This window comes from Sphingomonas turrisvirgatae (assembly GCF_001721295.1).
Taxonomy (GTDB): domain Bacteria; phylum Pseudomonadota; class Alphaproteobacteria; order Sphingomonadales; family Sphingomonadaceae; genus Sphingomonas; species Sphingomonas turrisvirgatae.
This window is the reverse complement of the sequence record NZ_MDDS01000086.1, coordinates 107,754-155,996: the sequence shown is the minus strand read 5'-3', so window position 1 is coordinate 155,996 and position 48,243 is coordinate 107,754. Positions and strand designations below refer to the sequence as shown.

47 protein-coding genes (1 of these 47 cut by a window edge) are annotated in these 48,243 nt (G+C 67.1%); 21 read left to right on the top strand and 26 right to left on the bottom strand.

Annotated elements, in window-relative coordinates; genetic code table 11:
• Nucleotides 1-352: 352 nt before the first annotated feature.
• Nucleotides 353-1,822 (top strand): lipopolysaccharide biosynthesis protein, encoded by a 1,470-nt coding sequence (locus BFL28_RS19960; protein ID WP_069322269.1) that lies wholly within the window; start codon nucleotides 353-355, stop codon nucleotides 1,820-1,822.
• Here BFL28_RS19960 and BFL28_RS19955 read toward each other — a convergent pair.
• Nucleotides 1,819-2,247: a CBS domain-containing protein gene (locus tag BFL28_RS19955; RefSeq protein WP_069322268.1), complete on the bottom strand. Its 429-nt coding sequence runs from the start codon at nucleotides 2,245-2,247 to the stop codon at nucleotides 1,819-1,821. The two genes, BFL28_RS19960 and BFL28_RS19955, sit on opposite strands and share 4 nt — an antisense overlap.
• A 66-nt stretch (nucleotides 2,248-2,313) precedes the next feature.
• Between BFL28_RS19955 and BFL28_RS19950 the strand changes: the two genes are divergently transcribed.
• On the top strand, nucleotides 2,314-2,562 hold the full coding sequence (locus BFL28_RS19950) for a hypothetical protein (RefSeq protein WP_069322267.1): 249 nt from the start codon (nucleotides 2,314-2,316) through the stop codon (nucleotides 2,560-2,562).
• 134 nt (nucleotides 2,563-2,696) lie between these two features.
• Here BFL28_RS19950 and BFL28_RS19945 read toward each other — a convergent pair whose 3' ends face one another.
• A complete protein-coding gene (locus BFL28_RS19945) occupies nucleotides 2,697-3,611 on the bottom strand; it encodes an ABC transporter ATP-binding protein (RefSeq protein WP_069322266.1) in 915 nt (304 codons plus the stop codon).
• 183 nt (nucleotides 3,612-3,794) lie between these two features.
• Here BFL28_RS19945 and BFL28_RS19940 point away from each other — a divergent pair, with 183 nt between their 5' ends.
• Together BFL28_RS19940 and tldD are read left to right on the top strand one after the other, a co-directional pair.
• The gene (locus BFL28_RS19940; RefSeq protein ID WP_069322265.1) at nucleotides 3,795-4,025 is read left to right on the top strand and encodes a zinc-finger domain-containing protein; all 231 of its coding nucleotides are present in this window, start codon (nucleotides 3,795-3,797) and stop codon (nucleotides 4,023-4,025) included.
• Between the two features lie 72 nt (nucleotides 4,026-4,097).
• The gene (tldD, locus tag BFL28_RS19935; protein WP_069322264.1) at nucleotides 4,098-5,522 is read left to right on the top strand and encodes a metalloprotease TldD; all 1,425 of its coding nucleotides are present in this window, start codon (nucleotides 4,098-4,100) and stop codon (nucleotides 5,520-5,522) included.
• Between the two features lie 4 nt (nucleotides 5,523-5,526).
• On the opposite strand, the gene BFL28_RS21640 is transcribed toward tldD, so the two are convergent.
• On the bottom strand, nucleotides 5,527-5,637 hold the full coding sequence (locus BFL28_RS21640; RefSeq protein WP_241527419.1) for a CcdB family protein: 111 nt from the start codon (nucleotides 5,635-5,637) through the stop codon (nucleotides 5,527-5,529).
• Between the two features lie 185 nt (nucleotides 5,638-5,822).
• On the opposite strand from BFL28_RS21640, the gene BFL28_RS19930 reads away from it, so the two are divergent.
• A complete protein-coding gene (locus BFL28_RS19930; RefSeq protein WP_069322263.1) occupies nucleotides 5,823-6,161 on the top strand; it encodes a P-II family nitrogen regulator in 339 nt (112 codons plus the stop codon).
• 14 nt (nucleotides 6,162-6,175) lie between these two features.
• Complete coding sequence (locus tag BFL28_RS19925; RefSeq protein ID WP_069322262.1) at nucleotides 6,176-7,510, top strand: ammonium transporter; 1,335 nt, start codon at nucleotides 6,176-6,178, stop codon at nucleotides 7,508-7,510.
• Between the two features lie 193 nt (nucleotides 7,511-7,703).
• On the opposite strand, the gene BFL28_RS19920 is transcribed toward BFL28_RS19925, so the two are convergent.
• The 5 genes from BFL28_RS19920 to recQ form a co-directional block, all read right to left on the bottom strand.
• Complete coding sequence (locus BFL28_RS19920) at nucleotides 7,704-9,275, bottom strand: GMC family oxidoreductase (RefSeq protein WP_069322261.1); 1,572 nt, start codon at nucleotides 9,273-9,275, stop codon at nucleotides 7,704-7,706.
• Nucleotides 9,209-10,174, bottom strand: a complete 966-nt coding sequence (locus BFL28_RS19915) for a sterol desaturase family protein (RefSeq protein WP_069322260.1) — start codon at nucleotides 10,172-10,174, stop codon at nucleotides 9,209-9,211. The genes BFL28_RS19920 and BFL28_RS19915 overlap by 67 nt, the downstream gene beginning before the upstream one ends.
• Nucleotides 10,167-10,580 carry a hypothetical protein gene (locus BFL28_RS19910; protein ID WP_069322259.1) on the bottom strand — a complete coding sequence of 138 codons (414 nt, stop codon included), beginning with the start codon at nucleotides 10,578-10,580 and terminating at the stop codon, nucleotides 10,167-10,169. Before BFL28_RS19910 ends, BFL28_RS19915 begins: the two co-directional genes overlap by 8 nt.
• A 1-nt stretch (nucleotide 10,581) precedes the next feature.
• Entirely contained in the window at nucleotides 10,582-11,016 is a 435-nt protein-coding gene (locus tag BFL28_RS19905; protein ID WP_069322258.1) for a protein tyrosine phosphatase family protein, read from the bottom strand.
• A gap of 169 nt (nucleotides 11,017-11,185) precedes the next feature.
• Nucleotides 11,186-12,955, bottom strand: a complete 1,770-nt coding sequence (gene recQ / locus BFL28_RS19900; protein WP_069322257.1) for a DNA helicase RecQ — start codon at nucleotides 12,953-12,955, stop codon at nucleotides 11,186-11,188.
• A gap of 113 nt (nucleotides 12,956-13,068) precedes the next feature.
• Between recQ and BFL28_RS19895 the strand changes: the two genes are divergently transcribed.
• A complete protein-coding gene (locus tag BFL28_RS19895; RefSeq protein ID WP_069322256.1) occupies nucleotides 13,069-13,347 on the top strand; it encodes a GNAT family N-acetyltransferase in 279 nt (92 codons plus the stop codon).
• Between the two features lie 25 nt (nucleotides 13,348-13,372).
• On the opposite strand, the gene BFL28_RS19890 is transcribed toward BFL28_RS19895, so the two are convergent.
• From BFL28_RS19890 to rpoZ, 3 genes are all read right to left on the bottom strand, one after another.
• Nucleotides 13,373-14,380, bottom strand: coding sequence for a hypothetical protein (locus tag BFL28_RS19890; protein WP_069322255.1), 1,008 nt, complete (start codon nucleotides 14,378-14,380; stop codon nucleotides 13,373-13,375).
• Entirely contained in the window at nucleotides 14,377-15,747 is a 1,371-nt protein-coding gene (locus BFL28_RS19885; protein WP_069322254.1) for a glycosyl transferase family protein, read from the bottom strand. Before BFL28_RS19885 ends, BFL28_RS19890 begins: the two co-directional genes overlap by 4 nt.
• Before the next feature lie 161 nt (nucleotides 15,748-15,908).
• Nucleotides 15,909-16,253 carry a DNA-directed RNA polymerase subunit omega gene (gene rpoZ / locus BFL28_RS19880; protein WP_069322253.1) on the bottom strand — a complete coding sequence of 115 codons (345 nt, stop codon included), beginning with the start codon at nucleotides 16,251-16,253 and terminating at the stop codon, nucleotides 15,909-15,911.
• A 150-nt stretch (nucleotides 16,254-16,403) separates the two neighbouring features.
• Here rpoZ and BFL28_RS19875 point away from each other — a divergent pair, with 150 nt between their 5' ends.
• On the top strand, nucleotides 16,404-17,615 hold the full coding sequence (locus BFL28_RS19875) for a phospholipase D-like domain-containing protein (protein WP_069322252.1): 1,212 nt from the start codon (nucleotides 16,404-16,406) through the stop codon (nucleotides 17,613-17,615).
• 28 nt (nucleotides 17,616-17,643) lie between these two features.
• Here the strand turns inward: BFL28_RS19875 and BFL28_RS19870 are convergent, their stop codons facing one another.
• Nucleotides 17,644-17,961, bottom strand: a complete 318-nt coding sequence (locus BFL28_RS19870) for a hypothetical protein (protein ID WP_069322251.1) — start codon at nucleotides 17,959-17,961, stop codon at nucleotides 17,644-17,646.
• A gap of 128 nt (nucleotides 17,962-18,089) precedes the next feature.
• On the opposite strand from BFL28_RS19870, the gene BFL28_RS19865 reads away from it, so the two are divergent.
• From BFL28_RS19865 to BFL28_RS19850, 4 genes are all read left to right on the top strand, one after another.
• Entirely contained in the window at nucleotides 18,090-19,667 is a 1,578-nt protein-coding gene (locus BFL28_RS19865; RefSeq protein ID WP_069322250.1) for a cisplatin damage response ATP-dependent DNA ligase, read from the top strand.
• A 205-nt stretch (nucleotides 19,668-19,872) separates the two neighbouring features.
• Nucleotides 19,873-20,973, top strand: coding sequence for a phospholipase A (locus BFL28_RS19860; RefSeq protein ID WP_069322286.1), 1,101 nt, complete (start codon nucleotides 19,873-19,875; stop codon nucleotides 20,971-20,973).
• 35 nt (nucleotides 20,974-21,008) lie between these two features.
• A complete protein-coding gene (locus BFL28_RS19855; RefSeq protein WP_069322249.1) occupies nucleotides 21,009-21,545 on the top strand; it encodes a peroxiredoxin in 537 nt (178 codons plus the stop codon).
• A gap of 155 nt (nucleotides 21,546-21,700) precedes the next feature.
• Complete coding sequence (locus BFL28_RS19850; protein ID WP_069322248.1) at nucleotides 21,701-22,729, top strand: GGDEF domain-containing protein; 1,029 nt, start codon at nucleotides 21,701-21,703, stop codon at nucleotides 22,727-22,729.
• Nucleotides 22,730-23,139: 410 nt separating this feature from the next.
• Here the strand turns inward: BFL28_RS19850 and BFL28_RS19845 are convergent, their stop codons facing one another.
• Nucleotides 23,140-23,619: a DUF421 domain-containing protein gene (locus BFL28_RS19845; protein WP_069322247.1), complete on the bottom strand. Its 480-nt coding sequence runs from the start codon at nucleotides 23,617-23,619 to the stop codon at nucleotides 23,140-23,142.
• Nucleotides 23,619-24,143 carry a hypothetical protein gene (locus tag BFL28_RS19840; protein WP_069322246.1) on the bottom strand — a complete coding sequence of 175 codons (525 nt, stop codon included), beginning with the start codon at nucleotides 24,141-24,143 and terminating at the stop codon, nucleotides 23,619-23,621. The genes BFL28_RS19845 and BFL28_RS19840 overlap by 1 nt, the downstream gene beginning before the upstream one ends.
• A gap of 91 nt (nucleotides 24,144-24,234) precedes the next feature.
• Here BFL28_RS19840 and BFL28_RS19835 point away from each other — a divergent pair, with 91 nt between their 5' ends.
• From BFL28_RS19835 to BFL28_RS19825, 3 genes are all read left to right on the top strand, one after another.
• Nucleotides 24,235-25,086: an SDR family oxidoreductase gene (locus BFL28_RS19835; protein ID WP_069322245.1), complete on the top strand. Its 852-nt coding sequence runs from the start codon at nucleotides 24,235-24,237 to the stop codon at nucleotides 25,084-25,086.
• Nucleotides 25,087-25,147: 61 nt separating this feature from the next.
• Nucleotides 25,148-26,149 carry a threonine aldolase family protein gene (locus BFL28_RS19830; RefSeq protein WP_069322244.1) on the top strand — a complete coding sequence of 334 codons (1,002 nt, stop codon included), beginning with the start codon at nucleotides 25,148-25,150 and terminating at the stop codon, nucleotides 26,147-26,149.
• On the top strand, nucleotides 26,146-27,063 hold the full coding sequence (locus BFL28_RS19825; RefSeq protein ID WP_069322243.1) for a DMT family transporter: 918 nt from the start codon (nucleotides 26,146-26,148) through the stop codon (nucleotides 27,061-27,063). Before BFL28_RS19830 ends, BFL28_RS19825 begins: the two co-directional genes overlap by 4 nt.
• On the opposite strand, the gene BFL28_RS19820 is transcribed toward BFL28_RS19825, so the two are convergent.
• Nucleotides 26,973-27,800 (bottom strand): Rossmann-fold NAD(P)-binding domain-containing protein, encoded by an 828-nt coding sequence (locus BFL28_RS19820; RefSeq protein WP_069322242.1) that lies wholly within the window; start codon nucleotides 27,798-27,800, stop codon nucleotides 26,973-26,975. The genes BFL28_RS19825 and BFL28_RS19820 overlap by 91 nt on opposite strands.
• Before the next feature lie 75 nt (nucleotides 27,801-27,875).
• Nucleotides 27,876-29,570 (bottom strand): M28 family metallopeptidase, encoded by a 1,695-nt coding sequence (locus BFL28_RS19815; protein WP_069322241.1) that lies wholly within the window; start codon nucleotides 29,568-29,570, stop codon nucleotides 27,876-27,878.
• Between the two features lie 113 nt (nucleotides 29,571-29,683).
• On the opposite strand from BFL28_RS19815, the gene pepN reads away from it, so the two are divergent.
• The 3 genes from pepN (at nucleotide 29,684) to BFL28_RS19800 (ending at nucleotide 35,537) form a co-directional block, all read left to right on the top strand.
• Nucleotides 29,684-32,284, top strand: coding sequence for an aminopeptidase N (gene pepN, locus BFL28_RS19810; protein WP_069322240.1), 2,601 nt, complete (start codon nucleotides 29,684-29,686; stop codon nucleotides 32,282-32,284).
• 66 nt (nucleotides 32,285-32,350) lie between these two features.
• A complete protein-coding gene (locus BFL28_RS19805) occupies nucleotides 32,351-34,012 on the top strand; it encodes a dipeptidyl-peptidase 3 family protein (protein ID WP_069322239.1) in 1,662 nt (553 codons plus the stop codon).
• A gap of 64 nt (nucleotides 34,013-34,076) precedes the next feature.
• Complete coding sequence (locus BFL28_RS19800) at nucleotides 34,077-35,537, top strand: hypothetical protein (RefSeq protein WP_069322285.1); 1,461 nt, start codon at nucleotides 34,077-34,079, stop codon at nucleotides 35,535-35,537.
• Here BFL28_RS19800 and BFL28_RS19795 read toward each other — a convergent pair.
• The 3 genes from BFL28_RS19795 to BFL28_RS19785 are packed head-to-tail and all read right to left on the bottom strand — an operon-like array spanning nucleotide 35,483 to nucleotide 38,130.
• Nucleotides 35,483-36,667, bottom strand: coding sequence for a glycosyltransferase (locus BFL28_RS19795; RefSeq protein WP_069322238.1), 1,185 nt, complete (start codon nucleotides 36,665-36,667; stop codon nucleotides 35,483-35,485). The genes BFL28_RS19800 and BFL28_RS19795 overlap by 55 nt on opposite strands.
• 9 nt (nucleotides 36,668-36,676) lie before the next feature.
• On the bottom strand, nucleotides 36,677-37,204 hold the full coding sequence (locus tag BFL28_RS19790; protein WP_338152269.1) for a DUF2141 domain-containing protein: 528 nt from the start codon (nucleotides 37,202-37,204) through the stop codon (nucleotides 36,677-36,679).
• The gene (locus BFL28_RS19785) at nucleotides 37,201-38,130 is read right to left on the bottom strand and encodes a hypothetical protein (protein WP_069322237.1); all 930 of its coding nucleotides are present in this window, start codon (nucleotides 38,128-38,130) and stop codon (nucleotides 37,201-37,203) included. The genes BFL28_RS19790 and BFL28_RS19785 overlap by 4 nt, the downstream gene beginning before the upstream one ends.
• A 188-nt stretch (nucleotides 38,131-38,318) precedes the next feature.
• On the opposite strand from BFL28_RS19785, the gene BFL28_RS19780 reads away from it, so the two are divergent.
• Nucleotides 38,319-39,410, top strand: a complete 1,092-nt coding sequence (locus tag BFL28_RS19780) for a glycosyltransferase (RefSeq protein WP_069322236.1) — start codon at nucleotides 38,319-38,321, stop codon at nucleotides 39,408-39,410.
• Here BFL28_RS19780 and BFL28_RS19775 read toward each other — a convergent pair.
• From BFL28_RS19775 to pyrE, 7 genes are all read right to left on the bottom strand, one after another.
• Nucleotides 39,395-41,428 carry a TonB-dependent receptor gene (locus BFL28_RS19775; protein WP_069322235.1) on the bottom strand — a complete coding sequence of 678 codons (2,034 nt, stop codon included), beginning with the start codon at nucleotides 41,426-41,428 and terminating at the stop codon, nucleotides 39,395-39,397. The genes BFL28_RS19780 and BFL28_RS19775 overlap by 16 nt on opposite strands.
• Nucleotides 41,425-42,060 carry a maleylacetoacetate isomerase gene (gene maiA, locus BFL28_RS19770; RefSeq protein ID WP_069322234.1) on the bottom strand — a complete coding sequence of 212 codons (636 nt, stop codon included), beginning with the start codon at nucleotides 42,058-42,060 and terminating at the stop codon, nucleotides 41,425-41,427. The genes BFL28_RS19775 and maiA overlap by 4 nt, the downstream gene beginning before the upstream one ends.
• Nucleotides 42,057-43,166, bottom strand: coding sequence for an AI-2E family transporter (locus BFL28_RS19765; protein WP_069322233.1), 1,110 nt, complete (start codon nucleotides 43,164-43,166; stop codon nucleotides 42,057-42,059). Before BFL28_RS19765 ends, maiA begins: the two co-directional genes overlap by 4 nt.
• 3 nt (nucleotides 43,167-43,169) lie before the next feature.
• Nucleotides 43,170-44,048 carry a signal peptidase I gene (gene lepB, locus BFL28_RS19760; protein WP_069322232.1) on the bottom strand — a complete coding sequence of 293 codons (879 nt, stop codon included), beginning with the start codon at nucleotides 44,046-44,048 and terminating at the stop codon, nucleotides 43,170-43,172.
• Between the two features lie 10 nt (nucleotides 44,049-44,058).
• Nucleotides 44,059-44,463, bottom strand: coding sequence for a holo-ACP synthase (gene acpS, locus BFL28_RS19755; RefSeq protein WP_069322231.1), 405 nt, complete (start codon nucleotides 44,461-44,463; stop codon nucleotides 44,059-44,061).
• Between the two features lie 67 nt (nucleotides 44,464-44,530).
• A complete protein-coding gene (locus tag BFL28_RS19750) occupies nucleotides 44,531-45,256 on the bottom strand; it encodes a pyridoxine 5'-phosphate synthase (RefSeq protein WP_069322230.1) in 726 nt (241 codons plus the stop codon).
• Nucleotides 45,253-45,837 (bottom strand): orotate phosphoribosyltransferase, encoded by a 585-nt coding sequence (gene pyrE, locus BFL28_RS19745; protein WP_069322229.1) that lies wholly within the window; start codon nucleotides 45,835-45,837, stop codon nucleotides 45,253-45,255. The genes BFL28_RS19750 and pyrE overlap by 4 nt, the downstream gene beginning before the upstream one ends.
• 230 nt (nucleotides 45,838-46,067) lie before the next feature.
• Between pyrE and coxB the strand changes: the two genes are divergently transcribed.
• Both coxB and ctaD read left to right on the top strand, forming a co-directional pair.
• Nucleotides 46,068-47,210, top strand: a complete 1,143-nt coding sequence (gene coxB, locus BFL28_RS19740; RefSeq protein WP_079247327.1) for a cytochrome c oxidase subunit II — start codon at nucleotides 46,068-46,070, stop codon at nucleotides 47,208-47,210.
• Nucleotides 47,210-48,243: the 5' portion of a cytochrome c oxidase subunit I gene (ctaD, locus tag BFL28_RS19735; protein WP_069322227.1), read on the top strand. The gene runs 646 nt beyond the window's last position; only the first 1,034 of its 1,680 coding nucleotides appear in the window; its start codon is at nucleotides 47,210-47,212; its stop codon lies beyond the right edge, outside the window. Before coxB ends, ctaD begins: the two co-directional genes overlap by 1 nt.

The following is a 48,243-nucleotide window of genomic DNA, read 5'->3' as shown; positions in this document are numbered from 1 at the left end:
CAAAGTCCCGCCAAACGAAGCCCATGGAACGGCTTTTCTTTACCGAGCACCTGGCACCTAGAAGCTGCCAGACCCGGGGCCGCCGCCCACATGTCCCTTCATCAAAATCACTATGTCAAAGAGCGACAAAAACCGACGCACCGCCTAACCCCTTTTTCTCGGGGCGACCTGTGCGCCTAGTTTTTGGTGACCGTCGCGCCGTTCCGTGTGGCTCACCGCGTCGGTGGAGTGGCTTCTATGCCCAGTGTTGGATTCGGTCAACAGCCTTCTTGCATTTTTGTTTCAAGCGGACGGAAAGCCGCGGAAAACCGCCATTTACGCCGCTTAAAGAGGTGGCCGGCATAAGGCCGCCATGCCCGAATCGACCGCCCAGCCGACGAATCAGCCCCGGGAATCGCTGCGCCAGCAGGTCCGCAGCGCGGTAATCTGGCGTTCGGGGACGCAGATCGTCGGGCAGATCATCGCCTGGGCATCGACCTTCCTCGTGATTCGACTGCTCGATCCTGCCGACTATGGCCTCTTTGCCATGACGCAGGTGATCCTGGTCCTGCTCAACATGCTCAATGGCTATGGGCTGGCGAGCGGCCTCATTCAGCAGCCGCATGTCGAACGGCGCGCGATGCGCCAGCTGTTCGGCATGCTGTTGCTGCTCAACCTGACGCTCGGCGCCGCGCAGTTCCTGATGGCTCCGCTCGCCGCCGCTTATTACCGGCAGCCCGAGGTCGCGCAGCTGCTGCGCGTCCAGGCGCTGCTCTATCTTGCGACGCCATTCATCGCCTTTCCCTATGCCTTGCTCGCGCGAGCGATGGACTTTCGCAAGCAGGCGCAGGTCAACCTCGTCTCCGCCACTGCCGGCGCGCTCGCTGCGCTGGCCGGTGCCTATTCCGGCCTTGGCGTCTGGACACTGGTGTTGGCACCGATCGTGCTCTTCGCCACGCGCGCGATCGGCATGACCTGGGCGGCGGACTCGCTGATGTGGCCAAGCTTCGACTTTCGCGGCGCCGGTGCCATGGCGCGGTTCGGCGGGCTGATGGCGGCGGGGCAGCTATTCTGGTTCGTGCAAAGCCAGGCCGATGTGTTCATCGCCGGGCGGCTGTTCGATCCGCACACGCTCGGCATCTATACCACCAGCCTGTTCCTGACTCAGATCCTGGTCCAGAAATTCGTGCCCGCGCTCAACGAAGTCGCCTTCTCCGCCTATGCGCGGATGCAGGACGATGCGGCGGGCGCGGCAACCGCCTTTGCCAAGTCGGTGCGGCTGATCATGGTCGCCGCCATGCCCTTCTATCTCGGCCTGGCGACCACGGCCGAGCCGCTGGTGCTGGTCGCGCTGGGCGAGAAATGGCGCGAGGCTGCACCGATTGTCCATCTCCTCGCGCTCGCCATGCCGTTCATGACGCTGCAGATCCTCTTCGCGCCGGCGACCGACGCGCGGGGGCGGCCAGGTATCGGCGCGCAGACCTCGGCGATCGGCGCGCTGCTGCTGCCGGCCGCATTCCTGGTGGGCGTGCACTGGGGCGTGATCGGCATGGCCATGGCGTGGATCGCGGCCTGGCCGGTGTTCTTGGGCGTTACCGCGTGGCGCAGCCTTCCGGTGATCGGTCTGTCCTGGCGCGGCTGGCTGTCCGCCATCGCGCCGCCGGTCACGGCAGCCGTCGCGATGGCGCTGCTCGTGACGCTGCTCGACCACAGCTTGCCGGTGATGGGCGCACTCCCGCATCTCCTCCTCGTCACCGCCGCGGGCGCCGCCATCTATGGTGCATGGCTATGGCTGTTCGCGCGATCGACCGTGCGCGAAGCCATTGCGATGATCCGGCGCTAGGCCGTCTGGATATAGACGCGCAGGTCGTTGGCTTCGGCCTCGATCCGCTCGATGCGGTGTTTCACCAGATCGCCGATCGATACGAAGCCAAGCAGTTGCCCGCCCTCGACCACCGGCAGATGGCGGATGCGCCGCTGAGTCATCAGCGAGAGCGCGGCGAGCACCGGCTGAGATCGCGTTACGGTGATCGCCGGCGCGGTCATCACCTCGCGCACCGGCTTGTCGAGCGCGGCCGCGTCCGCGCTTTGCAGGCAATGAATCACGTCGCGTTCGGAAAAGACGCCGGCCACCACGCCGTCGGTCAACACCGGCACCGCGCCGATCCGCCGCTGCGACAGCAATGCCACCGCTTCGCGCACGGTCGCCTCGCTGCCGATGGTGACGACATCCTGCCCCTTTTCGCCCAGGATCGCTGCGATCGTCATCGCTAGTCTCCTACTTCCTGTCAGAGGCGATTGAGATTCCCATGTTTCGTCCCCAATTGAAAGAGCATGGGACGCGATTCATCAGCAGATGCGGTCAGCCGCCGCTATCACCGCATGTTCAGGCTGGTCGGAGCGATCGCGTTCGCCTCCGCGGTGCTCGCGGTCGGCGCGCTCTATCTCTCGCTCGGCGAGTTCCAGCTCCACGCCTCGATCGCAATGGCCATCGGCATCGGCCTGTCGGTGCTGCTCGGCGGCGTGCTGATGGGCCTGATCTTCGTCAGCAACGCGAGCGGTCACGACGACCGCGCGGGATAACCGTTTGAAGTTCAGCGGCGCTGAATGCGCCGCACCCGCCCGCTCCCCACCCGGCCACCCATCGGCAGGATATTCCGAAATGGGTGTCAGGAGCGGGCCGGTGCGGCAGCTATCTATATAGCCTCGCGGAGGGCTTAGCTGTTGGTGAGGCTGAGGAACACGTCCTCAAGGTCTGCCTCTCGCGTTGAAACATCGACGATCCCGAACCCGGCCGACTGCACCGCGCCCAGCACCTCGCCGGCATTCGCCTTGTCCTTGGCATAGGTGATGACCAGCGTCCGCTCGCCCTTCTGCTCGATGCGCAGGAAGCAGCGATTGTCGGGCAGCGCCGCGATGTCGCGATCGACGGTCACCTCGACCGCCTTTTCCTGAGTCTTGCCGACCAGCTCGCGCGTCGGCTCGTTGGCGATCAACCGGCCGTGGTTGATGATCGCGATGCGGTCGCACAGCTGCTCGGCTTCTTCCAGATAATGCGTCGTCAGCACCACCGTCACGCCACGCTGGTTGAGCTCGCGGACATATTCCCACAATTGCTGGCGCAGCTGGATGTCGACGCCGGCGGTCGGCTCGTCCAGCACCAGCACCGGCGGCGTGTGGACCAGCGCCTTTGCCACCATCAGCCGGCGCTTCATGCCGCCCGACAGCGTGCGCGAATAGGCGTTCGCCCTGTCGTCCAGATGGACTGCGCGCAGCAGCTCCATCGACCGCCGCTCACGCTTGGGCACGCCGTACAGTCCAGCCTGGATCTCCAGCGTCTCGAGCGGCGTGAAGAACGGGTCGAACAGGATCTCCTGATTGACGATGCCGATCGCGCGCTTGGCGTTGCGCGGATGCTGGTCGATATCGAAGCCCCAGATGCTCGCACGCCCGGCGCTCTTGTTCACCAGTCCCGCCAGGATGTTGATCAGCGTCGACTTGCCCGCGCCATTGGGCCCGAGCAGGCCGAATATCTGCCCGCGCGGCACGGTCAGGCTGACATCGCTCAATGCCTGCTTGCCGCCCTGATAGGTCTTGGACAGCCCTTCGATCTCGATTGCCGCGTCGCTCATCCCCGCGAATTGGGACGGCGGGCGGCGCTTGGCAAGCTAAACCGCTTGCCCACCCACTTGCCCACCTCGCGCCGCGCGCAGCACAGATCGGCCAAGACATGCGCTGACGCTCTGGGAAACCCGATTGACGACATGTGACGCCGGCGATTGCCCGGACTGGCGCGCTTTGCTAACCGGCGTTCCATGATCGCACCGCCCGAAGTCACTCGCGTTTCCCAGCCCCGTGTCGCATGCGACGGCGCGCAGGCCGGCATTCCGGCTGCGCTCGGCCATCCGCGCGTCTATCTTCAGATCGATGAGCATGGCTATGTCGATTGTGGCTATTGCGACCGCCGCTTCGTGCTGATCGGCGGCCCGGCCGACGGCGTCGACCAGGGCGACCTGCCGGACATCGCTGCGGGCGCGAGCGTCTGAGCATAAACGTCATCCCGGCTTTTGCCGGGATGACGGGTAGCCTCTGCGTCTAACACCCCTATATTCGCGGGCATGTACAGCGATCCCCGTGGCTTCCTCTATCGCGACGGCTTCGATGCCGACGCGGCGCAACGCCTCACCGCCTCGATCCTCGCCCGTGCCGAGGACGGCGAACTCTACCTGCAATATCGTAAGTCCGAGGCGTTCGGTTTCGATGACGGCCGGCTGAAGACCGCTTCCTACAACACCGATTCGGGGTTCGGCCTGCGCGCGGTGTCGGGCGAGACCACGGCCTTTGCCCATGCCAATGAGATCAGCGAGGCCGCGATCCGCCGCGCTGGCGAGACGATGGCGCTGATCGACCCCGCACAGGCCGCGCCCGCCGCCGCCCCGCCGCGAACCAACCGGCACCTCTATACCGATGCCGATCCGCTCGACCTCGTCCCCTTCGCCGACAAGGTGAACCTGTGTCAGGCGATCGACGCCGCCGCCCGCGCGCGCGACCCGCGCGTCGTACAGGTCTCGGCCAGCCTGCTCGGCTCGTGGAGCGTGGTCGAGATCGTGCGGCCGGATGGCTTTATCGCGACCGACGTGCGCCCGCTCGTGCGCCTCAACGTCTCGATCGTGGTCGAACAGAATGGCCGGCGCGAGACTGGCAGCTACGGCACCGGCGGACGCGCGCTCTATGACCGGCTGATGCAACCCGAAACCTGGAACCGCGCGATCGACGAGGCGCTGGCACAGGCGCTGGTCAATCTCGAAGCGATCGATGCGCCTGCCGGAGAGATGACGGTGCTGCTCGGCCCGGGCTGGCCCGGCGTGCTGCTGCACGAGGCGGTCGGGCACGGCCTCGAAGGCGACTTCAACCGCAAGGGTACCAGCGCCTTTTCCGGCCGCATCGGCGAGCGTGTCGCAGCGCCCGGTGTCACCGTGGTCGACGATGGGTCGATCATCAACCGGCGCGGCTCGCTGTCCATCGACGACGAAGGCACGCCGACGCGCGAGACGGTGCTGATCGAGGACGGCATCCTCAAGGGGTATATGCAGGACCGCTTGAACGCGCGCCTCATGGGGGTCGAGCCGACCGGCAACGGCCGACGCGAATCCTTCCAGCATGCGCCGATGCCGCGCATGACCAACACCTTCATGCGCGGCGGCAAGGACGATCCCGCCGAACTGCTTTCGCGCGTCAGGAAGGGCATTTTCGCCAAGTCGTTCGGCGGCGGGCAGGTCGACATCGTCTCGGGCAAGTTCGTGTTCAGCTGCACCGAGGCCTATCGCATCGAGAACGGCCGCATCGGCGCGCCGATCAAGGGCGCGACGCTGATCGGCGATGGGCCGACCTGCCTCACCAAGGTGATCGGCATCGGTAACGATTTCGCGCTCGACGAGGGCATCGGCATGTGCGGCAAGGGCGGGCAGAGCGTCCCCGCCGGCGTCGGTCAGCCGACCCTGCTGGTCGAGGGCCTGACGGTGGGCGGCACGGCGGCCGACTGACTGGCTAAATGCCGGTGAGAAGCAGATCGAAGGCGCCCGCGATGGCATAGCGCTCCGCTTCGAGCGAGCCGATCGCGGGTCCAAGGTGGCGCGCACGAATCTGCACGTCCACCATCCAAGTCTCGCACTAGCGATCGACCCACACCTAGAGAGCCTAAAAAATAAGCAGCACTTCGCTGCTGCACAATTTTTAACGATCCCGTAACATTCCGCCACCCGTCCAGTAGACGCAATTGCGCTCTTTTCGACTTTGGCACGCCCCTTGCGATGGTTGATCCGGGTCAATCGAAAGGGGGCGGAATGAAACTCGTCATCGCCATCATCAAACCATTCAAGCTGGATGACGTGCGTGAAGCACTCACCGAGCTGGGCGTGGCCGGCATGACCGTGACCGAGGTGAAGGGCTTCGGACGGCAGAAGGGCCAGACCGAAATCTACCGCGGCGCGGAATACAGCACCAACATGGTGCCCAAGATCAAGATCGAGGTGGTCTGCGCAAGCGACATCGCCGGCCGAGTGGTCGAATCGATCCAGGCCGCGGCGAACACCGGCGCGATCGGCGACGGCAAGATCTTCGTCCTCGATGTCGGCCAGGCGGTGCGCATCCGCACCGGCGAAACCGACCAGACCGCACTGTAAAGGGGGGGTATTCCATGAAAACTGCTTTGAAGATTGCAGCGGCAGGCGCTGGCGCCGCGCTGTTCGCGGCGCTGCCCGCCTGGGCGCAGGACGCTGCCGCCGCCGCGCCGGTGCCGGACAAGGGCGACACCGCCTGGATGATGATTGCGACCGTGCTGGTCATGGCGATGATCGTACCCGGCCTCGCACTGTTCTATGGCGGGCTCGTCCGCACCAAGAACATGCTCTCGGTGCTGACCCAGGTGCTCGCCGTCGCCAGCTTCGCGATGATCCTGTGGGTCATCTACGGCTATACCATGGCGTTCGGTGACGGCGGCAACGCCTTCATCGCCGGCTTCGGCAAGGCGTTCCTTGCCGGCATTACCGCGGATTCGACCGCCGCGACCTTCAGCGACGGCGTGGTCATTCCCGAATTCGTGTTCATCGCCTTCCAGATGACCTTCTCGGCAATCACCGTCGCACTGGTTATCGGTGGTCTGGTTGAGCGCATGAAGTTCAGCGCGCTGATGGTCTTCGCGGCCGTCTGGCTGACGATCGTCTACTATCCCATCGCGCACATGGTCTGGGCGGGCAACGGCCTGCTGTTCAACTGGGAACCGGCGGCGCTCGATTTCGCGGGCGGCACCGTGGTGCACATCAATGCCGGCGTGTCGGCGCTGGTCGGCGCGATCATTCTCGGGCCGCGCATCGGCTACAAGAAGGAGATCATGGCCCCGCACTCGCTGACCATGACGCTCATCGGCACGGGCCTGCTGTGGGTGGGCTGGTTCGGCTTCAACGCCGGCTCCGCGCTCGAAGCCAATGGCTCGGCTGGCCTGGCGCTCATCAACACCTTCGTCGCGACCGCTGCGGGCGTGCTGTTCTGGATGCTGACCGAGCGGCTGCTGGGTCACAAGGGGTCGCTGCTCGGCGCCTGCTCGGGTGCCATCGCGGGTCTCGTCGCGGTCACGCCGGCCGCGGGCAATTCGGGTCCGTTCGGCGCCATCCTGCTCGGTGCGATCGCTGCCGTCGCCTGCGCCTTCTTCGTGGTCTCGGTAAAGCCCAAGCTCCAGCTGGACGACTCGCTCGACGCATTCGGCATCCACGGCCTGGGCGGCATCATCGGGTCGATCGGCACGGCCTTCACCATGCTGCCGGGCCTGGGTGGGCCGGGCGCGGATGATTATGCACTCGGGCCGCAGCTCGTGACTCAGGTCATCGCCGTCGCGATTGCGGTACTCTGGGCCGCCGTGGGTTCGGCCATCGCCTTCACGATCGCCAAGCTGGTCACCGGCCTGCGCGTCACCCACGAAGTCGAGCGCGAAGGCCTCGATCTCGGCGAGCATGGCGAGCGCGCCTACAATTATTGACGAGATTGGGGCCGCGCCGGACGGGCCGGCCCCTCACCATGTTCCTCCTGCGGACGACTGGGCCGGTGGCGAAATCCACCGGCCCTTTTTTGGCCGATGCCAAAGGCGGCTCCGGCCCGCTCCCCCACCCGGCCACCCGTTCAGGGTACGCTCGTGGGTGGCCGGGTGGGGGAGCGGGCCGGAGCCGCGCCGATCACGAATCCGCGCGAACGAAGTCGGCACAGCGCTCGCCGATCATGATCGTCGGCGCATTGGTGTTCCCCCCGATCAGCCGCGGCATCACCGATGCGTCGGCGATGTACAGCCCCTCGACCCCGCGCACGCGCAGCTGCGGATCGCACACCGCCGCTTCGTCCGACCCCATGCGCGCCGTCCCCGCCGGGTGATAGATGGTGTCGGCCCGCGCGCGGATCAGCTTCTCCAGCATCGCATCGTCATGCAGGTCGAACGGTTGTCGGTCCCGCCCGCCGAACCGCCGCAGCGGCGCCTGTTCCAGGATGCGGTACATCAGCCGCGTGCCGCGCATCAGCGCATCGACATCGGCAGAATCGCTCAGGAATTGCGGATCGATCAGCGGCGCGTCGCCGGGATCAGGTGAGGCCAGCCGCACCGTCCCCCGGCTCTGCGGCCGCAACACACAGGCGTGGCAGCTATAGCCATGCGCCTTTACCTTCGCCCGTCCGTGATCCTCGACGATCGCGATCAGGAAATGCAGCTGGATGTCGGGCGCGGGCAGCGCCGGATCGGTCCGCAGGAACGCGCCCGCCTCGGCAAAGGGTGACGTCATCGGCCCGCTGCGATTGAGCTTCCAGCGCGCGATGCCCGCCAGCCCTTTCAGCGACCCGATCAGCGACCGGCCCAGGAACAGGCTGCCCGGCGTCTCGAACGCCGCGATGTAATCGAGGTGATCCTGCAAATTGCCGCCGACCGCCGCGCGCTCGACCTGCACCGCAATGCCCATGTCCTGCAAATGCCGCCCCGGCCCGATGCCCGACAGCATCAGCAGTTGGGGCGTCGCGAACACCCCGCCCGCCAGCACCACGCGGCCTGCGCGGATCGTGCGCGCCTCGCCGCCCCGGCGATAGGCGACGCCCCACACCCGCCCGTCCTCGAACAACAGCCGCTCGACCTGCGCGTCGCAGAGGATCGCCAGATTGTCGCGCGGCTTGAGATATGCGTGCGCCGCGGTCCAGCGCTCGCCGCCCTTCTGCGTCACCTGATACAGGCCGACGCCTTCCTGACGCGCGCCGTTGAAGTCGTCGTTGCGCGCGATCTGCAACTGCTCGGCCGCTTCGATGAACGCGTGCGATCCGGGATGCGCGAACCGCTGGTCGCTGACGTGCAGCGGTCCCTTGTCGCCGTGCCACGGGTCGGCGCCGCGCTCGTTCGCCTCGCTGCGCCTGAACACCGGCAGCACGTCGTCCCAGCTCCAGCCGGTGCAGCCGAGCGCGGCCCAATTGTCATAGTCCCAGCGATGCCCGCGCACATACAGCATCGCGTTGATCGCGCTCGACCCGCCCAGCCCCCGGCCGCGCGGCTGATACCCGCGCCGCCCGTTCAGCCCCGGCTGCGGCACGGTTTCATAGCCCCAGTTGGTCGCCGGCGTCTGCATCGCCAGCGCGCCGGGCATCAGCGTACGGAACCCCGCATTGCGCCCGCCCGCCTCCAGCACCGCGACCTTGTATCTGCCCCCTTCGCTCAGGCGGCCGGCGGCGGCGCTGCCTCCGCTTCCTGCGCCGATAACGACGATGTCGGCTTCTTCCACGCTTCCCCCCGCCTCTCCTGCCGCACCTTCCAGCGCGTCTTGATGCTTTCCGACGTGTCGCGGCTGCCGTCGTGACTCCAGCCCGGCGGACCGAACATATAGCCGAGCCGTGCCCGCCAGTCCGGCGCGTGCCACACGTCTTTCGCGATTCCCCACCATTCATGGAACGCCGCGCGCAGCACGCTGAAGTCGGGCAGGTTGTGGACGATGCCATAACGCGGCCGATCATCGTCGCGCTCGCCCTCGAACGTCCCGAACAGCCGGTCCCACACGATGAACACGCCGGCATAGTTGCGATCGAGGTACCGCGCGTTCGTCGCGTGATGGACGCGGTGGTGCGATGGCGTGTTCATCACCGCCTCGAACCAGCGCGGCATCCGGCCGATCACCTCGGTATGGATCCAGAATTGATAGACCAGATTGAGGCCGGCGACGAAGAAGATCATCGCCGGCGGAAAGCCGATCAGGAACAGCGGCAGCCGGAACAGGAACGCCAGGCTGAAAAAGCCGGTCCAGGTCTGCCGCAGCGCCGTCGACAGGTTATAATGCTGCGAACTGTGGTGGATCACATGGCTCGCCCAGAACCAGCGCACGCGATGCGCTGAGCGGTGAAAGGCGTAATAGGCCAGGTCGTCGAGCACGAAGGCGAGCACGAACCAGTACCACGCATAGCCGATGTCGAAGAGGCGGAACTGGTGAACCCATGTCGCCAGCGCGAACACCATGCCCGCCGACAGCACGCCGGCGACCGTGCTGCCAAAACCGAGCAGCAGCGATGTCAGCGTGTCGCGCGGGCAGTAACGGCTGCGATCCTTCACGCGCGCCACGATCATCTCCGCCAGCACCAGCGCGACGAAGGCGGGCACCGCGAGATCGACGGGATCGGGAAGCTCAGCCACGATCCATATTTACGCCAATGTCAGCAACCGCGTCCAGCCGCTGACCAACACCCTGTGCGTCGGCAGGGTTCAGCGTGAGCAGCACGGGGATGGGATCGCCGCTCTCGATGCGCAGGCCGGCATCGCTTGCCTGCCACTGCGGCCGCCGCACCTCGCGCACGATGAACCGCGCGCCGCTCGGCCGGATCAGCGCGACCGTGCCATGACTTCCGAACACCACCGCGCCGCCGCCATCGGCACACACGACGGCGTCGCTCGCCTCAAAGCCGGCAAGCCCCTCCTCGGCCAGGCGGATCGCTTGTGCCGCATCAGCAATCCGGCCGCTCTCGCCCAGCCGCAATGCCCAGGCGATCCCGGCCAGCATCAGCACCGCCACGAGCGACCCCGCGGCGAGTGCCCAGTTCATGTCAGGCCTTGCCGGACAGCTGGTCGAGCAGCGGACGAAGCCCGGTCAGATTATAGCCGGCCCCGGCGGCCTGTTCGATCAAGTGGTCGGGCCGGTCACCCTTGCTTGCCTGCGCCAACGCCCACAGGTTGGTGGAACGCGTGCCCGACCGGCAATAGGCCAGCACCGGGCCGTTCGCCGCATCGATCGCCGCGCGCATCGCCTCGACCTGATTGGCCGAAAATCCCGCCTGGGTGACGGGGATGGCGTGATAGAGCATCCCCTGCGCCTCGGCCGCCGCGCGCACCGCCTCGCCTGCCGGCTGGCCTGCATCCTCATCGTCCGGGCGATTGTTGATCACCGCGACGAAGCCCTGCTGCGCAATATCGGCAAGGTCGGCGGGTTCGATCTGCGGCGCGACCGAAATCTGGTCGTTGATACGGCGAATGTCGGCCATCGATTACTCCTTGGCAGATCCTGGCCCGCTACCCTCGTCATCCCGGCCTTGTGCCGGGATCCACCGGGCGGCAAGTGCCGGACTCGATCCTCGATCCCATCGCTAGCCGCACCGTGGACCTCGGCACAAGCCTGTCCAGAGTTTCGTCGGACGGGCCGAGGTGACGAAATCAGCTGTCGCGGATGACCTTCAGGAACGCGTCGCCATAGGCGTCGAGCTTGCGCTCGCCCACACCGCTCAGCATCGCCAGCGTCGCGCGATTGGGCGGACGGCGCACGGCCATCTCGCGCAGCACCGAATCGTGAAAGATGACATAGGGCGGCACGCCGGCTTCCTCCGCCAGCTCGCGCCGCTTGGCTCGCAGCGCTTCGAACAGCGCCGCATCGCCCTCGGCCAGCGCGACGGCCGGCTCGCCCCGGCGTTTGCGGCCCCGCTCGGCCTCGGGCGCCATCACCACCTCGACCTTCGCCTCGCCGCGCAAGATCTCGCGCGCATTGCCGCCCAATGCCAGCCCGCCATGCTCGTTCGGCACCAGCACGCCGCGCGCCTGCAACGCCCGCGCGACCGGCTTGACCAGCGCCATCTCCTCGGCCTCGGCAACGCCGAACACCGACAGCCGGTCATGCCCCCATTTGTCGATCCGCTCGTCGCGCGATCCGGCCAGTACCTTTTCCAGATGCCCGACGCCAAAGCGCTGACCGGTGCGATACACCGCCGACAGCAATTTGCGCGCGATCTGCGTCGCATCCTGCACGCCGGGCGCATGCAGGCAATTGTCGCAATTGCCGCAGCGTTCCGGTGGGGTCTCGCCGAAATAGCGCAGCAGCACCGCGCGGCGGCACTCGGCGGTCTCGACCAGGCCGGCCAGCGCATCCAGCCGCGCCCGCTCGGCCGCCTGGCGGTTCGCCGGCATCTCCCCCAGCCACTCCCGCGCCCGCGTGAAATCGCCCGGCGCCCAGAACAGGTGCGCCACCGCCGGGTCGCCGTCGCGCCCGGCGCGGCCGCTTTCCTGGTAATAGCCCTCGATCGATTTCGGCAGCCCGGCATGCGCGACAAAGCGCACATCGGGCTTGTCGATGCCCATGCCGAACGCGATCGTCGCGACCATCACCATGTCCTCGGATCGCACGAATTCGGCCTGGGCGCGGCGGCGTTCGTCGGGCGCCATTCCGGCATGATAGTAACGCGTCGGCCGCCCCGTCCCCGCCAGCGTCGCTGCCAGCTTCTCGGTGCGGTCGCGCGACGTCGCATAGACGATCCCCGCGCCCGGCGTCCGCTTGACCAAGCTCGCGATCGCCGACCCCTTCGACGCCGTGTTGCTGATGGCATAGCGGATGTTGGGCCGGTCGAACCCGGCGACGATCAGCCCCTCGTGCGGGATGCCCAGCTGCTCGAGGATATCCTTGCGCGTGTGATTGTCCGCCGTGGCGGTCAGCGCCAGCCGGGGCAGGTCGGGAAAGCTGTCGAGCAATGGCCGCAACAGGCGATAATCGGGGCGGAAGTCATGCCCCCATTCGGATACGCAATGCGCCTCGTCGATTGCGAACATCGACAGGGGCGCCTGCCGCAACAGGTTGCGAAAGCCCTCGTTCGACGCGCGCTCGGGCGCCACGTACAGCAGGTCCAGCTGGCGCTCGCGAAACCGCCTGATGGTCTCGTCGCGATTGTCGTCGGCGCTGGTCAGCGTCGCGGCGCGAATGCCGACCGCTTCGGCCGCACGCAGCTGGTCGTGCATCAGCGCGATCAGCGGCGATACGACCAGGCACGTCCCCTCCAGCATCACCGCCGGCAGCTGATAGGTCAGCGACTTGCCGGCCCCGGTCGGCATGATCGCCAGCGTGCGCTGTCCACCCAGCACGCGGGTCACCACATCGCGCTGAACCCCGCGAAAGTCGGGAAAGCCGAAAGTCTGTCTCAGGACGTCGCGCGGATCACTCATGCCGGCGGCCTATAGCCCAGCCCGCCCGGATATGCGCGCAAAGCGGTGGCGCATTTGCGATATTTGCGCGCCGCTCGTGCAACACTATCTTTGCCCGGCATGGAGGCTCACGAATGACTTCGGACGCGATCACCGACAATCAGGCGCGCAGCCGGTTCGAGCTTGCGGTCGAGGGCCATGTCGCCTTCGCCGCTTATACGATCGACGGCGACACGATCACCTTCACCCACACCGTCGTACCGCCCGAACTCGAAGGGCGCGGCATCGCCAGCCGCCTCATCGCCCATGCGCTCGGCGAAGCGAAGGGACGCGGGCTTAAGGTCGTGCCGCAATGCCCCTTCGTCGCCGCCTATATCGAAAAGCACCCGCAATGGCAGGCGCTGCTGGCCTGACCCGGTCCGGCGCACTGCCGACAGCCTAGAAATCCGCGCCCAGCGTCACCGCCGGACCCGACCCCGGCCGGGCGTTGCCGGCGACTCGCTCGCGCCAGTCGATCGACAGCTTCACCGCCCGCCCGCCCAGCGGCAGCGTCGCGACCGCGCTCGGCCCCAGATCCAGCCGGGTCGCATCGCGCTGCGCCGCGCCCCACACGCCGCCCCCCAACGCCACGCGCGCCGGTCCGATGCCGGCGACCTCGCGCGTGACGCGCACCGCGCCGTCGGCAAAAGGATCGGCGCGCCCGCGCCACACGATGCCGGCCTGGCCATAGGCGCTCAGCTCGAACTCGATCGGCAGCTCGATGGCATCCACGCCGCCGACCACCCCAATGGCGGGGCCGCCAGCGTTGCCGTCCAGTCCGACGCGCTGCTCGGCCACCACGCGCAGCGGCAAGTCGCTCGGCTGCCATTCCACGCCCAGCGCGACCTCGCGCGCCGCACTGGCCAGCGGCGCCGTCGCGCGCAGATAGGCTCGCAGCCGCTGGCTTTCGTCCAGGGCATAGGCGACGCGCAGCCCCGCCTGGTCCCCACCCAATAGCGGGCCGCCCGCCGGCGCGCCGCGCCCGGTCACGAACCACCCGCTCGCCGACCAGCGCGACGGCAGCTGCACCGACGCCGACGGCCCGGACGGCAGCACCAGCCCGGGCAGCGCGCCGACCGGCGCGCCCAGCACTTCTGGTCGTTCGAGCGCGACCAACTCCGCCGCCTCGGCAGCCGGCTCGCCACGATCCGCGCGTTGGGGCGGCGGCCATGCCGGCCGGGCCACGGCAGGCAGCGCGACGGCAAGCGGGACGAACAGCGATGGCGCTGCTCGCTTGGCCGACGCCACCACCGCCGGCTCCGCCGCCACCGCACCCTGGATCGGAAAGGCTTCCTCGATCGCCGCCGGCAAGTCCCCGCCGTCGGGCCACAGGATCAGCACGCGGGCACCGGCCCAGCCCGCGGCGACCAGCGCGACGAAGCGCAACGGCCGCCCCCGCCCGTTCACCGCGCCGACGCTCCGACCGGGGCGATCTCGTCGGGAAAACGGTGCGTGGTCTTGTCCCAGCGCGGCCGCTCGCCTCGCAAGGTTGGCCAATAGGTCGCCAGCGCCCGCCGCGCGGCCAATAGCGACACGAGGTTCGCGGCAAACACGCGCGGCAGCGACAGCAGCGCCTGCCGCCAGCCATAGGCGCTGCCGGTGAACGCCATGCGCAGCGCCAGACGCCAGCTCATCAGCCCGGCATTCACTGCCAGCAGCCACGCCATCACCCCATCGGGCAGCGGCACCGGCCGGCCGGTCAGCGCATGGCCGATCAGCGAAGCGCCCCAGGCCAACAGCGCGAGATAGGCGATTGCCAGCACCGGAATGGCGAGCGTCGCGCGGCGGTCGCGCATCCGCATCCAATTCTCGCCCGGGCCGCGACCGCGCGCCCAGCCGGTGCGGTCCCAGCCCGCCAGCGCGATCCCCGTCATCCATCGCGCCTTCTGCCGGACCGCGCTGGTGAGGCTGTTGGGGAAGTACGCGCGCACCGCGATCAGCGCGCCCGATGCGTCGCGCCGCCGCACGAAGCGAGTGCGCCCGCCGACCCTGGCGACGGTAAGGCCCAGTTCGTAATCCTCGGTCAGGCTCGATTCGTCGAACGGATCGCCCCCGCGCGCGTCGGCAATCCGCCCCAGCATGTCCCGCGATATGGCGCAGCCCACCCCGGCAAACGGCAGCGCCGCACCGACAGCCTGCCGCACGATCAGCGATTTGCCATGCGCTTCGGCAAACTCGTCGCAATAATGGCCCGAAATCAGCGGCGATCCAGCATCGGTCAGCGGCAGCACGGGCAACTGCACCGCATCGTACCGCGTCAGACACGTCGCAAATACGCGCAGCTCGTCGGGATGAACCACGTCCTCGGCATCGTGCAGCACGATCGCGCCGGCCGGCTCGCCCGTCGCCTCGTCGCGCAGCAGCGCCCGCCACAGCGAATTGAGGCAGTCGGCCTTCGTCGTCGGGCCGGGTCCTGCATTCACCACCAGCCGCACCCGCGCGTCCGCTGCCGCCATGCCGGCGACGATCGCGGTCGTCGCCGGATCGTTGGGATAGGTGCCGACATAAAGCCGGTAATGGCGATAGGCATAGCGTTGCAGGGTCGCGCGCAGCATCGCGCCGATCACGCCGGATTCGTCCCAGGCCGGTATGAACACCGCCATCGGCGGGCCGCAATCGATCAGCGGCGGCTCGCTGCGCCGCGTCAGCTTCGTACGCACCCAGGTCAGCAAATAAGCGGCATCGACCAACAGGTCGTCGATCCCCCCGATCAGGAATCCGATCGCGCCGAACAAGATCGTCTCGCGTGCGATCGCGTCGATAATCCAGATGATCGAATCGACGCTCAGCCCCGTTCCCCCGATACGACCGACATTTAGTTCACAATGGTTTCACCACATCAAGCGACAAGTTGCAGGGACACAACGAAAAAAATCCGGCGCTTCGGGGTGAAGCACCGGATTTCTGCATTCTTCGTGGTGTCGATCGCAGCCGTTCAGCCGTCGTAATCGGCGCCCAGATTCTGATTGCGCGGCGGCGCGGCAGCGGTCAGGCGCAGCGCCTCGGCCGATGCGGCCAGGCTGCCGACTTCATCCGGCGCTTCCTCGTCGTCGATCTGCACCTTCTGCAGGCTGCCGACCAACGCTTCCTGCAGATGATCGGGACGCACGGTCTCTTCGGCGATCTCGCGCAGTGCCACGACCGGGTTCTTGTCGCGGTCGCGATCCAGCGTCAGTTCGGCGCCGCCCGAAATCTGCCGCGCGCGCTGAGCGGCGAGCAGCACGAGGTCGAACCGGTTCGGAACCTTGTCGACGCAATCTTCAACCGTGACGCGCGCCATGAACGCTTCCTTGAAACGAGACTATCGGAAAGCGGGCCATCTAGGCCCCGGCATGTCCAGAGTCAAGATTTTCGGCCGACGCGGGCGGCCTGGCGTCCGATCCGCAACAAAGCATGGCACCATCGCGCCGCTTCGTGCATTCGCTGATCCATGGAGCAGGGGCCCCTCACCATCCCGCGCGGCCTGCCGCTCGAGCCACCGCCGCAGCCGGTGTTCGCGCTCGACGGCAACCGCCTGACCCTGCTCGACACGGGGCCGCGCCGGCTCGACGCACTGCTCGGACTCATCGACACCGCACAGGTCTCGCTGCGGCTGCTCTACTATATTTACAGCGACGATATGGCGGGCGCGCGGGTGCGCGACGCGCTGATCGCCGCCGTGCGGCGCGGCGTGCAAGTCACGCTGATCGTCGATGGGCTGGGCAGCGATCCTGCCCACGACAACGGCTTCTTCGCCTCGCTCAAACATGCCGGCGGCGGCGTCTGCTTCTTCATGCCGCGCCTTGGCCGCCGCTATCTGCTGCGCAATCACCAGAAGATCGCGCTGGCCGATGCCGAGACTGCCGACGCCCGCATCATCATCGGCGGGTTCAACATCCAGGACGATTATTTCGGCGCGCCGGGCACGAATGGCTGGCGCGATCTCGGCCTGCTGGTCGAGGGGCCGGCGGCGGCGCGGCTGGGCGGCTATTTCGATGCGCTCTGGACCTGGGCGAAACAGCCGCGCGCACCGCTGCGCCTGTTACGACAGGCGCTGTCGGACTGGAGCGAGCCAGCCGGCAAGCTGCGCTGGCTGATGGGCGGCCCGACGCGGCGGCTCTCACCCTGGGCGCGTGCGGTGCGCCACGACCTCAAGCATGCGCGGCGCGTCGATATCCTCGCCGCCTATTTCTTTCCCAGTCCGGCCATGATCACGCGCCTTGGCCGCGCCGCCCGCCGCGGTGGCGAGGTGCGCGTGATCGTCCCGTCGATCACCGACAACAGCCTGACCCTTAGTGCAGCGCGCTTCACCTATCGCGGCCTGCTGCGGCGCGGCGTGCGCATCTTCGAATATCTCCCGACCAAGCTGCATACCAAGCTGTTCGTGATCGACGACGCGGTGCAGATCGGCTCGGCCAATTTCGATATGCGCAGCCTGTTCCTCAACCTCGAAGTGATGCTGCGCATCGACGACCGCGCCTTTGCCGCGCACGTCCGCGCCTATGTCGATGCCGAAGTCGCGCGCTCGCTGGAAGTGACGAAAGCGCTGCACCGCCAGCGCACCGGCCTGTGGACCCGGATCAAGCAGGCCGCGATCTATTTCGTGGTCGGCGTGCTCGACTATCGCGTGACTCGCAGCCTCAATAACGACGCCGAAGATTGAGCCCGGGCGCAGCGGCCCGGGCCGTCCTTCATTTAACCGTAGCCAGCACCGCCTCGGCCTTGGTCAGCACCTCGGGCGTCAGCTTGTCGCCGGCATAGGCCTTCAGCTGGTTGAGGCTCATGCCCTTAAACATCTCGTACGATTCGTGCGTCGTCACGCCCGGCACCGCGGCGTCCAGCGCGGCCTTCGCCCTGGCATCGGCGACGATGTCCTGCAACGGCGTGTCGAGGTTGAACTTGGCGGCAGCAGCAGCGGTCGCCGGTGCGGCGGTCTGCGCGCCGGGATGAGCCGTCGCGGCAGGAACGATCGAAACGGCGGCAACGACGGCAATGGCAATGGTCTTCATGCGCAATCCCTCCAACGGCGCGCAGGATCTTGCCGCCGGCCCGATGGGCAGGGTTGACGCTAGCGTAACTTGCCGCCCGGCGCGATAGCGCTGCGGAACCGTTGCGCCCCCGCCATGGTTCAGCGCTCATGCGCGCCTTTGCCGACCTTCTCGACCGGCTGATCTACACGCGCTCGCGCAACGCCAAGCTGCGGCTGATCGGCGACTATCTCAAATCCGCGCCCGATCCCGATCGCGGCTGGGCGATGGCGGCGCTGACCGGCGATCTCGACCTGCCGGGGGTCAAGCCGGCGATCATCCGCGCCATGGTCGACGAACGAGTCGATCCGGTGCTGTTCCGCCTCAGCCGCGACTTCGTCGGCGACACGGCGGAGACGGTCGCGCTGATCTGGCCGGAGCCGCTGACACCGCCGCCGCAATCCGATCCGCTCACCCTGGCCGCCGTCGTAGACCGGCTGATGACGCTTTCCCGCTCCGAAGCGCCCGCCGTCCTGGCCACCATGCTCGACCGGCTCGAAGCCGATGAGCGTTATGCGCTGCTGAAACTCGCCACCGGCGCCCTGCGCGTCGGCGTCTCCGCGCGTCTGGCCAAGACCGCGCTGGCCGAAGCCTTCGGCATTCCGGTCGATGCGGTGGAAGAGGTGTGGCATGGTCTTAAGCCACCCTATGCCGAGCTGTTCGACTGGGCCGAGGGTCGCGCGGCCCAGCCCAGCGCGGCGAACGTCCCGGTCTTCCGCCCGTTCATGCTCGCCCATCCGCTCGAGGAGACGCAGGTCAGCCTCGCCGACTATGCCGCCGAATGGAAATGGGACGGCATCCGTGTCCAGCTGGTCCATGTGGCGGGCCAGACCCGGCTCTACAGCCGCGCCGGCGACGACATCACGCACAGCTTCCCCGAAGTCGCCGCCGCCTTCGCCACCCCGGGCGTCCTCGACGGCGAGTTGCTGGTCAAGGGCGAGTTCCAGGGGGGCGAGGCCGCGTCGTTCAACGCGTTGCAGCAGCGGCTCGGCCGCAAGCAGGTGTCGGCCAAGATGCTGGCCGACTATCCCGCCTTCGTCCGTCTCTACGACATTCTGTTCGACGGCGCGGAGGATCTGCGCGAGCAGCCCTGGACCGATCGCCGGGCGCGGCTCGAAGCCTTTGTCGGCCGGCTCGATCCCGATCGGTTCGACATCTCGGCGGTGATCGACGCCGCGGACTTCGCCGCGCTCGAGGAAATCCGCGCCGGCGCGCGCGATGCGGCGATCGAAGGGGTGATGCTCAAGCGCCGCGACAGCGCCTACATCACCGGGCGGCGCGTCGGCCTGTGGTACAAGTGGAAGCGCGATCCGCTCACCGCCGATTGCGTGCTCATGTATGCGCAGCGCGGCAGCGGCAAGCGTTCGTCCTTCTATTCCGACTATACCTTCGGCGCCTGGACGCCGGAGGGCGAGCTGCTGCCGGTCGGCAAGGCGTATTTCGGCTTCACCGATGAAGAGCTGAAATGGCTCGACCGCTACGTCCGCAACCACACCGTGGCGCGCTTCGGGCCGGTTCGCGAAACCGACAAGACGCTGGTGCTCGAGGTCGCGTTCGATTCGATCCACGAATCCAAACGGCACAAGTCGGGTCTCGCCATGCGCTTCCCGCGCATCGCCCGCATCCGCAACGACAAGCCGGCGAGTGAAGCGGATACGATCGAAACTCTGCGGCGGCTCGCGACCTGATCGCGTATCGTCGGCCGCAACGCCGCTGGGGTATCGCAACACCACGATGGTGATCCATCGCAGGAAGTTGGTCGTCACGGTCGCACGTCGCCTCGTCCGCTCACCCGGCCTGCGTCCAAGAAACCACCCCCTTTTTCACGTGAAACCTATTTGGTTCGATCGCTTTGACTCGCATTTGTCGCATGGTGCTGGCATCCCGCTCGTGATGCGCGCCGCCTTGTTCCTCCTCCTTATCGCGACCCCCGCCGCGGCGCAGGTTCGCGCCATCCCGGCGCAGCCGGCCAGCGAGCGCGAGGCGCTGCGCGGCGTCGAAGTCATCCTGATTAACGAAGGCGCCAGCGCGGTACCGGCGGAAGGGCCGCGTCAGATCGAGGTCACGGCCGCCGACGGCACCCGGCTCGTCCTTGAACGACTGCCCGCACCGGCCGCGACCGTCGCGCCAGGCAGCTTCGTCAAAGCGCGCTACGTGCCGATCGCCTATGCCGCCCGCCCCGCGCCGCCAACGAACATCCCCGGCCAGCCTGCGCCCGCCCCGTCTACGGTCGGCAGCGCCTATGCCGGCGATCTCCCGCCGCCACCCGCCACTGGCACCGAAAGCGAAACCCTCGCCTCACTCGGCAGCGCCGCCGGTTTTCTCGATCGCTTCAGCCCGCACGAGCCGATCTATGGCGTATTCGGCCTGGACGATGCCGGTGCCAAGCTGCAGGTCAGCTTCGCCTTCCAGCCGTTCGGCGGCGACGGCGCGGCCAGCCGCCTCAAATTCGCCTATACCCAGACGATGTTCTGGCGGCTCGACCTGCCGTCCGGTCCGTTCACCCACACCACTTACTCGCCCGAAATCTTCGCCGACGTGCCGCTCGATCCGACGGCGACGCTCGGCATCGGCTGGCGCCACGATTCGAACGGCGAGGGCACGGCCACCTCGATCGACGCCAATCGCCTGTTCGTGCGGCTTACCAAGGCGTTCGACCTGGGCAATGGCTGGCGCGCGGAAGTCGCGCCGCAAGGCTGGGTCTATGTCGGCACGCAGGGGGTCGCGCCCGATCTCGACCGCTATTGGGGCCATGCCGCGCTCGGCCTCACGCTGGTCAAGCCCGACAGCCTCAAGCTCAGCGTGACCGCCCGCGGCGACGTTCGGTCCGGGCGCGGCGCGGCCGAGTTGTTCGCCTCCTATCCGTTGGCGCGGATCGATGGCGGCATCGGCTTCTACCTGTTCGGTCAGGCCTTTACCGGCTTCGGCGAAGCGCTCGACGATTACCGCCGCCGCGACAGCCATGCGCGGATCGGCATTGCGCTCACGCGATGAAGGTCCATAACGGGCGCCGAACCAGGAGAGCCCCGATGCGCAAGCTTGCCACCCTTCTCGCCCTTACCGCCGCGCTCCCTGCCGCTGCTCAGCTCGCGCGCGGCGCCCGCGCGCCCGATTTCACGACCCGGGGCGCGCTCGCTGGCAAGGAGTTCGCCCTGAACCTCAAGGCTCAGCTCAAGAAGGGTCCCGTCGTCCTCTATTTCTACCCGATGTCCTTCACGCCCGGGTGCAGCGCCGAAGCCCAGGCCTTTGCCGCCGCGACGCCCGAATTCAGAAAAGCCGGCGCGACCGTCATCGGCATGGCCGCCGATCCGATCGACAAGCTGAAGGACTTCTCGACCAAGGATTGCGCCAGCAAGTTCGCGGTGGCCCAGGCCACCCCGCCGATCATTGCGGGTTATGACGTCGCACTCATCGCCGCCGGCGCGAACACCGGCAAGACCAGCCGGACCAGCTATGTCATCGCACCCGATGGCAAGGTGCTCTATGCGCATAGCGAGATGAGCCCCGCCAACCATGTCAAGAACACCCTCGCGGCCGTGCGCGAGTGGCGCGCCAGGAAGCGCTAAGCCGCAGCAATCCTAGCCCGTAACGTAACCGAAATGGGCTAAATCTCCGTTCATCATGCGGGTCGGCTTCACCGGATATTAGCAGTTCCGCCCTATCCCACCGGCATCAGATGCGTTGGCGGGCCGGTAGACGCCCGAAGCATGGGGACGAAACTATGGGCGTGGCGAGGGCGGTTCGTGCCGTCGGGCAGGGGGAAGACCCGGCCCGGCAGCTCTACGAACGCATCGGCGCATTTCTGTTCGACCAGCGGCTGGAGCCCGATCCGGCCAACTTCGCCTTTGCCTGGACGCTGCTGCATGACCCTGCCGGGCCGTTGGCCAAGGCGGTGGCGGTGCTGACCGACGGCGGTGTCCGGCTGACCAAGCGTGACATAGAGTCGCTGGGTGAGGAAGCGCCGAGCAACGCGCGCGGCGCCCGCGAAAAGGCCGACGGCCTGGTCGCGCGCACGCAGCTTCAGGTCGAAGGCTTTACCGATATGGTCCAGGCGATCCGCGCCGAGACCGAGGATTTCGGCCGTGACCTGGCGGCGAGCGCGGACGCGATCCGCCGCTCGGGCGCTGGCCTGGAAAATTCGCTGCTCGACGATGTCTCGCGCATTACCGCCGCCATGGTTCAGCGCGTGCACAGCGCCGAAACGCGGCTGGAAAGCGTGACGCGCGAAGCGACCGAATTGCGCAGCAAGCTTGAGGAAGCGCGCGATAATGCCCGGCGCGATCCGCTCACCGACCTTCCCAATCGCCGCGCGTTCGAAGAAGCCTATGCAGCGCAGGTCGCCGCGGGCACCCCGCTGTGCATCGCCGTGTGCGACATCGATCACTTCAAGCACGTCAACGACCGGTTCGGCCATGTCGTCGGCGATCGCGTCCTGCGAACCATCGCGGGTGCGTTGACGCAAAGCTGCCCGGGCCATCTCGTCGCTCGCTATGGCGGCGAAGAGTTCGCGATCCTGTTCAGCGGCATCGACCTCGCGACAGCGCGAGCGACAATCGATCACGCCCGCGCTTCGGTCGCGGCCAAGCGTTACCGGTTGCGCGAAACGGATTCCCCGCTCGGCGAAATCACCTTTTCGGCCGGCCTGACGCGCGTCGATCCCGACATGAAGTTCGGCACGAACTTCCATCGGGCGGACATCCTACTCTATCGCGCCAAGGCAGACGGTCGCAATCGCGTCGAGACCGATTGATCGCAAAATTTCCCAACAAGCGTGGTGCAATTCACCACGCCAGCGAGCAACATAATTACTAGTGTTGGATTTTCAGACACTTACAGAATTGGCACGATCCCTGCTGATGAATGAGCATCGCCGGCAAGTCCGGTATCACAAGCACAGGGATACAGATCATGGCACTTCGTTTTGAAAACCTCGCTCGCTACGCAGTCTCGTTCGTCGGCGCTGCCACGGTCACGGTGATGCTGATCGCCAACGCCGTCAGCATGGGTCCGGTCGCATGACGGGTCCTGCCAATGCCACGGCTGTCACGCGCCAGTTCGCCATCGCCATCGGCTCGTTCGGGCTGACTGCGATGCTCATCTTTCACACGGTTCAGGGTTCGGGCGTCATCGCCTGAACCCGCGACCTTGCCAAGCCGGCCGCTAGGTCGCTCGCGCATCTTCGGGCGCGCCGCCCTCATCCTTGCCCTTGCCGATGAAGCTGATCCGGCCTTCGGGTTCCAGGATCGCCCAGGCGACATCCTCCATCCGCGCGATCCCCGCCAGCCGCATTTCTGATTCGATCTCCCGCCGCGTCAGCCGGTCGCGGCGCAGGTTCCGCTCGATCAATTCGCCGCCGCGAATCAGCACGCGTGGCTCGCCCTCGATCCATTTCTGCGCGCGCGGCCATTTATAGACGATCCAGCCCAGCACCACCGTCCAGAAGGCAAAGGTGCCGATCGCCAAGGTCGCGCCGGTCAGGCTGAAGTCGTTGTGCGTGACGCCCTGCTGGATCAGGTCGCCCAGCACCACCAGCATCACCAGCTCGAACGGCGTCATCTGTCCAAGTTCACGCTTGCCCATCAGGCGCAGCAACCCGAACAGGATGGCGAACATCACGGTCGCGCGAATGACAATGTCCATTACGGCAACACCCGAATGTCGAGCGGTACGCTCGCGAGGGTCCGGTCATCGTCCGCCAGCGCGATCGTGCCGCGCGTACCGGCGAACAGCGGCGGGTTGATCTGTCCGTCGACCTTGATGTCGAGCGTTTCGCCAGCCTTAAGCTCGCCATAGTCGAACCGGAATTCGCCGCGCTGTGCCGTCTCCTCGGACGGCGCGGGGATCATCGTGTTGATCGTCATGTCGCGCCACAGGCTTGCCGGAACCACCAGCACCGCCCTGCCGATCGGCTGCTTCGCTTCGATCCGGATGCGCATCTCGAAAAATTCGCCATTGCGGATCCGCCGCGGCACAGTCACCTCCAGCCGCGCGGCCGCCGCCTGCGTCACCAACGGACGCGACTTGCCGCCGCCGAACGCGCCCAGCAGCGCCGCCAGCATCAGCGCACTCAGCAGGGCGAGCGACAGCCAGTTCCATTGGCCGCCGCGCCCCTCGAAGTGGCGGGTGGCGATGCCCTGGGGAAGGTCGTGCGCTGAGTCTTTCATCGGTTCGAAGGCGCAACGAACCGACTGCGGGGAAGTTTCCGGAACCCCTTGTCCCGCCTGTGGTTTTCCAGCCACGCAGCGGAGACATGCCATGACCGAGACCGCCGAAATGATCCATGAAGATGCGCTGCCCGGCGACGAGCACAAGCTCGATCCCGCGCCGCAGTGGCAGCCGCGCTACCCGGGCTCAGGCCGCCTCGCCGGCAAGGTCGCGCTGATTACCGGTGCCGACAGCGGGATCGGTCGCGCCGTTGCCGCACTTTATGCGCGCGAGGGCGCCGACGTCGCAATCCTCTATCTGCTCGAGGACAAGGACGCAGCCGATACCAGGGCGATCGTCGAAGCGGAGGGCCGCCGCGCGATCACGATCAAGGCGGACGTGGGGTCGAAGAAGATGTGCGAGCGGGCGGTCGCTCAGGTCATCGACGAGCTCGGCCGGCTTGATATCCTCGTCAACAATGCCGGCGAGCAGCACCCCGACAAGGACATTCGCGACATCACCGAGGACCAGCTGCAGCGCACGTTCCAGACCAACATCTTCGGCATGTTCTATCTGGTGCAGGCCGCGCTTCCGCACCTGTCCGAGGGGTCCACGATCATCAACTGCACCAGCGTGACGATGTATCAGGGCGAGAAGGAACTACTCGACTATTCGAGCACGAAGGGCGCGATCACCGCCTTCACCCGCTCGCTCTCGGAGAATCTGGTGGGCAAGGGTATCCGCGTGAACGCGGTCGCACCCGGCCCGATCTGGACGCCGCTCAACCCCTGTGGCGGCGCGTCGCCCGAAAAGCTCGAAAGCTTCGGCGAAAACACCCCGATGGGCCGTCCGGGCCAGCCCAATGAAGTTGCGCCCAGCTTTCTGTTCCTGGCGTGCGAAGATTCAAGCTACATGTCCGGTCAGGTGCTGCATCCCAATGGCGGAACGATCGTGAACGGTTAGGCGCGGCTTCGATTGATTTCAGTCGATTGACGCGTATCGGGCGGGAGCGCATGGGCCGGCCATGCGCTTCTTCTCCGACAACGCCGCGCCTGCCTGCCCGCAAGTCATCGCTGCCATCGGCGAAGCCAATGTTCAGGACACCGCCTATGACGGCGATGGCTGGAGCGCGCGGCTCGATGCCCGCTTCTCACAGCTGTTCGAAACCGACGTGGCGGTGCTGTGGGTGCCCACCGGAACGGCGGCCAACTGCCTTGCCCTCGCCGCACTCTGCCCACCCTATGGCGGCATCGTCTGCCATCGCGAAGCACATATCCAGGCCGATGAGGCCGGTGCGCCCGAATTTTTCACCCATGGTGCCAAGCTGTTGCTGGCCGAGGGATCTGGCGCAAAGCTGACGCCGGACGCGATCCGTGCGACCATCGACCCGATCCGGCCTGGCGTCCACTGGGTCCAGCCGCACGCCGTCTCGATCACCAATGCCACCGAATACGGCTTGGCCTATACGCCTGCGGAGGTTGCGGCGATCGGCGCACTCGCGCGCGAACGCGGCCTCAAACTGCACATGGACGGCGCACGCTTCGCCAATGCGGTCGCGTATCTCGATTGCACGCCGGCCGATCTGACCTGGCGCGCCGGGGTGGATGCTTTGAGCTTCGGCTTCATCAAGAATGGCGGCCTTGGCGCAGAGGCGCTGATCTTCTTCGATCCTGCAATGGGCGAGGCGACGCGCATCCGCCGCAAGCGCGCGGGGCATCTGCAATCGAAGGGTCGCTTCCTCGCCGCGCAGCTGCTTGCGATGCTCGACGACGATCTGTGGCTGCGCAATGCGCGCGCGGCCAATGCCGGCGCCGCGCTGCTGGCACAGGCGGCCGGCGACCGGCTGGTCCATCCGGTCGAATCGAACGGCGTTTTCCTGCGCGTGTCGCCCGGCGAGGCAGCAACGCTGCGCGCGGCCGGCTTCGATTTCTACGATTGGGGGCCGGGCGAGGCGCGATTGATGGTCGCCTGGGACCAGGGACCCGAAGCGATCGGGCCGCTCGCCGACGCGATCCGCGCCCTGTGAGCGACGCTGCCAAGCCCAATTCGACGAAGCTTGCGGTCCTGATCCCGTTCGGCATCGTCACGCTGATCTGGGGTTCGACCTGGATCGTCATCGCCGATCAGCTCGGCGTCGTCCCTCCCACCTGGTCGGTCACCTACCGCTTCCTCCTTGCCGGCATCACCATGGCCGCTTGGGCGGCGATCAAGCGCGAGACATTCTGGCTTCCGCCGCGCGGCCTCGCCTTTGCCGCGGCACTCGGCCTGTTCCAGTTCGTGCTCAACTTCAACTTCGTCTACCGGGCCGAGGCGCATGTCACCTCAGGGCTTGTCGCGGTCGTGTTCGCGCTGCTGCTCGTGCCCAACTCGATCCTCGGCCGCATCTTTCTTGGCCAGCGGCTGGGGCGTCAGCTGATCCTCGGCTCGGTCATCGCGGTGGCCGGCATCGCGCTGCTGTTCGTCCACGAAATCCGCCGCGATCCATCGGCGACCGACGAAGTGCTGCTCGGCATCGGGCTGACGCTGGTCGGGGTGATGTCCGCATCCTGCGCCAACGTCATGCAGGCAAGCCAGACCGCCAAGGCGTTCCCGATGACCGCGACGATCGGCTGGGCGATGCTGATCGGCGCGGCGGCGGACGCTCTGTTCGCCTTTGCCACGGTGGGCCCGCCGGTGATCGAATGGCGGCTCGGCTATCTCGCCGGCGTCGCTTATCTCGGCATCTTCGCCTCGGCGCTGGCATTCTCGCTCTATTTCGGCGTCATCCGCGCGATCGGCCCGGCCAAGGCGGCTTATTCCAGTGTGCTCATCCCCGTGCTGGCCATGTTCTTCTCGACCCTGTTCGAAGGCTATCGCTGGTCGCTGCTCGCCGGGGCGGGCGCACTGCTCGCCGGGATCGGCCTCGTCATCGCATTGAGGGCGCGCAGGCCAAACCGATAGTCAGGATAAAGCGGCCGCCAGCCCATCACGCGCTGCGCCTTGCCGTTCGCGACGCGCCGGTTTTCCGAATAGAAGGCGAGCGACGCCGGGGAGAGATCGGCCTGGTCGAGCGGCACCAGCGGCGGCACGGGCAACCCGAGCAAGCGGCAGCCGAACGCGACCACCTCGCTTTGCGGTGCAGGTTCGTCATCGGCCAGATTGTAAGCCCCTGCCGGCGCATCGAGCGCCGCGATCACCCCGCGCGCGATGTCGCTCACATGGATCCGGCTGAACACCTGGCCCGGCACGTCGATCCGCCGCGCTTCGCCCGCTCGAATCCGGTCGAGCGGGGAGCGCCCGGGGCCGTAGATGCCGGGCAGGCGGAACACCCGCGCGCCCAGGCCAAGCCACGCGCGGTCCGCCGCCGCACGCGCGCCGCGCCGTCCCTGCCCGATCGGTGCCTGCTCGTCGACCCATGCCCCAGCGCTGTCGCCATAGACACCGGTCGATGACAGATAGCCGAGCCATGCGCCGCTTTCGCTCAGCGCCTCGCCATAGGCCGCAAGCACCGGGTCGGTCTGGTCGTCGGGTGGTACCGACGACAGGATATGCGTGGCGTTCGCGATCTCGAACCGCACGCGCTCGCCGTCATGGAACGAAAGATCGCCGTTTGATCCCGTCGCCGCGATGCGCGCGTTCGGCAAGGCGGCGGCAACATGCGAAGCCGTGTAGCCAAGGCCGAAGATCAACAGACGCATTGCTATTCCCCACCCGGGCCGTCACCCCGGCGTGAGGCCGGGGTGACGAATGGGGCGGGGCAGACGATCACCCCGTCACTTCGCGCCATAGCCGCCGTACAGCGTCCCGAAGAAGTCGCCCTTCTTCCACGCCGGTCGCGCATCGGCATCGGCGATTTCGCGCGCGATGGCATAGTTTGCCGCAATGAAGCGCACCCCTTGATCCCACAGGATGTCGGGATTGGTGACCTCGTCCGACGGACGGTGATAGCGTTCGGCCAGGAAACGGTTGAACGCCGCGCCGCCCGCGCCCGACATGCCGGGCCACAGGAACACCGACGGCACTCCCTGCTGAACGAAGCGATAATGGTCCGAGCGGACGAAGAAGCCCTGTTCCGGCATCGGATCGGTGCCCACGCCCACGCCAACACTTGCCGTGGCGCGCGCGACGATCTCGCCCAATGTCGATCGCGCCGCGCCGAATGCGATCATGTCCTCGAACTTATAGGTGATGACCGGCATGTCGAGATTGACGTTGGCGACGATCTTGTCCTTCGGCACCGTCGGGTTGTTCGCGAAATAGTCGGCGCCGATCAGCCCCTTTTCCTCGGCCGTTACCGCCAGGAACATGACCGAGCGGCGCGGCGGCTTGCCCGATGCCTGGAAACGCTTGGCCTCCTCAATCAGCGAGGCGATGCCCATCGCATTGTCCATCGCGCCATTGTAGATGGTGTCGCCGTTCTTGTCGGCCTTGCCGACGCCGACATGGTCGAGATGCGCGGTCAGCACGACGACCTCGTCCTTCAGCTTGGGATCGCTGCCCGGGATCATGCCCGCGACGTTCGAGCTCGTGACGACCTTCGTCTCGGTCTTGAGCGATACGGCGAGCCGCGCGCCGCTGGCAAACGGCTTGATCACCGCCTTGCCGGCCTCGGCATCGCGTAGCGCGCCAGCCCAACCCCTGTCCCCCGCGAACAGCCGCTCACTGCCCTTCAGGCTGATCGTGCCGAGGATCGGCGTGCCTTTGGACGGCAGGTAGCCGCGCCCCTGCGCATCGGCCCAGGTCATGCGCCATTCCTGCCAGCTGTCGCCCAGTCGCGCGAACGGCCGCACCTTGGCCGAGGTGGGCGATTCCAAGATCAGCACCGCTGCCGCGCCCTTCTTCGCCGCGATCGCCGCCTTATTGGCATTACCGCCGAAATGCGCGCGCTCCTCGCCGTCGAAGCCGCCGGGTGCGCCGCTGAAGATCGCGACGACCTTGCCGCGCACATCGACGCCCTTGTAGTCGTCGCGCTTGTACTGCGGCGCGACGATGCCATAGCCGGCAAACACCACCGGCGCGTCGATCGTCGTTACCGCCTGTTCCGGGTTCGGCGTCGGCAAATAGTCCTCGCCAAAGGTGAGCGTCACCGGCGCGCCGCTACCACGGGTCAGCGTCATCGTGCCCTTGTCGACCGGCCGCGAGCTCAGCAGCGGCACCGGCTGGAGATAGGATCCGTCGATCCCCGCGGGCTTCAGCCCGGCAGCATAGAATTGCGCCGCGACATATTGCGCCGCGATCTCATATTCGTTGCTGCCCGCCTCACGGCCCCGCATTGCGTCCGATGCCAGGAACATGACATGCGCCTTCATCGCCGCCTGATCGGCCGGCAGCGCCGCGTTCAGCCGCGCGTTGGTTTCGGCCGCGCTCGGTGCCGAAGCCGCGGGCTGGGCGGCCGGCGGCGCGGCCTCCTGCGCCGTCAGCGCGGTGGACAGGGACAGCAGGGCAAGCGTCAATACAGGACGAAACATTCGCATGGCTTCCGGAGTTTGGTTTGGATGCGACGAGGTGTAGCGCGCGAACGATACACCGCAACGCGTAATTTCGTGGCGCTGACGACGCGCACCTCTTTATAGGTTCCCGCATGATCGACGCTCTCGCCGCCAGCCCGCCAAAACCGTCAGGGGTCATCCGTCGCGCCGATTATCGCGCGCCCGACTGGCTGGTGTCCGACATCGCGCTCGACTTCGACCTCGATCCCGCCGCGACGCAAGTTCGCGCGACGCTGATCGTCACGCGCAACGGGGCACACGATGCGCCGCTGCGGCTCGATGGTGACGGCCTCACCCCGCTGTCGGTGAAGGTCGACGGCATCGACACGCCCTATACGATGGAGGGCGGCACGCTGGTGATCGCGGTGCCCGGTGACGCGCACGAAATCGAAACGCGGGTCGAGATCGCGCCCGCCGCCAATACCCAGCTGATGGGCCTCTACGCTTCGGGGGGGAACCTCTGCACGCAATGCGAGGCGGAGGGCTTCCGCCGGATCACCTTCTTCCCCGACCGGCCCGACGTGCTCAGCAAATATCGCGTGCGCATGACCGCCGACAAGGCGCGCTTCCCGGTCCTGCTCGCGAATGGCGACCCGATCGCCAGCGGGGATGCGGCCGATGGCAGACACTGGGCCGAGTGGCACGACCCGTTCCCCAAGCCATCCTATCTGTTCGCGCTCGTCGCCGGCGATCTCGCGGCCAATACCGCCACCTTTACCACCATGTCGGGACGTCAGGTCACGCTCGGCATCTGGGTACGTGAGAAGGACCTGCCAAAGACCGATCATGCGCTCCATGCGCTGAAGCTCAGCATGGCGTGGGACGAGCAGGTCTATGGCCGTGAATATGATCTCGACGTGTTCAACATCGTCGCCGTGGACGATTTCAATTTCGGCGCGATGGAGAACAAGGGGCTGAACATCTTCAACAGCCGCTACATCCTCGCCGATCCCGATACCGCCACCGACTATGATTACGACGCGGTCGCCGCCGTTGTCGCGCACGAGTATTTCCACAACTGGTCGGGCAATCGCGTCACCTGCCGCGACTGGTTCCAGCTCAGCCTCAAGGAAGGTTTCACCGTCTACCGCGATCAGGGCTTCTCAGCCGATCAGGGTAGCGCGGCGGTCAAGCGGATCGAGGATGTCCGCGGGCTTCGCGCGGCGCAGTTCCCGGAGGATGCCGGCCCGCTCGCGCATCCGGTACGCCCGGACGAATATGTCGAGATCAGCAACTTCTACACCGCGACGATCTACAACAAGGGTGCCGAAGTCATCCGCATGATGGCGACGATTTTGGGGCCGCAGAAGTTCCGCGCCGGCACCGACCGCTATTTCGATCGCTTCGACGGCACGGCGGCGACCTGCGAAGACTTCGTTGCATGCATGGAGGAAGCGAGCGGCGTCGATCTCACGCAATTCCGCCTCTGGTACTCGCAGGCCGGCACGCCGCGCGTCACCGCCAGCCTCGAGCACGAGGCTGGCAGCGGCCGCGCGCGTCTCGACCTTCGCCAATCGGTCCCGCCGACGCCCGGTCAGCCGAACAAGGCGCCGATGGTGCTGCCGCTCAGGATCAAGCTGTTCGGTGCCGAAACCGCGCAGCCGATCGCCGAGGAGCAGCTCGTGCTGCTGTCTGATGGCGACGCGCAGCTGACATTCGATGGCGTGACCGAGCGCCCGGTACTGTCGATCAACCGCGGCTTCTCCGCCCCGGTCATCGTCGATACCAACCGCAGCGTCGCCGACCTCGCCTTCCTCTCCGCGCACGACGATGATCCCTTCGCGCGGTACGAAGCGATGCAGCAGCTGATGCTCGACACGCTCGTCGCGGCCGTCACCCATGGCCGCGCCGATCACGCGTCGGTGATCGAGGCGGTCGCCAACACGCTCGCCGACCCGGCGCTGGACCGGGCATTCGTCGCAGAAGCCGTGCTGCTGCCGTCCGACAGCTTCATCGGCGACCAGCTGCCCGTCGTCGATCCGGAGGCGATCTTCCAGAAGCGCGAGGCGCTGCGCCGCGACCTCGGCAAGGCGCTCGAGCCGCAATGGCGCGAGGCGTATGAGGCGGCGCGCGCCAATCGGTTCGAATATTCGCCGGCGGGCAAGGGCGCGCGGCGGTTGAAGTCCGTCTCGCTCGGCTATGTCATCGCCAGCGGCGCGGCGGACGGCGCGGACCTGGCGTTCGCGCAATTCGACGCAGCCGACAACATGACCGATCGTCAGGGCGGCCTGACCGCGCTGGTCAACAGCGAATCCGACAAGCGCCACGCCGCGCTCGACATCTTCTACAACCGTTACGCCGACAATGCGCTGGTGCTGGACAAATGGTTCCAGACCCAGGCGCTCGCGACTCGCGACGACACCGCGGCGGCGGTCGAGGCGCTGGCCAGCCATCCCGACTTCACCCTTGCCAATCCCAACCGCGCCCGCGCGCTGGTCGGCGCGTTCGCGGTCAATCAGCGTGCTTTCCATTCGGGCGAAGGGCGCGGCTACCGCTTCGTCGCCGATCAGCTGATCGCGCTCGACCAGTTGAACCCGCAGACCGCCGCGAAGCTCGTTCCCCCGCTCGGCCGCTGGAAGCGCTTCGACGCCGCGCGCGCTGCCCGGATGCGTTCGGAGCTCGAACGCATCCTCGCCACGCCTGGCCTCAGCAAGGATATGACCGAACAGGTGAGCAAGAGCCTGGAGGGCTAAACGCGCGACGGGTGACAGGCGGGACAACCGGGTCTAGATTCGCGTCAACGATCCCGGAGTCCTTAGATGCGCAAGTCCGTCCTCATCGCGCTACTTCTCGCAACTGCCGCATGCAACGGCGCGCCCGAAGCCGGCAACAACACGGTCGCGCCGGCCGCCGAGACCTATGACCTCGCCGCGCAAAAGGCGAAGATCGCGACGATCGACATGAAGCCGGACACGAGCTTCCTCACCGACGAGGAGCGCCGCGTCGTCAACCTGCTGATCCAGGCGTCCGACGTCATGTCGGACATCTATCGCAAGCAGCGCGACGCGAATTGGCAGCAAACCCGCGCCAGGATCGCCGCGGAAGGCGATGCGCTCAAGCTCGAGATGTACGACCGTTATTTCGGGCCATGGGATCCGCTCGCCGAAGAGCAAGCCTTCTGGGGCAGCGGCACGATGCCGGAAGGCGCCGGCTTCTATCCCGCGGACCTCACGCGTGAGGCGTTCGACGACTATCTCGCCAAGAACCCGGCTGAGAAGACCGCGCTGACCAGCCCCTATACGATCGTCGTGCGCGATGGCGCGAAGCTCAAGGCGATCCCCTATTCGGTCGCCTACAAGCCCGAACTCACCAAGGCCGCCGACCTGCTCAACCAGGCCGCCGCGATCACCACCAATCCCAGCCTGAAGAAATTCCTGTCGCTGCGCGCCAAGGCGTTCCTGACCGACGATTATTTCGTGTCCGAACTTGCCTGGATGGACTTGAAGGACACGCCGATCGAAGTCGCGATCGGGCCGTACGAAGTCTATACCGACAAGCTGCACGGCCAGAAGACCGCGTTCGAAAGCTTCGTGACGCTGAAGGACCCGAAGGAGTCGGCCGCGCTCGACAAGTACAAACGCTATCTGCGCGACATGGAAGCGAACCTGCCGGTCGACGAGACGCTCAAGAACTTCCAACGCGGCTTTGCCTCGCCGATCGCGGTTGCCGAGCAGATCCGCGGCGGCGGCGACAATGTGCCCGGCATCCAGACCGTCGCCTTCAACCTGCCGAACGACGAACGTGTGCGCGAAGCGAAGGGCGCGAAGAAGGTTATCCTGTCCAACGTCCTGGGCGCGAAATACGACCGCATCCTCGCGCCCATGGCACCGCTGGTGCTGGTGCCCGACCAGGCCAGCCAGGTCGCCAAGAAGTACATGCAGCTCGAAACGCTGTTCCACGAACTGTCGCACAGCCTGGGGCCGGGCACCATCACACTGAATGGACAGAAGACGACGGTCAGCGAAGCGCTGAAGGATCAGGCTTCGGCGCTGGAAGAGGCCAAGGCCGACGTCATGGGCGCATGGAACATCCTGTTCATGATGCAGAAGGGCGAGCTGCCCGCAGCCGAAAAGCCGCAGTTGTTCGCTACCTATCTCGCCGGGACCTTCCGCGCGATGCGGTTCGGCATCGCCGAGGCACACGGCCAGGGTGCGGCGATGCAATATGGCTATCTCAAGGCCAAGGGCGCGTTCGCCTGGGATGCCACGGCCGGCCGCTACCGCATCGACAACGGGAAATTCGAGGCCGGCCTGCGCGACCTGCTGCGCGAGATGATCGTGCTTCAGCACAATGGCGATTATGCGGGTGTGAAGGCATTCATGGCCAAATGGGCGGTGCTGGACGACAATGCCCGCGGCGTCATCGCGTCGATGACGGCCATTCCGGTCGACATCCGCCCGGTCTACCCAGCCAAGGTGTGAGCTTTCCCGCCGGAATAACGATCGCCCTTATGCTGCTCTCCCCTCTCCCGCTGGAAGGGTGAGGGTGACCCGCTCGATCAACGTCCCCCGCTGGCTGATCCTCCTCCTCGTCGCCTTCGCGGCGCGGGCGATCACGTTCGGCAATCCGATCCTGCATGTGGATGAGGAGTTTTACTTCACCGCCGCGCGCATGATGACGCAGGGCGCAATACCCTATGTCGATATATGGGACCGCAAGCCGATCGGGCTGTTCCTGCTCTACGCGCCGGCGGCATCGCTCGGCTACCCGGCAGGTATCTGGGTGTATCAGGCGCTGGCGCTCATCTGCCTTTTCGCCACCGCGCTGTTGACCGTGCGCCTGGCGACTCGCGCCGGCTGGGAAACGGGTGCGACGGCGGCGGGGATCGCCGTCATCCTGTGGCCGAACCTGCTCGACGGACAGGGCGGACAGGCGCCGGTCTTCTACAATCTGCTGATGATCGCCGCCGCCACGCTGGTCGCCCCGCGCAGCGTTGAGACCTCCGCCGCCCGCCGGCTGGCACAGGGCTGCGCGGCGATGGCGCTGGTCGGCATCACGTTGCAGATCAAATATTCGGCGGTGTTCGAAGGGGCGTTTTTCGGCCTCTGGCTGCTGTGGCGCGAGTGGCGCGACGGTGCGCGTCTCCCGCGCCTCGCACTATTAGCGGTGCCGCTCGCCGGCATCGCTCTCGCGCCGACGCTGCTCGCCTGGGCGATCTATGCCGGCATGGGAGAGGGTGAGACATGGCTCTACGCCAATTTCCGCTCGATCCTCGATCGTCAGTCGGACCCCCTGCCCAGCCAACTTGGCAACCTCGCGATCCTGGTGCTGATCCTCTCGCCGCTGGCGGCCATGGCGATGCGCGCGCGTCGTCGCCGCAGCGATGCGGCTACGCAGCGAGCCATGGCCAATTTCCTGTTCGCCTGGGCTGCGGCATCCTTGTTCGGCGTGGCGATCTTTGGCGCATGGTTCAACCATTACGGCCTGCCCCTGATCCCCCCGCTCGCCGCCTGCGCCGCCGGCGTGCTGGGGACGCATCGTCGCTTCGCCGCCATCGTCCTGACCCTCGTCTTCATCGGCGGGCAAGTCACGTTGCTGGTCAAGCGGCTCGAGCGCGGCACCCCGGCGCAAGTCGCCGCTATCGCGCGCGCGATCGGACCCGGTGCCGGCTGCCTGCACGTCTATTCGGGCACGACGATGCTCTATGCGATGACCGGCCGCTGCGCGGTCACGCGCTGGATCTTCCCCAGCCATCTCAGCCGTGATCGCGAGGCGGGGGCGGTCGGCGCCGACGCAGCGGCCGAACTCCAGCGCATCCTCCACCGTCGCCCGCAATGGGTCGTGGTACGCGGACCCTATCGGGGCGAAATCCCGGCCATCCGCGCGCAGATGGTCGCCGCACTCTCGCGCGATTACGTGATGGCAGGCGACATGCCGCTGGGCCGGGACCGCTATGCGCTCTGGCGAGCCCGCGCCTCGTCGCGCGCCACGATCAGCCGCGAATAGAGCTCGACCAGGGCGATCGCATGGTCGCGATCGGACAGCACCTGACCCGCTGCGCGCCGGGCGGCCGCGCGCAGGAGCGGCTGGTCGCGCGCGAACAGCCGCCGGATCGCCTCGGCGCAGTCGCGCGCGTCGCCGCCGCGATAGGTCTCGGCGAACAGCGGATCGGCCACTTCCGCGCAGCCGCCATCGTCCGGTACGATCAGCGGCAACCCAGACGCCAGCGCTTCGGATGCGACCAGCCCGAACGGCTCCTGATCCGATCCGTGGATCAGCGCGTCGGCGCTGGCCAGGATGCGGCTGAACCGCTCGCGGTCATAGACCGGGCGGAACAGCCGGATATGCTGGTTGCCCGCAATTTGCCGTTCGAGCTGCGAGCGCTGCATGCCATCGCCCAGCAGCATCAGCCCGACCGGAATGTCCGCGCCCGCCTGCTCCACCGCATCGATCACCACCGGCCAGCGCTTTTCGGCATGATGCCGCCCCAGCCCGATCAGCAGATGGGCATGCGGCGGCAGGTCCAGCTGGGCCAGCATCGCCTCACGCAGCTTCTCGTCGCGCAGCTCGGGCGAAAACCGGCTGCGGTCGATGCCGAGCGGCGCCGCCGCCGTCACCTTCGTGCCCCGCCGCGCATAGCGTTTGGCGAGCGCGGGCCCGTTGGTGACGAATGCGTCGAACATCGTCAGACACCGGTCGGTATAGCGCGTGAACCACGCGAACAGCGCCTCGGCACGCTGCGGGCTGACATGCAGCAGCCGCGACAGATTGCCGCCGATATTGTCGTTATGCGCAAAGAAGACCTTGAGCGCGTCTCCCCGCCAGCGTCCGATGACCCAGGCGGAACGCCAGAACGAACTCGTCTCGATAACATCGGGTTGCAACTGGTCCAGCAATGCGGCGATCGGCGCGTCGTGCCGGAACAGCCAATAATTGCGGTCGAAGATCAGCGGCGGCGACTTGACCCAATGGATCCGCCCGCCATCCGGGCGATCCTCGATCCGATCCTCGTCGAACGGCGCGATCACGATCAGCTCATGGCCAAGCTCGGCCATGATGCGCATCTTGCGGTCGAGATAGGTCCGCACGCCCCCGCCGGTGGGCGAATAATATTCGTTGACGTCGACGATGCGCATCGAAGGACTCTAGTTCAGCGTATCCAGGGGCGCAAAGCCGCTGACGCCGCGCAGATACTGCATGCGGAGCGTCACCATCGTCACGCCGCCGCCGACATTGACCTCGCCGTCCGACAGCAGCGGCCAGCTGCGCCCGATCCGGCGATTGGTGGGGAAGCCCGCGCCGTCCTGGAAGAAGTTGAACTTGTTGCGGCCGTCGCGATCGTGCGTGACCAGGATTGCATAGCGGCCGCGCGCCGGAACGCGGATGCAGATCGAAACCGGCCCTTCGCGGGGGGTGCGCGCCCAAACTCGGCGGAACAACTTGCCTTCGCGCTTCAGCAGCGTGTCGTCTTTTAGGAAGTCCTCGGCACTGGCTGGAAACAGCTCGAGCTTCATCCGCCCGGTACGATCGCGCAGCCCGGTGGCGGTCACGCGGATCGACGGCTCACCCCGGGCGCAAGCCTCGGCATCCTTGCCCAGCACGGGCTGCGCCGCTGCAGGCGTCGCGACCAGCACGACCAACGGCATGCCGATCCAGGCGCCGCGGCGCGTCACAGGTCCTTCTTGACCAGCCCCAGCAAGGCAAAGCCCGCGATCAGCAGCACGTGCCCCAACAGCGTAAGCGCGGCGACGAACGCCAGCAACTCGGACAGTGCCTGGCCCTGTCCGATCAGCAGGATCGCGAAATTGGCGAACAGCACGTCCTTAGCCGGCACGAACGGCAGGCGAGAGACCAGCATGCGCGCCGCCGCCAGCAGGATCCACATGCCAAGCGTCACCGCCGGCATCGCAAAATGCCATGCCAGCGCGATGAAGAGCGTGCCGCCGACCAGGCGCAGCGCGTGCATCGCGAACACCCACCACAATTCGCGCCGCTGCAACGAAAAGACGCGCCGCGAAAACAGCAGGAACGGCAGCGACATCGCCACGATGATTGCCGCGGCGGTCAGGCCAGTCTTGAACTGCCCGGGTGTCAGCAATTCGCTGGCGAGCGGCAGCGCGAGGGCGAGCAGCGCCAACGTGATCGCATTGCCGGCCATTGCCGACAGGATCGTCACGTCCTTCACCGCGCCGAACGGAGCGGCGACCATCGTCGTGCGCTGCCGTGCCCAGGCATAGAAATAGGCCTCACCCGAATAGCCGAGCACGACATCATTCGCGATCCGCTTGCGATGCAGCGCCACCATGCCGGTCGCCGGAATGCCCCACAGCCGCCGGAAGATGACATAGTCCATCGTTGGCGGCAGCAGATACATCGCGGCAAAGAAGAGGTAGAAAAGCGGGCTGACTGGGGCGGTCTGGGTGAGGCCGGCCAGTCCCTTGTCGAACAGCTCGTGACCCAGGCCGATTACCATCAGCAGCGACAGCAGCGCGCCGAGCAGTGCCGGCCAGCGGCGCTTGATAGACTGGATCGGTTCGAGACCCGACAATTCGGCCGCGTCCGGTATCGGCGCGGCCGGCTGAGCGACGGTGGTTGTCATCGAAGCGGACGCTCCCGGTAAATCAACATAGGCCAATCCGACGCCCTTCCCGGAAGCGCCCCCGCAATCCCGTCAACGCATCAAATCCGACATTCGTCCCGAAGTCGCGGCACATACCGGCACATTGCGGTTCCTAAGCGCGACGATTTGGGCTTTAGCATGGCAACCTACAAGCCTTTGTCGCAACGATGCCGCAACGAAATCGACCAGCCGACCATATTCTAAGCTTTGCGCAGACGCTGAACGGCGGCGGCGTGGAACGCGCGCTGCTGCGTATGGCGGCCGGCTGGGCGGCTGCGAGCCGACGCGTGACGTTGGTGATCGGCAAGGCCAGCGGCGCGCTTGCCCATGAGCTGCCGCCGGGCGTCGCGCTGCACGAACTGGGGGATCCACGATATCGCGCGCTGTTGGGGCTGCCCGCGCTGGTCCGTGCGCTGGCCCCGGACGTCGTGTTTTGCCCAGGCAATCACTATACCGCCGCGGCCTGCTGGTTGCGCGCGCGTCTGGACAGCGACTGCCCGCCTATCGTGGGCAAGGTGTCGAACGCGCTTGTCCGTCCCGATCTGCCGCGTGGCGCTGGCGCGGGTTATCGGCTGTGGCTGCGCGGCCACCGCCGCTTCCTGGATGCTGTCGTGGCGATGACGCCGGCGATGGCGCGGGAGGCGGCCGACGCGATGGCGCTGCGTCCGGACCAGATCCGTGTCATTGCGAATCCACCCGCGCTGCCGATCCCGGGCGCAGCGCCGCCGCCGATGCCACCGGGCCGCTTCATCCTGGGCGTCGGCCGGCTGGCGCCGCAGAAACGCTGGGATCGGCTCATTGAAGCGTTGCCCCGCCTGCACGACCGCGGCGTCACATTGCTGCTGCTTGGGGAGGGGGAGGAACGCGACGCACTGGCGCGGCTGATCGACCGGACCGGCTTGCACGATCGCGTGTCGATGCCCGGCCATGCGCCCGATCCGCTTCCCGCCATCGCGCGAGCCAGCGCGGTAGTGTTGACCAGCGAGTTCGAGGGCGTGCCGGGCGTGCTGCGCGAAGCGATCGCGCTCGGCACGCCCGTCGTCGCCACCGATTCTAGCAGCGCGATCCCCGAACTGATCGACTCGCCCGCCATCGGCACGATCGTGCCCGTGGGCGACCGTGCACGGCTGGTCGGCGCGCTCAACCATTGGCTCGCCCCGGGACGACCGCGCCCGGAGCCGCGTGTGGAGACGGGGCCAGACCCGATCGCGGCCTATCTCGCGCTGTTCGACGAGCTGGCCGCTCAGCGCAGGCGGTAGCGCACCCCCAGCCACAACGTACGCGGCGCCGCGCGTTCGACGATGTCGCCGCCGCTGATCGCGGTCTCGACTCGTGCATCGCCCAAATTCTCGCCGCGAAGCTCAAGCGCCAGCGAATGTGTGACAGGCACCATCGCGCGCGCGTCGAGCGTGAACGCCCGGGCGAGCGCGCGGGCATTCTGGTCATCCTCGAACTGCGGCCCGACGTAGCGGCCGGTCACCGCCAGCGACAGGCCGTCATCCTGCCAACCAAGCGTCGCCGACCCCTGGTGCCGCGCGGTCTGTGCCGGACGCAGGCCGTCCAATGCCCGCGCCGGGCCGCTCGCCGTCACGCGGGCGTCGGTATAGGCCCAGGATGCGCTCGCCCGCCATGGGCCGGCCTGCCAGCGCAGATCGACTTCCGCACCCTTTGCGACGATCGCGTCGAGGTTCAGCCGCTGACGATACGCCCCGCCTGCCGCAACGAAGCCGATACCGGGGAAATTGCCGGGCCCGGTGCCCAGCGTCACATTGCCGATCGCGCCGCCGATCCGGTTCCAATAGCCGGTCGCGCGCAGGCTGAAGCCGCCACCGGCAGTCACGTCGACGCCGGCTTCGATTCCGCGCGATCGCTCGGGATCGAGCAGCGGATTGGCCGCGGTCGCATCGGTGCCCGCGCGGAACGGCCGGTATAGCTCGTTGAGCGTCGGCAACCGCCAGCCAAGATAGGCGGCCGTGCGCAGCGACAGCGCCGGCGACAGCGCGAGTGCGGCGCCGGCGCGCCCGGTACCGGCCCAGCCGCTGCGGTCGGCAAAACGCGTATCGGTCAGCGCGGCACCCCCGGCGAGCGGCGCTTCGAACAGCGCGCCACTGGCCAGCGACCAATGGTCCGCGCGGCCGCCCAGGTTGATGGTCAACGCGCCACGCTCGACGCTCAGGTCTGCAAAGGCACCGGCTGTCAGCGTCTCGCCCCCAGCCACGCGGCGGCGAGTCGCTGCGCCCGCGACGAAGGTATAAAGCTCCTGCGTGCGGCCCGACGTGGCGCGCACGTCGCCTCCGAAGCGCAAGGTGGCGCCGCCGCCGATCGGCGGGGACAGCTCCAGCCGCGCGCCAGCGCCGGTCGCCGGCACATGCTGGTCCAGCGTCGCGCTGGCGGCGACGCGCCCGGCATTCAGGCTGGCAAAGCCGCTTGAGAAATCGCGATGCTGAAGATAGCCGAGCAGCGACCAGTTCCACGGTCCGCGCCCAACCAGCCGCAGGTTCGCGTCCGCGCCCTGGCTGCGCACATCGGTGAAGGCAGTCCCGCGATCCCGCGCATCGGTAAAACCGCTGAGCCCCGCCTGCAATTCCAACGCGAGGCCGACCGGCACGACCGCGCGAAGGGCGAGCGAGGCTTGCTCATAAGGTGCCGCGCGGTCCGCCGGGCCACGGTCCTCCGCCACGATCGGCACGAATCCGTCACCACGCGCATATTGCCCAGCGATGCTCAGTGCCCCCCCGCCCAGTCGCAGGCCGCTCGTACCAACCAGATCGATCGACTCGCGGCTTCCATAAAAGGCAGCCAGGTCGAGCGGGCCGAGCATGTCGGGTCCGGCACTGGTCAGCTCGATCGTGCCGGCGAGCGCGCCTGGCCCCTGATATCCGCTGCCCCCGCCGCGCGTGATCCGCACGCCGGCCAGTCGCTCGGGGAGATAGGCGGGAAAGGCGACCCAGCCGCCGAACGGATCGGCTTGCGGCACCCCGTCGAGAAGCAGCAGCGCCCGGCTCGACGCGTTGCCGCCAAGGCCGCGCAGCGTGATGCCCTGCGCGGTGGGATGCGCCGATCGCGAATCGGCGCGCCGGAATTGCGCCGCGCCGGCCGCGTCGCGCAGCACGTCCTCGAACCGCCCGCTGGCCGTTTGCGTCAGCGCCGCGCGATCGATTTCCGTGACGGCATAGGCTGCCTCACCCGGTGGCGAGTCGAGCCCGCGGCCGGTGACCACGATTTCCTGTGCCGTCGCTGCGGACGGCAGCAGCAACATCGCTGTCAGCGCCCTCATTGCGGCTTCACTCGCTCCGGACTCGCCGCCGCAAAGGGTTCGAGCGCGCGCGCAGCCGCGTCTGCCGCGACCAGCCGGGGATAGGCGTCGAGCGGCAGGTCGAAGCGCCGCGCATTGTACATCTGCGGCACCAGCAGCACGTCGGCGATGCCCGGCGTGTCGCCGCCGAGATAAGGCCCATTGGCAGCATCGGCGCCGGCCATCTGCTCCAGCGCGGCAAATCCCTCGGCCACCCAATGCCGGTACCAGTCATCCCGCGCGTCGTCCGCGATGCCCGATTGTTTCAGCCGTTTCAGCACGCGCAGGTTGTTGAGCGGATGGATGTCGGCCGCGATCGTCAGCGCCTGCGCCATCGCCCGCGCGCGGGCCAGCGGCTCGGCCGGGATCAGCCGCGGCTCGGGATAGGTGGCGTCGAGCCATTCGATGATCGCCAGGCTCTGCGTCAGGATCGTTCCATCGTCCAGCGCCAGCGCGGGCACGAAGCCCTGCGGGTTGCGCGCCAGATGCTCGGGCGAGCGCTGCGCACCCTCGACCAGATGCACCTCGACTGCCTGATAGGTCACGCCCTTGAGGTTAAGCGCGATGCGTACGCGATACGCCGCGGACGATCGGAAATAGTCGTACAGGATCATGCCGGCTCACCCTCGCTCTGCATCACCAGCCCGTCCGCCTCTTCGGCGGTCACGCCGGCCTCAACTGCCTGTTCGGAGCGCCGCTCCAGCGCCACCTTGATCATCGCCACGATCGGATCGGCAAGCGCCAGGCCCAGAAAGCCGAACAGCGTGCTCGCCAGCACCTGCGACGATACGGTCAGCGCCGGCGGCATGTCGACGGTGCGCTTGGCAATGATCGGCAGCAGGACATAGCCGTCGAAATTCTGCACTCCGAAATAGATCGCGATCGCCCACAGCCCCTCGCTCTGCCCCGCACTGAAGCCGACCGAAACCATGAGCACGCCGGAGATGAACGCGCCGACATTGGGGATGAAGGCGAGCATGCCGGTGATGATCCCGAGCAGCAGCGCCATCGGAACGCCGGCGATCGACAGGAGGATCCAGGTCAGGACCCCTTCGACCAGCATGCCGAGCAGCCGACCCGCCATCAGCACGCGCAACGTCCGCGCCATCCGCGCCAGCGTGACGGCGAATTGCTCACGCGACCCCAACGGCACCATCCATTGCAGCCCGCGCTCGTACAGCCGCGGGTCCATCGCCACGAACAGCCCGATGATCAGCACCAGGATGAAGCTCGCGATCGCGCCGACCGCGCCGCCGATGAACGAGGTCAGCCGTCCGACCGTGCCCAGCGCCTGCTGCGCCAGCCCCTTCAAGTCCGACTTGGCCGGCATCAGCCCGACTTCCGCCAGCCATGCGCTCAACCGCGCCGCCTGGATTTCGAGGGTCTGGCGCAACTGCTCGGCCTGCGCCGCGATCTCGACGCCGGTCAGGTAGAGCACACTGCCGATGAACCCGATGACGAGGCACACGACGATCAGCAATGCGATGCCGCGCGGGATCGGCACGACCTTGCGAATGAGGCGCGTGCCCCCGTCGAGCATCGCGGCGACGACCAGCGCGGCGAAGATCAGCAGCAAGGGTTGAATGAGCAGCACGACGACCGCGACCCCCGCCGCCAGCGCGAACCACACGCTCGCCCGGGTCAGTTCGGCGCGGACCACCGGGTCGCGCAGCTCGTTCGGCCCGGGTTCGCGCGTGACCTTGATCTCGTCGGCCGCCACCGCTCAGTTGCCGCCTGAGTCAGGGCGCAGCGATTCGCCCGCCCGGCCCGAGCGCAGCGATCCCACCCAGCTCAACGGGTTCCAGCTTTCGCTGCCGTCCAGGCTGAAAGTGATGAACTCAGCGCGCCCCCCGATATTCTCGATCGGCACCGCTCCGCCCAACCCTTCCTCGGCCAGCGTGAAGCGGCTGTCGGCGCTATTGTCCCGGTTGTCGCCCATCAGCCACAAATGGCCGGCGGGGATCCGCACCGGCGCGAAATTGTCGCCGGGCGAGGCTGGCAGCATGTCGATCGTGTCATAGCTTTTGCCGTTCGGCAGCGTCTCGCGCACGATGGGCACATTGCACACCGGCGCCCCGCTCGCGTCGCGGCCCAGCGCGCCGGGATAGTGCGCCGGATCGCATTGCAGATTTTCGTCGACCTTCAGCGCGCGCAGCCCCAGCCGCTCGCGCTGTACCTGCCGCCCGTTCAGGTACAGGATGCCGCCATGCATCTCGACCACGTCACCGGGCAGGCCGATGACTCGCTTGATATAGTCGCTGCGCGCATCGGTCGGCGTCACGATCACGATGTCGCCGCGCTCGGGCACGCGGCCCAGCAGCCGCCCCTTCATGAACGGCAGGATGTGGAAGGTCGGCGTGACATAGGAATAGCCATAGGGATATTTCGTCACCACCAGCCGGTCGCCGACCAGCAGGCTCGGCATCATCGATTCGGACGGGATGTAAAAGGGCTTGGCGATCAGGCTGTGAAAGCCGAGCACCGCCAGGATCAGCCACAAGATGCCCTTGACCTCGCCCCACCAGTCGGTGCCGGACTCGGCCTCGGGTTCGTCGTGCTCGACCTTCCCGTCCTTGATCTTCAACGCCGCGTCCCCGGCCATCCGCACGTCCTCATCCTTCGGGCAGCGCCTCGATCACCACCAGCGCCTGCGCCCAGGGATGGTCGTCGGTCAGCGTCAGGTGCACGCGCACCTTGTGCCCCGCCGGCACCATCGTTTCGAGCCGCGCCTTCGCCCCGCCGGTCAGCGCCAGCGTCGGCGCACCGGAAGGCGCGTTGACGACGCCGATGTCCCGCATGAACACCCCGGCCTTGAATCCGGTCCCGACCGCTTTGGAAAAAGCCTCCTTCGCGGCAAAGCGCTTGGCCAGCGTCGCGGCATAGTTCAGCGGCCGGCGCTTCGCCTTGGCCAGCTCGAGCTCGGTGAACACGCGGTTTTCGAAGCGCGTCCCGAACCGGTCGAGCGAAGCCTGTATCCGCTCGATGTTGCAGAGGTCGGAGCCGATCCCGATGATCAATTTCCCTCACCCTTCCCACGCGCCGACGCCCGCGGGCTCCTTCCCTCCCTTGATGGGAGAGAGAACTTCATCGCGCCGCGTCCATCAACGCGCGCATCCGCTTCACCACCGGCCCCAGCCCGTCGAAGATCGCTTCGCCGATCAGGAAATGGCCGATGTTCAATTCGCGGACCTGCGGGATCGCCGCGATCGGCACGACATTGTCGAAGGTCAGGCCATGTCCGGCATGGACTTCGATCCCGTTCTTCGCGGCCAATGCCGCGGCGTCGGCAATGCGGCGCAGCTCGGCGGTACGCGCCTCGCCCTCAAGCTCGCAATATCGCCCGGTGTGCAGCTCGACCACCGGCGCACCCAGCCGCAGCGCGGCCTCGATCTGCGCCGGATCAGGCTCGATGAACAGCGACACGCGAATGTTGGCGTTGCGCAGCTCCGCACACATCGGCGCGAGCAGGTCATGCTGCCCGCGCGCGTCCAGCCCGCCCTCGGTCGTGCGCTCCTCGCGCTTCTCGGGCACGATGCAGGCGGCATGCGGGCGATGACGCAGCGCGATCGCCAGCATCTCGTCGGTTGCTGCCATCTCCAGGTTGAGCGGAACGGTCAGTTCCGCCGCGAGCCGCGCGATATCCGCGTCGGTGATGTGCCGCCGGTCCTCGCGCAGATGCGCGGTGATGCCGCCCGCCCCCGCCTGCGCCGCCAGCAACGCCGCGCGCACCGGATCGGGATAGCCGCTTCCGCGCGCATTGCGCACGGTCGCCACGTGATCGATGTTCACCCCAAGGCGCAGCTCACTCATGCCGCTGCCCGGCTCCCCGGCTTGATCGCCGGGATCGCCGCCAGTTCGGGCGGCAGCGAGTCGGCCTCGTAACTCGGCACGTCGAGGCGGATCAGCGGGAAGAACGGCACGCCGAGATCCGCTGTACCGTTCGACCGATCGACCAGGCTTGCCGCCGCGATCACCTCGCCACCCGCTTCCTCGATCGCCTTGATCGCCTCGCGGGAACTCAGCCCGGTGGTGACGACATCCTCCATCATCAGCACTTGCTGGCCCGGCTCGAGCCGAAAGCCGCGGCGCAGTTCGAACGTGCCGGTCGGGCGCTCGACGAACATTGCATCCACGTTCAGCGCCCGCGCCACTTCCTGCCCGGCGATCACGCCGCCCATTGCGGGCGACACCACGGCGGTGATCCGCGCGCGCAGATCGTCGGGGATCCTCGCCGCGACGGCCGCCGCCAGCCGCCCGGCCCGCGCGGGATTCATCAGCACGCGCGCGCATTGCAGATAGCGCGGGCTGCGCAGCCCGGACGACAGGATGAAATGGCCTTCCAGCAGCGCCTGCGCCGCGCGAAACTCGTCCAGAACCTCGTCGTCCGTCATCGCTTGGCACGGCTCCATCGTTGCGCCACCGCATCTAGGCGCGGGCGAGTCGCGCCGCAACCGCTCCGAAAAAGAGAACGGGATAACCTTGAGACACGCGACGACGGTGCTATAGGCGGCGTCCAACGGGCAAGTTGCGCCCGCGCGACCGGAAACCCGGCGCCCCCCGCACATCATGGCAGCATGGGTGGGGTGAATATGGAAACATGGGGTTGAACGACAAGATGCGCATGCATGGATTGAAGGCGATCGTTCTGGCCGCTGGCCTCGCGCTCGCCGGCGGCGTTGCTCAGGGCCAGGGAACTCCGGCTCCGACCGCACCGAGCGCCGAAGCGCCCGAGGCACCGGCCCCGGTCACCGTGGCGACGCCTTCGCCGGTTACCGCGCCCGGCAACCTGGCGCAGCAGGCCGCCGCCGCGACTCCGGCAAACCCGGCCGATCCGCTGCTCAATGCCGACGGTACGCACAAGAACGGCCCGATGGCCGACGGTTATGGCCAGCCGGTCGACAAGCGCTTGGGCATCCAGCCGCAGGTGACGAAGAACGGCGAGACCGCCAAGACCTTCCACAACGCGATCCTGCTGCCGATCATCACGATCATTTCGATCTTCGTGCTGATCCTGCTCGCCTGGACGATCATCCGCTTCCGTCGCAAGGCGAACCCGGTTCCCTCGAAGACCAGCCACAACACGCTGATCGAGATCATCTGGACCGTCGTGCCCGTGCTGATCCTCGCGGTCATCGCCTGGCCGTCGATCTCGCTGCTGGCCAAGCAGTTCAAGCCCGCGCCCGAGAATGCGGTCACGATCAAGGCGATCGGCAACCAGTGGTACTGGTCGTACGAATATCCCGATCATGGCGGCATCTCGATCACCGCCAACATGCTCAAGGAAAAGAACGAGGTTGCCGCCGGTGCGCGCTATCGCACCGACGTCGACGGTCCGCGCCTGCTCGCAGTCGACAACCGCATCGTCGTGCCGGTCGGCGTGCCCGTGCGCCTGATCGCCACCGCGAACGACGTGATCCACAGCTGGGCGATCCCCGCTTTCTGGATCAAGATCGACGCGATCCCCGGTCGCCTCAACGAAACCAGCTTCACGGTCGAAAAGCCCGGCGTCTATTTCGGCCAGTGCTCGGAACTGTGCGGCGCGCGCCACGCCTATATGCCGATCGTCGTCGAGGCGGTCGAACCGGCGGTCTTCGCGCAGTGGATCGCGGCCAAGGGCGGCAAGATGCCTGAACCCAAGTCGGCATCGACCAAGCCCGAACTGCCGGCGGCCGACAACGCCACCGAAGCGGACGGCCTCGTCAACGCGATTGAGGAACCGTCCACCACCAATCAAGCCGCCACCGGCAATCTGGACCAGCAATAATGACTGACGTTGCACGCGACGCGCACGCCTTCACGGCGCACCATGACGACCACGCCCATGATGCCGATCATCTGCCCGGCTTCTTCGCGCGCTGGTTCCTCTCGACCAACCACAAGGACATCGGCACGCTGTACCTGATCTTCGCAATTGTCGCGGGGATCATCGGCGGCGGCATCTCGGGCCTGATGCGCCTCGAGCTGGCGCAGCCGGGCATCCAGTATCTCGGCACCTGGGCCTCGATGCTGCACGGCGGCGAGCAGTCGTTCGACGAATCGCTGCACTTCTGGAACGTGCTGATCACGGCGCACGGCCTGATCATGGTGTTCTTCATGGTCATGCCGGCGATGATCGGCGGCTTCGGCAACTGGTTCGTTCCGATCATGATCGGCGCGCCGGACATGGCGTTCCCGCGCATGAACAACCTGTCCTTCTGGCTGCTCGTGCCGGCGTTCATCCTGCTCCTCGCTTCGCCGTTCGTCGGCGGCGGCGCGGGCACCGGCTGGACCGTCTATGCCCCGCTCTCGACCTATGGCGAGCCTGGGCCGTCGGTGGACATGGCGATTCTCTCGCTTCACCTCGCCGGCGCCTCGTCGATTCTGGGCGCGATCAACTTCATCACCACCATCTTCAACATGCGCGCGCCGGGCATGACCCTGCACAAGATGCCGCTGTTCGTGTGGTCGGTGCTGATCACCGCCTTCCTCCTCCTGCTGGCGCTCCCGGTCCTCGCGGCCGCGATCACCATGCTGCTGACCGACCGCAACTTCGGCACGACCTTCTACGATCCGGCCGGCGGCGGCGATCCGGTACTCTACCAGCACCTCTTCTGGTTCTTCGGCCATCCCGAAGTGTACATCATGATCCTGCCGGGCTTCGGCATCATCAGCCAGATCGTCTCGACCTTCAGCCGCAAGCCGGTGTTCGGCTATCTCGGCATGGCTTACGCCATGGTCGCGATCGGCGTGGTCGGCTTCGTCGTGTGGGCGCACCACATGTTCACCACCGGCATGAGCGTGAACGTGAAGATGTACTT

Coding starts and splice junctions, on each gene's coding strand:
- BFL28_RS19960 (WP_069322269.1), top strand. CDS start 353: ATGCCCGAATCGACCGCCCAGCCGACGAATCAGCCCCGGGAATCGCTG.
- BFL28_RS19955 (WP_069322268.1), bottom strand. CDS start 2,247: ATGACGATCGCAGCGATCCTGGGCGAAAAGGGGCAGGATGTCGTCACC.
- BFL28_RS19950 (WP_069322267.1), top strand. CDS start 2,314: ATGGGACGCGATTCATCAGCAGATGCGGTCAGCCGCCGCTATCACCGC.
- BFL28_RS19945 (WP_069322266.1), bottom strand. CDS start 3,611: ATGAGCGACGCGGCAATCGAGATCGAAGGGCTGTCCAAGACCTATCAG.
- BFL28_RS19940 (WP_069322265.1), top strand. CDS start 3,795: ATGATCGCACCGCCCGAAGTCACTCGCGTTTCCCAGCCCCGTGTCGCA.
- tldD (WP_069322264.1), top strand. CDS start 4,098: ATGTACAGCGATCCCCGTGGCTTCCTCTATCGCGACGGCTTCGATGCC.
- BFL28_RS21640 (WP_241527419.1), bottom strand. CDS start 5,637: ATGGTGGACGTGCAGATTCGTGCGCGCCACCTTGGACCCGCGATCGGC.
- BFL28_RS19930 (WP_069322263.1), top strand. CDS start 5,823: ATGAAACTCGTCATCGCCATCATCAAACCATTCAAGCTGGATGACGTG.
- BFL28_RS19925 (WP_069322262.1), top strand. CDS start 6,176: ATGAAAACTGCTTTGAAGATTGCAGCGGCAGGCGCTGGCGCCGCGCTG.
- BFL28_RS19910 (WP_069322259.1), bottom strand. CDS start 10,580: ATGAACTGGGCACTCGCCGCGGGGTCGCTCGTGGCGGTGCTGATGCTG.
- BFL28_RS19905 (WP_069322258.1), bottom strand. CDS start 11,016: ATGGCCGACATTCGCCGTATCAACGACCAGATTTCGGTCGCGCCGCAG.
- recQ (WP_069322257.1), bottom strand. CDS start 12,955: ATGAGTGATCCGCGCGACGTCCTGAGACAGACTTTCGGCTTTCCCGAC.
- BFL28_RS19895 (WP_069322256.1), top strand. CDS start 13,069: ATGACTTCGGACGCGATCACCGACAATCAGGCGCGCAGCCGGTTCGAG.
- rpoZ (WP_069322253.1), bottom strand. CDS start 16,253: ATGGCGCGCGTCACGGTTGAAGATTGCGTCGACAAGGTTCCGAACCGG.
- BFL28_RS19875 (WP_069322252.1), top strand. CDS start 16,404: ATGGAGCAGGGGCCCCTCACCATCCCGCGCGGCCTGCCGCTCGAGCCA.
- BFL28_RS19870 (WP_069322251.1), bottom strand. CDS start 17,961: ATGAAGACCATTGCCATTGCCGTCGTTGCCGCCGTTTCGATCGTTCCT.
- BFL28_RS19865 (WP_069322250.1), top strand. CDS start 18,090: ATGCGCGCCTTTGCCGACCTTCTCGACCGGCTGATCTACACGCGCTCG.
- BFL28_RS19860 (WP_069322286.1), top strand. CDS start 19,873: ATGCGCGCCGCCTTGTTCCTCCTCCTTATCGCGACCCCCGCCGCGGCG.
- BFL28_RS19855 (WP_069322249.1), top strand. CDS start 21,009: ATGCGCAAGCTTGCCACCCTTCTCGCCCTTACCGCCGCGCTCCCTGCC.
- BFL28_RS19850 (WP_069322248.1), top strand. CDS start 21,701: ATGGGCGTGGCGAGGGCGGTTCGTGCCGTCGGGCAGGGGGAAGACCCG.
- BFL28_RS19845 (WP_069322247.1), bottom strand. CDS start 23,619: ATGGACATTGTCATTCGCGCGACCGTGATGTTCGCCATCCTGTTCGGG.
- BFL28_RS19840 (WP_069322246.1), bottom strand. CDS start 24,143: ATGAAAGACTCAGCGCACGACCTTCCCCAGGGCATCGCCACCCGCCAC.
- BFL28_RS19835 (WP_069322245.1), top strand. CDS start 24,235: ATGACCGAGACCGCCGAAATGATCCATGAAGATGCGCTGCCCGGCGAC.
- BFL28_RS19830 (WP_069322244.1), top strand. CDS start 25,148: ATGCGCTTCTTCTCCGACAACGCCGCGCCTGCCTGCCCGCAAGTCATC.
- BFL28_RS19820 (WP_069322242.1), bottom strand. CDS start 27,800: ATGCGTCTGTTGATCTTCGGCCTTGGCTACACGGCTTCGCATGTTGCC.
- BFL28_RS19815 (WP_069322241.1), bottom strand. CDS start 29,570: ATGTTTCGTCCTGTATTGACGCTTGCCCTGCTGTCCCTGTCCACCGCG.
- pepN (WP_069322240.1), top strand. CDS start 29,684: ATGATCGACGCTCTCGCCGCCAGCCCGCCAAAACCGTCAGGGGTCATC.
- BFL28_RS19805 (WP_069322239.1), top strand. CDS start 32,351: ATGCGCAAGTCCGTCCTCATCGCGCTACTTCTCGCAACTGCCGCATGC.
- BFL28_RS19795 (WP_069322238.1), bottom strand. CDS start 36,667: ATGCGCATCGTCGACGTCAACGAATATTATTCGCCCACCGGCGGGGGC.
- BFL28_RS19785 (WP_069322237.1), bottom strand. CDS start 38,130: ATGACAACCACCGTCGCTCAGCCGGCCGCGCCGATACCGGACGCGGCC.
- BFL28_RS19780 (WP_069322236.1), top strand. CDS start 38,319: ATGCCGCAACGAAATCGACCAGCCGACCATATTCTAAGCTTTGCGCAG.
- BFL28_RS19775 (WP_069322235.1), bottom strand. CDS start 41,428: ATGAGGGCGCTGACAGCGATGTTGCTGCTGCCGTCCGCAGCGACGGCA.
- maiA (WP_069322234.1), bottom strand. CDS start 42,060: ATGATCCTGTACGACTATTTCCGATCGTCCGCGGCGTATCGCGTACGC.
- lepB (WP_069322232.1), bottom strand. CDS start 44,048: ATGGCCGGGGACGCGGCGTTGAAGATCAAGGACGGGAAGGTCGAGCAC.
- BFL28_RS19750 (WP_069322230.1), bottom strand. CDS start 45,256: ATGAGTGAGCTGCGCCTTGGGGTGAACATCGATCACGTGGCGACCGTG.
- pyrE (WP_069322229.1), bottom strand. CDS start 45,837: ATGACGGACGACGAGGTTCTGGACGAGTTTCGCGCGGCGCAGGCGCTG.
- coxB (WP_079247327.1), top strand. CDS start 46,068: ATGCATGGATTGAAGGCGATCGTTCTGGCCGCTGGCCTCGCGCTCGCC.